The sequence below is a fragment of the Acinetobacter nosocomialis NIPH 2119 genome (assembly GCF_000368085.1).
GTDB lineage: Bacteria > Pseudomonadota > Gammaproteobacteria > Pseudomonadales > Moraxellaceae > Acinetobacter > Acinetobacter nosocomialis.
In genome coordinates this window covers 1-57,671 of sequence record NZ_KB849239.1, presented here as the reverse complement: position 1 = coordinate 57,671, position 57,671 = coordinate 1, and the positions used below count along the sequence as shown (strand labels likewise).

Below are 57,671 nucleotides of genomic sequence, written 5' to 3'. Positions count from 1 at the left end.
AGAAGCTATTAAACTCAGCACGGTCACCGATGCTTACACAGTCAAACTCTGTAATATCAGCCGTATCCATATAGACATCTTTACCAATGCGAACACCTAAAATACGCAAGAAGAATGGCAGCATTGGCGTTCCTCTCAAGTAGTTTAAGAAGTTAGGAATCGCAACTGACTCATATAAGCTCGTGATCCCTTCACTTAACCATACAAACATGGTCCACATTGGAGCTGAACGTGGTTGATAACGACCAATCAAAATCCACTTCAACAATGCAACAATAACGAAGCAGCCGACACCATAGAGCAAACCAGCAAGCGTTAAAGCCAACAAACCAGTTGGAATGTTGTATTTGTTAATAACATCAATAATCTCAAGCACAATCATATAACCCACACCAATCGCAAGAGCGGCAGGTAATACAACACGAAGGCCTTCAATAAAACCACGCATTAAACGGCGCTTGATACTTGGCAAGAATGTTAAATGATCTGGATATTTCTCAGCAGCTTCACGTGCAGGTAACAACAATGGTGGAGAACCAAACCAAGTTTGACCATCATACATTTCACGGTTATCTGGTGATTTAGATTGCACGCCAATTAAGACGTTGTCTGGTAACACGGTACCATCAGCAATATAAGCACTGTTTCCGACAAAACTACGGTTACCAATTTTGGTCGATTTTAATGTCATCCAACCGCCTTTGATTTCTTCATCACCTAGCATTACAGCATCGGCAATAAAGCTTTCTTCACCCAAAGTCAGCATTTCTGGAATAACACCGTTTGCAGTAGAAATTTCGGTATTTTTACCTACTTTTGCACCGAGCATACGGAACCATGTTGGCGCATAAATGGTCGCAAACAAGCCATGTAAAGTTTGTAAGCTTGTTTCCAAGATTTGAGACGCAAACCATTTACGATAATACGTGCCGCCATGTACTGCATAGGTTCCAGTTTCAAGACGAGGCAATGCAATTTTACGAATGACTGAAGAAATAACAGCAGTAATCATCATCATCATTGCACTAGCTGGAATCGCTAAAATGAAATAGTAAAGTGCGATTTGCAAATGGTCATTGGTACTAATATTAAAGACGTTTGCATCTAACCAGTCGACCAAAAGGAAGCTTGGGAAAATTGGAATAAAGAACAGACAGGCAATAATTAATGCGCTAATTCCATAATATGCATATTCAGCAATTTTACGAATAAACGATAATTTTGGACGCTCTGGCAATTTAGCGTGTTCGTCCACATGCCCAATTTTCTTCGCAGGTGTACCATCCCAAATTTCTCCGGCTGGTACCACTGTGTCATATTCAATTGAGGTTAAGGCATTTACATGAGCTTGTTTTTCTAACACTGTATTTTCTTCTAATACAGCATAAGAACCCACATAACTATCTTCTTTTAAGTGAATTGAGCCTAATACCAAGTGACCATGTTCGACTTTGGCATTTTCCAAGTTTACTTGAGAACCAATGCTCACCCCATCTTCAACAGTAAGTAAAGATGGCATACGAATATGTACTGAACTAATCGTTACGTCATGGCCGATTTTCGCACCAAGCGCTTTCAAATATAAGTTAAGTAAAGTTGAGCCTGACAAAAGATAGACTGGTGAAATATTGCTAATACGGTCTGCTAACCACCAACGGAAATAAGTTAATCCCCATAATGGATATTGCCCTGCACCAACGCCTGTCATTAATAATCGTTTTACCGTAATTGAAACCACAAAACTGGCAATAATTACGCTGATATAAACCAATAAAGACATCGCGATTGCATTTGGAATACTATCTCGTGTTCCACCGGTAAAATAATGATAGGTAAAGAATGGCGCTAACCACTGCAAAATGTTAATCGAAATTAAAACTGGAATAGTAACGAACTGTGCAATACCACATAACCATTTATAAGTTTGGTTACGAGGGTTATCTTGTCCAATCTGGCTATCAAATACAGTAGGCGTTGGTTGCTCTAGCATGAGTGCAGCAATTGCCCCAACCCTTCTCGCTTGATATAAGTTTTGAATAGTTAAGTGGCTATATTCCGGATGTTCACGTAGGTTCGAAATTAAAACCGCCGCTAGCAGTGAATGCCCACCTAGGTCATCAAAGAAATCTGAGTCGAGTTTAATCGGCATGTTGGGGAACAAGCGATTTAAAATACTAAATAAAACTTCTTCGGCTGGGTTCTGTGGTTGGTCAGATTCACTACGATCAATCACACTGGTGAGTGGTCGTGCTTTTAAAGCCTTACGGTCAATTTTTCCTGACAATAAACGCGGAACTTCTTCAATAATCTCAAAACGGTTGGGCACCATATAAGGTGGTAATCGTTGGCTGAGATTATGGCGAATCTCTTTAATTTCGATTGCTTTCTTTGCATCAATTTCTGGTGCAATAAACGCAATGAGCTGGTCAATACCGTCTTCAGGACGAAGAATAACTGCCGCAGTACCAATACCTTCAATATCGCAAAGCGCAGCTTCGATCTCACCGAGTTCAACACGGAAACCACGAATTTTTACCTGATCGTCGGCACGTCCCAAGCAATGTACTTGTCCAAATTCATCAATTTTAGCCAAGTCACCAGTACGATAGAGCGATTGTTCATCTGGACCTTCTGCCCAAGGGTTTTGAATAAACTTATCAGCCGTTAAATCAGGTCTGCCTAAATATCCTTCTGCCACACTTGGTCCGAAAATACAGAGCTCACCTGTTTCACCTTGGGGTAGTAATTCTCTTTCAGCGTTTATGACCAACATGCCATAGTTTGGTAAAGGCTTACCAATGGTAACAAGTTTGCCACGCTCCAATGCCTCAAGACTTGCCGTAACCGTAGTCTCAGTTGGACCATACGTATTAAACATTTTGTGATGAGGCAGTGCCCAACGGTCAACTAGTGAATCCGGGCACATTTCCCCACCTAAGTTAATAATTCTTAAGTTAGGTACATCTTCTGGGAATAAAGCAAGTAATGTCGGTACAGCATGTAATACGGTAATGTTTTCTTGCTTTAATGTTTGACATAAACGTTCAGGGTCACTCACAAGTGACTTAGGTGCAATCCACAATGTTGCACCAACCAAGTAAGAAAGCCAGATCTCTTCAAACGACATGTCAAAAGCAACAGAAAAGCCTTGATAGACTTTATCTTGCTCTTCAATACCCAAAACATTATTTTCACTACGTAAAAAGTGGCAAATATTTCTTTGGGTAATTACGATCCCTTTCGGCTTACCTGTTGAACCAGATGTATAAATAATATACGCAGGTTGTTCTGGGGTCGTTTTAGCTAAAGGAATATTTTCACTGAGCGGCTTTTGCAATTCAGTATTGGTCCACTTTGTTTGTGGTACTTCATCTAAATGTGCATACCATTCATCTGTAGTAATCATTCCTACAGCTTCGGCATCTTCAAGACAAACTGCTATACGGTCAGCCGGCGTATCCATATCAAATGGAAGCCATGCTGCACCACTTAAACAAATTGCCAACTGAGCTTTTAAAAGCTCAATACCACGAGGCAACCATAACCCAACAATATGACCTGGTTTTACCCCTCTTATCGTCAAATGCTGAGCCATGATTAAAGCTTGCTGATATAACTCACCATAACTCAACGTTTTATCTGCTTCAATTAAAGCCGTCTTATCAGGAAGAGTTTGTGCAGTATGGACAAAAATATCGGCCAAGACTTCATGCTGCAAAAATTCCGGATGATACTTTCCACGAATAATATTATTCGTGTTTGTTACAAACTGGTTCATTTTTATACTCTCTTTAATTTTCTGATTTGGCTCAAATGAAGTCATGTTTGTTTTTGTGACCCATTAAAGAAATCAAGATATGTCATAAATTAAATAATTGAACTTAAATCAAGATTAAAGTTTTAGTTTTAAAGTCTATTTAATAATATATAAATTCCGATTGTTTAGGCTCATTTTTTCTAAAAAAATTAAGCTCTTAGCTACAATATTTTAATTTCACCACACTCATCAGGATGAAAAACGTACAAAAACAGCCAAGTAAAAACCTATAATTCACAAGATTTATATAACTCTAATTTTAATAAAACTAATAAATGCTATCCGATATACAAATTCTCCATATTTTAAACTTAATTGATTCATTGTGAACATTTAAAAAGTCCTAAAAATGGAAAATTCTATTTAAATTTTTAGAGGGTATTTAATTATTAACAATATATTAAAGTCATTATGAGTCATTTCTATTTATCTTATATTTTTATCTGTATTTTTCTAAAAAACTTTTGCGATCGCTTAACTCAAGCTTACATATGTTTAATATCGTTTAGTTATGAAGAAGTTCTCCCTGTTTAGCGCTGCAAGTATTGTTTGTTTATATAGAATCTCAAACATAAGAAGAAAGAGGGCTGCTGTTACGTTTAAGCAGGTCGAAGTCCCTTCATTTATAATACATTGAAAATAGACTTAAGAACTTAAATAGTAGGGATCATATGAGTCAACACATAATAAACCCAGAAGACATTCCCCTAGCATTTCAAGCCGCTTGGAATAATCATGATATGAAGGCCTTTGCAGCGCTTTTTCATCAAGATGCGACTTTTGTCAATCGTTTCGGTCATTACGTTAAAGGCATTGATGAAATTATTGCTCTTCACCAGCCTATTCATGACACCATTTATAGCGATTCAACACTAGAGAATGAACTCATAGACGTCACCTCTTTAACTAATGATATCTGTATTTCACATTTTTGGAGTCGTCTAACCGCAGGCTTAGCTCATCCTCAGGGTCCCCATCAAATTGATACCCTTCTTCTCACCGTCCTTGTTAAGGAAAATAACTCTTGGTGTATTCAGGCGCTAGAAAATGTGACTTTAACGAACCCACGCACAGGAGAGATCATACTTAGAAATTTATGAAACAGAGCAATATAATTTTTTAAGTAATTTATAGACATAAAAAAAAGCCCTTGTCATTAACAAGGGCTTTTAAGAATTTTGGCGGAAGCGGTGAGATTCGAACTCACGGAGGACTCACACCCTCGTCGGTTTTCAAGACCGGTGCATTAAACCGCTCTGCCACGCTTCCAACGAGCGCTATAATATAAACAAAAATGCAAGTTGGCAAATCTTTTATTTAATTTTTAATTCAAACGCTCAAAATAAAAACAAATCTATTTAAATTTCATCATTTTTAGGCTTTTCATAACGAATTGCATTGATATACCAAAGCTTTTTACCTAAAGGAGTGTGCACTTCAACCTCATCATCGACTTGTTTACTCAAGAGTGCACGTGCCATTGGCGACTCAATCGAGATATGTTGAGGATGATGATCATAAATTTCATCAATCCCTACGATACGTAAAGTTTTTTGTTCACCTTCTTCATTTTCAATTTCGACCCAAGCGCCAAAGTAAACTTTGCCTTCTTGCTCAGGAGCATAATCAACAATTTTTAACTCTTCTAAACGTTTTCCTAAATAGCGTACCCGTCGATCAATTTTTCTAAGCAGCTGCTTATTGTACTGATAATCGGCATTTTCACTGCGGTCGCCAAGGCTTGCAGCCCAATTCACTTTCTTTGTGATTTCTGGTCGTTCTTCATGCCAAAGTTGTTTTAATTCAGCAACTAATTTGTCATGTCCTGACCGAGTGATTAAGTTAGATTTCATGATAAAAAACCACTGATGAACAACATACTGCTTACAAGATGTAGCATTTTATACCCTATTTACTCATATCAGAAGTGTATAAATTTTCTTCCTTAATAAATTCATGTTGTTATGTTGATATATCGAATATTTAATTGTTCAAAATTTGACAATCTTTTTTTTGAAGATTATGATGCGCGCATCTTAAATGTTGAGTATTTTTTAACCCAACCAAAAACTTTGTAGATTTTCTACATAGTTTATTTTTTTCATTTCATGTCATTTTGAATGACGTCATGACTGCCCACCCCTTATTGAATTTATCAACTTTTAAAAGTTATGGCAGCTTTTTGTCTGGCTTTTAGGGCATAAATTATCTGTAGCGGAGACAACATGCACAGTAATTCAAGTTCTGGGTCGAGGCTTGGCCTTAGCTCTTTATTTTCTTCTCTCCCATTGAAAGTTCTTGCACTCAGCACTATGTTTTTTCCTTTTCATAGTATTAATGCAGGAAAAACCCTACAGTACAATACTGTAGTTAACACCAACACATTAACCGTAGTTGCTGTAGAAAGCCCAACTACTGTTTTTAAAGAAGATCAATTTTTACATGGCTTCGGTTATGACTTGGCTCGTAACTATGCACAAAGCTTAAATGTAAAGTTGGACTTCAAAATCGTGGCAGATAACGCCACCGCACTCAAGTGGGTCCAGCAAGGTAAAGCAAATCTTGCCATGACGACCGCGAGCTTAAGCTCAATCGAGAACAAAGGTTTAATGTCTTTTTCTGCAAGTTGTGGTGACATCGTAAATTTGCAAAAAAATGGATTAAATCCCGATTTAAGCTGGGTGTTTAAACAAGCAGATGATCCTCTTACACAAACAGCCAGTGGTTTTGTTTGTCAAAGCAAGCAAAATGGTCTGACTCAACAACTGGCTTCATTTTACAACCGTAACGTTGTAAAACCTGAGTCTTGGTCGACGATTCAACGTGATATAAGTACACGTCTACCTATTTACAAAGCCAGCTTTAAACAAAGCGCGGCCAAGTATGATTTAGATTGGCATTTGCTTGCAGCAATGAGCTATCAAGAATCGTATCTTAAGCCAGAGTCTGTTTCACCAACAGGTGTACGCGGGTTAATGATGTTAACCAACAGTACAGCTCGGGCAATGGGTGTAAGCAATCGTAGCGATCCAGCGCAAAGCATTCAGGGCGGTGCGAAATATTATGATCTCATGCTAAGTGAGTATGGTGATATTCCCTACCCAGATCGTAACTGGTATGCCCTTGTGGCCTACAATATGGGTCCGGGAGCAGTCAACCAGATCCAGAAGCGCTTACAAACCCAAGGAAAAGACCCAAACCAATGGGTTAATCTCTATGACTATTTACAACGCAATCAAATGCGAAATGGTCGATACAAACAAGCGGTACAGTATGTGACTCGTATCCGTGCTTATCTTGAGCATATTAAAACGGCTCAAACACGAATCAATATCTAGTTTTATTGTTTTAAAAGTTGATAAATTCATTGTTTGTATCAATAAAAAGCTTACCTCTTGGGGTAAGCTTTTTATATAAATTCTTTTATAATTAAGCTGTTTGTTCTAATACTTTCTTGAACAAATCTTTTTGTTCTTGGCTTGGTTTAGCTGTTTGTAAAGCCATTAACTGAGACATGTCGCCTTGAACTTTAATTTTACCAGTCATGAATGCTTGCATAGCTGCAGCCATATCAAACTCTAGGAATACTTTACGTAAAGTTTCAGCATCCATGTTTAAAGTTGTTTTGGCATTTGAAGACAAACCTTTTTGGATTTTACCCCCATCTAACGCTAATTCGGTATTTCCAGAAGCATCTGTAACTACTAAATTAATTGCCAAATTCGCAAGAGCTGGTGGCAAATTAAGATCACCTGCTTCAGCAGTTAATTTTTCGACAGTCGCAAACCAATCATCAGTTAAAAATGCAGGCATGATTCTTCCTCAAATTTATTTGTTCAATTTCTCTAGTTAGTTGCCTATCCAGACAACATCATATGAAGCACTTCTGCTTGTGCGTTGTTATAGCATGTAATTTTAAGGTTGGGCTATGACTTTTTGTACGGAACATTCATTTTTTAGTATTTTGATACATTAAAGGCACTTGTTTATAAAGTGCCTTTAATTGACTTACTTAATTGTTTTATTCAGCAGCAAAACTTAAGTTAACGACATCTAAACGTTTTTTAAGTTCTTCAGGGTCTTTAAAGTCGATCTCGCGCTGAGAATCTAGCGCTTCGAAATCAAACAAATCACGGTCTGCTAACTGAGACGGAGACACGTTTTGTAACGCACCAAAAATACTGTGTAAACGTTTCGGATATTGTTTATCCCACTCACGCAACATTTCATTAAGCATGGCACGTTGTAAGTTCTCTTGTGAACCACAAAGGTTACACGGGATAATTGGGAACTTACGTAATTCTGCATATTTGATAATGTCTTTTTCTTCAACATAAGCTAAAGGACGAATCAAAATATTTTTCTTATCCGAAGACAAAAGCTTAGGTGGCATTGCTTTTAAGCTACCGCCATGGAATAAGTTCAAGAAGAAAGTTGCAATGATGTCATCACGGTGATGGCCTAACGCAACTTTAGTGGCACCAATTTCTTGAGCAAAGCCATAAAGCGAACCACGGCGCAAACGTGAACACACTGCACAGTATGTTTTACCTTCAGGTGTTAAACGCTTGGTAATGGTATAAGTGTCTTTTTCCAAAATGTAATATGGAATGTTATTTTCTTCCATATAGCGTGGTAACACATCTTCTGGAAAGCCCGGCTGTTTTTGGTCAAGGTTAACCGCAACAATATCAAAGTTGATTGGTGCAATACGTTTGAACTGCAACAAAATGTCGAGCAAGGTATAACTGTCTTTACCACCAGACACACACACCATGACCTTGTCACCATCTTCAATCATGTTGAAGTCACGGATGGCATGTCCAACTTGACGGCGAAGCTTCTTAAGCAAACGATAATAGGCCGAGCTTGTTGGAAGTTCAGGCTTAAAATTAAATCCTTCGTTGGACTCAACTGGCGCGTACATAGACGAGATATACCCATAAATAAAAATACCGCGCAATTTTATATGATTCGGACGGGAATCGCATCAAAAGAATAGTTTCAATTCTTGAAGTCGTCATAATGCTCAGGCATGATGCAAAAGCAGTGCTCCATTTTGACCGATGAGTTCATTTTTTGCGCAAAATGCTTACTTTTTGGACTTTTCCACAGTTTTCCACAAAACCTGTGGATAAAATTGTGGATTTCTTAATACTTGACAAACTGTTTTCACCTTCTGTTAAGGGTTTTATTTAAATTGATCATTTTTTAACCAATGATTTTTGCCTTTAATTTTCAAATAGTTAGACAAGTCAATAGAATCATTTTAAAAATTTTTTTTAATTTTTTTTGATGATCATTCGAACAAAACAGCTTGATTTTTTAAAAGAGCAAAAATAAAAAAAATTACACAAAACTTCTTTCTGTAATATTTTTTGATAAACTCTTTGACTAGTTACGAATACCTTAAAATTGTGAATAACATAAAATGAAAAATTCGGTTCAATATCTTTTTTCGTGTTTACTGGGGATGACCACTTTTTCGGTAGGTATAACACCGACTTTAGCGGGTCAAATGTACATTTACCAAGACAAAAATGGCAGCACTTTACTCACTAACCGTAAAAGCTATGACCATTCACTCAAGAAAGTAAAGGTGACTTACTACCCCGATAGTAATATTCATAGTTATACAAACTGGGGCGCTTCAGAAGCTTCTGTTCTACCAAGCTATAGCAAAAATAAAAATGCTTTTGACCATATTATTAAACAGGCAGCACAACAGCATGGTGTATCCGAAGGTCTAATTAAGGCAGTCATGCATACCGAATCTGGTTTTAATGTGAATGCTCACTCTCCTGTGGGTGCGCAAGGTTTAATGCAACTCATGCCAGCTACTGCTCGCCGTTTTAACGTATCTAATGCTTATGATCCTCAGCAAAATATCTTTGCTGGTGCTAAATATCTAAGTTGGTTGCTCAAACGATTTAACGGCAATACGCAAATGGCTCTTGCGGCTTATAATGCAGGTGAAGGGAACGTGGATAAATACGGTGGCATTCCGCCATTCCGTGAAACCCAAGATTATGTACGACGAGTCACAAGTCGATATCAAAACTTATATTCTTCTGGTGTAAGCCTTTCATCTTTTAGTAATTCAAATATTTCTACCCAGACTGTAAATCAGCCAGAGTTGACCCAAACCACCACAACTCAACAAGTATCGGCTAAACCTGTTAAATATTCTTCTGCACGCCAAATCGTGACATTGTCTGATGGCACCTATACCGATGCACCAACAGGGACTTATGTCACCAATAATGCAACGGCAATTGCCCATATCAGAATTGAGTAAAATTAAAAACCGCATACTTTGCAGCTCATGCTTTAATAAGGCCCATCGTCTAAAAATTGTAATGATCTATTACCCCGCCCCTAGTATTTAGACGGGCCTTATAAATAACTTGTTTAATTTGAATACATTCGTATACCGGAAAGAATGTATCGATTCCTTATTTTTTCCTTGAATTTTTCCCCCAAGCGCCGCATATTAGCTGAGTGATTTATAATTTATAAATCAGATAATATTTTATTTATAAGAGGATTTTCTCAATGATGCGGATTGGTTTGTTTTTGCTTACCAACCTCGCGGTACTGGTTGTAGCTGGCATTATTTTGTCACTCTTCGGTGTCGGTAGTTACCATGGCGCGGGTGGCTTAAATCTAGGCAACCTTTTAGTCATCTGTTTTGTGTTTGGTATGGTGGGCTCTTTAGTCTCTCTATTTATGTCCAAATGGATGGCTAAGAAAACTACTGGTACAGAACTGATTGACCCAAATGCTCCTCGTAACCAAGCTGAAAGCTGGTTATTGCAAACAGTCGCTGAACTTTCTCAACGTGCTGGTATTAATATGCCAGAAGTTGGTATCTTCCCTTCATATCAGTCTAATGCTTTCGCAACAGGCTGGAATAAAAATGATGCGTTAGTTGCCGTTTCAAGCGGTCTACTTGAGCGTATGAACAAAGATGAGCTACGTGCCGTGCTTGCGCACGAGATTGGTCACGTTGCAAATGGTGACATGGTTACCTTGGCACTCATCCAAGGTGTTGTAAACGCCTTTGTTATGTTCTTTGCTCGTGTAGTAGGTGATTTTATCGACCGTAATGTTTTTGGTCGTCAAGACAATGAAGCACCTGGTATGGGTTACTTCCTCATTACGATGGTTTTAGATATCGTGTTCGGTATTCTAGCTTCTGCTATTGTAATGTGGTTCTCTCGTTACCGTGAATACCGTGCAGATGAAGCCGGTGCACGTTTAGCTGGTAAACAAGCAATGATTTCTGCTTTATTACGTTTGCAAGCTGAAACAGAGTTACCAGACCAAATGCCAAAAGAAATGAAAGCGTTCGCGATTGCGGAAGGTAAAGAACAAGGTTTCAGCTTAGCTGCTTTGTTCCAAACTCACCCAACGATTGAACAGCGTGTCGCAGCTCTACATCAGTTAGATTGCCCATAACACAGTAAATAAAAAAGCCTCCAGTTGGAGGCTTTTTTATTAGGCTGAATGATGGGCCAGTCCCCAAAGAAAACTAATCCCCCACCACATTGCTAAACCAATCAGAACAAGCACCAATACCCCTAATAAATCCGGTATATGTAGCCATAGCCAACTCACAACAGGATTACGCCAGAAGGCTGAGTGTTGCTGTTTCTTTTCAAGCTTTTCATGTAAATACGGGTGAATAACATGTATATCACTTTGAATCGCATATTCTTCACGTATATGGGTATGAACCACATCTAATGCTTTTCTACTAGGACGTATAAAAATATCGAAAATGGTTCCTGCAACTGGTACACACCCCACCACAGCATCGACTACAGCCAATTTTATGACGGGAGTAAGCTTGTGCTGTGGCACACCAATTTGCTTGGCTTTATATATGGCGTAGCAAGTCAGGACAAAACCCGCAACATCACCAGCAATTGGAATAGTACTTAAAGCAGCATCGGCACCAATACCCTGCTTTGTAAAAGGAATACGGACGGCGCTATCCATCATGGTTGCAAACTTGGCAAGGTCCCGTTCTAGTGCGATGACCTGCTGCTGTGTTAGTTTTTTTTCTTGAGGCATCTAAATCAAATATATGAAGAGAAGTTAAACTTAATATACTTGATTTAACGCCGGTTTTTAAATTGTTTGCTTTTAACTTGAAGCTTTCGATTTAAACAATGAACGCAATAACACATACATAACTGGAATAAAGAATAGAACCAGTACAGTACCAAACATTACGCCACCTAAAATACTAATACCAATTTCTTGGCGGCTCACCGCACCAGCGCCTTGTGCAAATACAAGTGGAATCACACCTGCACCAAAGGCTAAAGAAGTCATTAAAATCGGTCTTAAACGCAAGCTCGCGCCTTCTAAAGCGGCCTGAATAGCATTCTTTCCTTTCTCTTGGGCTAATGCAGCAAACTCAACAATTAAAATTGCGTTTTTACATGACAATCCAATCGTGGTTAGAAGTGCAATTTGGAAATACACGTCATTTGGTAAACCAAAGATATAAGAGAAAATGACACTTCCTCCCACACCTAGCGGAATAGAAGTCATCACGGCAGCAGGAATACTTAAGCTCTCATACAAAGCAGCTAAACATAAGAAAATAAAACCTGCCGAAATCAGATATAACCATACCGCCTGATTGGTCGACTTCTGTTCTTCAAAAGACAGACCAGTCCAAGCCAAACCAATATCTTTTTGCTGGTTGACGAGTTGTTCAACATCTTTCATAGCCTGACCAGAACTGCTACCACCGGCAACATCAGCCTGTAACTGTAAAGCACTATATCCCATATAGCGTTTTACAATTTCTGGTGCCCCACCCCAGCTAAAGTTAGCAAACGAACTAAAAGGCACCATTTCATTTTGATTATTACGCACAGACCAATTATATAAATCTTCAGGTTTAGATCTGAACTCGGCATCGCCTTGAATCATGACACGTTTAATACGTCCCCGATCAATAAAGTCGTTTACGTAAGTTCCGCCCCATGCACTCGACAAAGTGTTATTAATTGCAGAGAGTTCCAAACCATTTGCCAAAGCCTGTTTCTGGTCAATTTTGATATTCAGATTTGCTTTACTATTGGTAGACTGCTTATCAAAGTTTTCAAAAGTTGAATAGTTTTTACTTTGAGCCTGTAACTGACGGAACATACCATCTAAGAAGTTTTGCCCTTGTCCATTTAAATCTTGAATCCAGAAATCCAAGCCATCAGTCTGCCCCAAACCATTTACCGAAGGAGGTAAGGTCACGTTAATTTGAGCATTACTAAAATTTCTGAAATATTTCATTGCACGCTTTTGTATAGCGTCAGCCGAGTCCTCTTTCGCCGTACGTACATCCCAAGGTTTTAAAGCAATAAAGCCTTGCGCTAAATTTTGTCCTGTCCCGGCATTATTTCGACCGTAACGTATTAAAACCAGATCAACATTTTTATCTTCTTTAGTGAGAAAGTATTGGCGCACTTGTTCACCAATTTTCTGACTTTCAGAAATTGGAGCACTGTCTACCAGCTTAATTTGCACACTTAAAATACCTTGGTCTTCTTTAGGAATAAAGCCGCTTTTTAAACCACTGTAGAAGAGCATAAAAACTGCAATCAGCGCCACAAAAATCACAATAACCGATTTACTGTAATGAATACTCGTCTGAACAAGCTTGATATATTTATTTTTAAGTTGATCAATTTTTTGGTTAAACCACACTGCCCAGCGCATAGGTTCAGGATTAGGTTTTAAAATTAATGCACACAATGCAGGCGTTAAAATGAGTGCAACCGTAAGCGATAATGCCATAGCAGCAACTAAAGTAATGGAAAACTGACGGTAAATCACCCCAATTGAACCGCCTAAAAAGGACATTGGAATAAAAACAGCAGTTAAAACCAATGTAATGCCGACTAATGCACCGCTAATTTCCCCCATTGACTCAATTGCAGCTTCTTTTGGAGTTAAGTGCTGTTCATGCATGAGCCGCTCAACGTTTTCAACTACCACAATCGCATCATCAACCAACAAACCAATAGCGAGTACCAGTGCAAATAACGTTAATGTGTTAATACTAAAACCAAGCACATATAAGACTGCAAAAGTTCCCAAAATCACAACCGGAACGGTAATACTCGGAATGAGTGTTGCACGCCAGCTTTGCAAAAACAGGAACATCACCAAAATTACCAAAATAATGGCTTCTACAAGCGTCTTTACAACTTCCTTAATCGACTCTTGAACAAACGGCGTATTATCTCGTGGATAAACGATTTTATAGCCTGCTGGTAATTTAGCGGCGAGCTGATCTAAGGTTTGATGGATGAGCTTAGAAGTTTGAATAGCATTTGCGCCCGAGGATAAAGATATACTTACACCCGCAGCAGGATAACCATTAATCGTGTTGAAAGACTGATAGTTTTCTGCACCGAGCTCAACTCTTGCAATATCTTTTAAATAAACATAACTCGCCGTTTTATCGGACTTTACGACAATATTTTTAAAATCATCAACAGTCTTTAGTCGAGAACCTGCCGTCACTTTTGTATTTAGATATTGACCATCAATGACTGGTAAATCACCGATTGCACCTGCAGCAACTTGGGTATTTTGAGCAGTGATTGCATTAGCCACATCACTGGGCATTAAATTATATTGCTTTAACTTATCTGGATTTAACCAGATACGCATCGCATATTGCGAACCGAATACATCCGTTTCACCCACCCCTTCAATACGGTTTAAGTTATCAACGACATGTGTAGTTAAATAGTCCGACAGCTCAATATTTCCGGTTTTACCAGTCGAGTCGTATAAACCAATTACCATAAAGGTATCGCCTAGTGACTTACTGACTGTCACCCCTTGACGTTGTACTTCATCGGGTAAACGGCGTATGACGCCACTAATACTATTTTGGACTTGGACCTGAGCAGTATCGGGGTTGGTTCCATTATCGAAACTAATGGTAATTCGGCTACGTCCTGATGAATCACTTGATGAGCTAAAATAGAGTAAGTGATCAATCCCTTGTATTTGTTGTTCTAAAATTTGGGTAACACTTTGCTCAACCGTTTGTGCATCTGCCCCGCTATAACTTGCCGACACTGTAATTTTCGGAGGTGCAATATCGGGATACCGTTCTACGGGCAAGTGCATCACCGAAAAAATACCAAAAGCCATGACAATGATCGCCAGTACATTGGCAAAAATGGGGCGCTGAATAAAAAATTTAGATAGCATGGCTGCTCGGTATGATGTCGTTAATTAACAGGAGTAAATGCCGCTTTGAGACCTTGTGATCATCAACGAGCGGTGTAAAAAAGACAAGTGGAATTAAAACAATAAATGTAATTAAGACAAAAACAAAGCGTGATTCACTATTTCCAACAAAGCAATAAAGAACCAGTTAAATAGTGTCACTTAAAATTCATGAATTCTTCATGATCACGTCAAACTAAATCCTAATACTTAAGTCGTTTCAACTAAAACAATATGAGTAGAATTATGTTTAGAAAAGCACTTTTATGCTTAAGTTTAATTGGCTTGGTCGGTTGCAATGACGATGATAAAACCGAAACAACTCCAACTACACCAGAATATCAACTTCCTAAAATTTTAGTGATTGGACACCGCGGCGCTAGCGCTTTACGTCCTGAACATACTTTGGCTTCATATCAAAAAGCGATTGATGATGGTGCTGACTTTATTGAACCTGATCTGGTTTCAACAAAAGACGGTGTATTGGTTACTCGTCATGAAAACGAAATTGGTGGTACTACCAATATCAGTACTCTTGCCCAATTTGCAGACCGTAAAACCACAAAAAATATTGATGGTGTCAATTTAACGGGTTGGTTTACGGAAGACCTCACTTTAAATGAATTACAACAAGTTAAAGCACGTGAACGTATTCCTGAGTTCCGACCAGCAAATACGGCTTATAACGATCTGTATTCAATTCCAACACTTGAACAAGTCATTGAACTTGCCGAAGCAAATTATAAAAAAACCGGAAAGATTATTGGCTTATATATTGAAACCAAACATCCAACTTATTTTAAAAACAAGAATTTGGCCATGGAAGACACACTTCTTAAAACTCTTGCCAAATATCAATATACACGTGATATTGCCCCTATCTATTTGCAATCGTTTGAAGTCAGCAATTTAAAGTATTTAAAAGATCAACTTGATCTACATAAAACACTTAAACATGCACAAATCATTCAATTATATGATGCAAAAACCTCTCGACCAGCAGACTTTGTTGAATCTGGTGTGTCTAAAACATATGGTGATTTAGCTACAGCGCAAAGCTTAAAAGATGTTGCTAAGTATGCAAATGGTGTAGGCCCAAGCAAAAACTATATTCTCAATTTCAATAATGATGGTTCAGTACAAACTACTTCATTTATTAGCGATGCACATGCCGCTGGCCTAAAAGTACACCCATATACTTTCCGTCCAGAAAATAACTTTTTACCTCAGCCTTTAAAATGTAGTGACAAACCTGCCGAGCGTTGCCCGACAGGTGCTCTAAAAGAGTTTGAAGCATATTTCAAAGCAGGTGTAGATGGTATCTTTACAGATGACCCAGCACTCGGCCGTGAAGCAGTCAATAATTTTGAGAAAGCAACAAAATAGTTAAAGACTTAATAAAAAACAGGGCATTTAATGCCCTGTTTTTTTTACTTATCAACACTGTTATTAAAATATAGAGGAATCCATTGGTATTGCTCTGCATTTACTTTATACACATGGCCAATTCCTGGGAATGGCAAATGTGGAGCAGCTACCCATTGCTGTTTATTTGAGATTTCAGCAAACATTTTCAAACGAGTGTTAATTGCCTGCTCAGAATTTACATCAAAATCTACGCCGGTTTTTGGAGCATCAAACTGCAAAGAATGTGAGTGGACAATGTCTCCCACAAAGACAATTTGTTGATTTTTACTCTTTAAACGGAAACTGTGGTGACCCGGTGTATGCCCTTGTGTATTGATTACTTCAAAACCTTGAATGACATCGCCATCTTTAAAGGTCTTGAAAGCTTTTTTCGCTTGATACGGTGCAAGCGCAGCTTTTATATTTTTAACCGTGCCTAAATAGTTTTCTTTTTTATCTGCGGGTACAGTTTTTTCAGAAGCTGGATTTAACCAATAGTCAGCTTCACGTTCATGTGCATAAATAGTTGCATTAGGAAATACAGCTTTTCCATTTTGAGCAATACCACAAACATGGTCTGGATGTAGATGGGTTAACAAAACCGTTTTCACGTTAGCAAGTTGATAGCCTGCCAATTCAAGATTTTTAGCAATTGAACCCAACTGTGGGCCAAAACAACTTGAAGCACCACTATCAACAAGAGTTAAACTTTTACCGTCATCTACCAAGAATGCATTTACCGAAGTTTGAACCCCTTTCTCATTAACAGCGGCGTATTTTGTTAAAATTTTAGTCTTCTCAGCCTGACTCAAATTTTTAAATAACTTAGGGTCTAAATAAATAGTGCCATCCAGTAAAGAGGTGATGCGATAATTACCAAATTGATGCTTATAATATCCCGGTACTTGTTGAGCTGAGGCAGGCTCTGCATAGCTTACATGTAACCCACTCATGACAAGTCCTAATGCTACAAATAATTTTTTCATCTCTTCTTCTCTATCAAGTTATAAAGTCAAAATCTTTAAAAAAGATTTAATATTTTTTTTAAGGGCCGCGATATATAATGCATGAAAAGTGTTAAAAATATAAGTGAATGAATAGTTATTCTCCCTACAAAGGCAAAAGTGGACTAAAGCGCATCTTGAATGCGACAGGTTATTCAATTTCAGGATTTAAGGCAGCTTATAAAAATGAAGCCGCTTTCCGACAAATTGTTTTAATTAATATTGTGCTTATCCCTACTAGCTTTTTTCTAGATGTAACTCGCGGTGAACATGCACTTATGGTGGTTGTGTGTTTATTTGCAATTATTGTAGAACTATTCAATTCTGCGATTGAAGCGGTAGTTGACCGTGTATCACTTGAAAAACACCAACTCTCTAAAAATGCTAAAGATATGGGAAGTGCTGCTCAATTTGTCGCGCTTTCAATTATAGCAGTGACATGGCTTATCATTTTATTAGGTTAAAAAAAACCATGCTTATAAGAGGATAAGCATGGTGTAACAAAAAAGAGGAACTACAGCTACTGTTCCTGACTATAAGTTTAAGAATATCAACTTAACTTTTTCTTAATTTATATAAGAAATAAAAAAATCCCTGCATTTGCAGGGATTTTTTATTTAGACGTTGATGTTTATTACATCATGCCGCCCATTCCACCCATACCGCCCATGTCTGGAGCAGCTGGTTTGTCTTCAGGAATGTCAGTGATCATACATTCTGTAGTCAACATTAAGCCAGCAACAGAAGCAGCGTGCTCAAGTGCAGAACGAGTTACTTTAGCTGGGTCAAGGATACCCATTTCTAACATATCGCCATATTCACCAGTTGCAGCGTTATAACCGAAGTTACCTTCACCTTTCTTAACTGCATTGATTACTACAGATGGCTCATCACCAGCGTTCGCAACGATTTGACGAAGTGGAGCTTCGATCGCACGACGTAAAATGTTGATACCTGCAGTTTGATCTTCGTTAGCACCTTTTAGGCCTTCAAGCGCATTTACGGCACGTACAAGCGCAACACCACCACCTGCAACAACACCTTCTTCAACTGCTGCACGAGTTGCGTGAAGAGCGTCGTCAACGCGGTCTTTCTTCTCTTTCATTTCAACTTCAGTTGCTGCACCGATTTTAATTACAGCAACACCGCCTGCCAATTTAGCAACGCGTTCTTGTAATTTTTCACGGTCATACTCTGAAGTAGATTCTTCGATTTGAGCACGGATTTGTTGAACACGCTCAGCGATAGCAGCAGCATCACCAGCACCATCAACAATAACTGTATTTTCTTTAGAAACAGTGATTTTGTGCGCTGTACCTAAATCTTGAAGAGTCGCTTGTTCTAAAGACATACCAACTTCTTCAGAAATAACAGTTGCGCCAGTCAAGATCGCGATGTCTTGAAGCATTGCTTTACGGCGGTCACCGAAACCAGGAGCTTTAACAGCACATACTTTGATAATACCGCGCATGTTGTTTACAACAAGAGTTGCAAGCGCTTCACCTTCAACATCTTCAGCGATGATAAGAAGTGGTTTACCAGTTTTAGCAACTGCTTCTAAAACAGAAATCAATTCACGAATGTTGCTGATTTTTTTATCAACAAGAAGGATGAACGGATTTTCAAGTTCAGCAGTCAAAGTATCTTGCTTGTTAGCAAAGTATGGAGAGATATAACCACGGTCAAACTGCATACCTTCTACAACGTCTAATGCGTCTTCAAAGCCAGAGCCTTCTTCTACAGTGATTACGCCTTCTTTACCTACTTTTTCCATCGCTTGAGCGATAAGTTTACCAACAGTAGTATCAGAGTTAGCAGAGATAGAACCAACTTGTTCAATTGCTTTGAAATCATCAGCTGGCTTAGCAATAGAACGGATATTTTCAACTACAGTTTTTACTGCAATGTCGATACCACGTTTTAAATCCATTGGGTTCATACCAGCAGTTACTGATTTGATACCTTCGTTTAAAATTGCTTGAGCAAGTACAGTTGCAGTTGTCGTACCGTCACCTGCGATGTCGTTAGTCTTGCTTGAAACTTCACGTACAAGTTGAGCACCCATGTTTTCAAACTTGTCTTTTAATGAAATTTCTTTGGCAACAGTTACACCGTCTTTAGTGATGTGCGGCGCACCGAAAGAACGGTCGATTACAACGTTACGGCCTTTAGGACCTAAAGTCACTTTAACCGCATCTGCAAGTACGTTTACCCCTGCAATCATTTTTGAGCGAGCTGAATCACCAAATTTTACGTCTTTAGCTGACATATTAAACTCCGAATCTTTTTAAATACTGAATCTGATAATGAATTGAGTTATGGATCGATTAGCCTTCTAATACAGCTAAGATGTCTGACTCTTTCATGATTAAGAGTTCTTCACCGTTTACTTTAACTGTTGTACCTGCATAAGTACCAAATAAAACCTTGTCACCAACTTTAACATCCAAAGCACGTACGCCGTTATCAGTGATTTGACCATTACCTACTGCAATTACTTCACCTTGAGATGGCTTTTCAGCAGCAGAACCTGGCAATAAAATACCGCCAGCAGTTTTGGTTTCTTCTTCTACGCGACGAATCACAACGCGATCATGTAATGGACGAATGTTGCTCATAATTAACTCCATCAGACTTAGTCTTTTTGATTAATCGTTATTGCTTTAATCCAGAGCAATAACAAAATATTTAGATGTCACTTTTGTGGGGATGAAAAAAATGGCTTCAAGGGGAAATAAGAAAAATTTTTCTGTTTTTTGAATATTTTTTAAACAATCAAATATTTAATCTCATCTAAACCAAATCAATCTGTAGTGAATTCAGCCTGCTGTTCATTAAACCAATAATGCTGAATCTTTCCTGTATTTGAAACCATATTAAAGCTATTTGGATTATGATGATATAAACGAGTAGAAGTTGCTGTACCCGCATGAATATCATAAATAGGATGATCTATTTCCAGATGGTAAATTTGAGTTAAATCATATATAGCCGTTTTATGGAGATGACCATGCAGCATTCCGAATAATCCAGTTGTACTCCACTTCTCTAAGGCGATTTTTCCTAAAACCGGACAATCCTTTATTCCATGCTTATTATCGGGTGGTGTATAAAAAGGTTGATGGAAAACCACTAGCTTTAATTTATCTTTAGGCCCTTTTTGTAAACGCTCATAAGTATCTTGAATTTGTTCAATCGAAATATGACCACGCGTATGGTAACGACGGCGTATGCTATTTACACCAACAATATAAAAATGTTCAGTTTCTAAAGTTGGCTCCAGTTCACCAAAAAAATATCGATAACGAGTAAATGGAGAAAAAAAACGATTCCAGACATGATACAAAGGAATGTCGTGGTTGCCTGGGACCACTAAATAAGGAATATTGAGACTATCTAAATATTGCCGACATTTAAAAAATTGTTCGTATTTGGCACGTTGAGTAATATCGCCACTTACAACAATTACTTCAGGCTGTTGCTGAATACAGAAGTGCCTAATTGCCTCTAAACACTCTTGTTTTTCCGTTCCAAAGTGTAAATCAGACAGATGTAATAACATTCGGCACCATTATATTTAAAGCATTTTTTTCTACAGTGAAATTTAAAGGTGGTTTCATCTCTATGATTTCACCATCTAAAGCAACTGTAAGTTTCGATTTTTTTGCACATTCGACTACAACATGATCTGCACAAAAACTATATACATCTTGAGCATCTTCAACTTTACCTTGAATCCACTGCCAAAGCATATTCAGTAAACTCAGCTTATCACTTTTTGTAATTACAACTCCAGCAACTCGTCCCTGTGCTGCACATTCTGCAATTCTAAGTTTCATATCACATAGTTGTAATTGATTATTCCCAAAGAAAATAAGAGGTGCTTTAACAGGATATTTTTTACCATCTACTGTTATAGATAGCTTCATTGACTTATTTTCTCTTAACAAAACATCTAAAGCTGATGTATAGGCATGTAAAGGAAGCCTTCCTAAATATTTATTGTAGAGTTCGCGCTTTTTGATAAAGAGTGGATATAGACCTAAACTAGCATTATTTAAATAAATATGATCATTGATTACTGCTATATGTACTGACCGAGGAATGCCTGTAGCAATCACTTCTGCTGCTTCTAAAAGATCTAGCGGAATATCTAAAACTTTAGCGACATAGTTAAAAGTACCTAAAGGCAAGATTCCCATTGGAATAGAAGTATTCTTAAGTTTAGATGCAACAGCATTTAATGTGCCATCCCCACCAGCTGCAACAACCACCCCTATATTTTCGTTTTGTGAATGCCGATGAATAACATTATTCATCAGATCATCAAACAATGTATTTTCATTTAATTCAAATACTTGTATTTCAAAACCATGTTCAGTAAATACAGTCATCAGTTGCTCATAAACATCTTCATGTTTTGAAGCGTGAAATCCTGATTTTTCGTTATAGATGATCGAAAGAGGTTTCAAGGGCCGCATTTTATTATCGTAAAGTAAGATGTTTATTCTATTTTGTATATAAAATCACCTATTAAAAGTCTCTTTATGTAAATTTTGAATGATCTTCATTTGTTTAATCAATAATAATTCTCAAAAAAAATTTAAGAGCTAATTTATTGATTTTAAATAAAATAACTTAAGTAAATAACACACATACAACATAAAAATATAAAAGTAAAAACTATATAAAACATCATAAGCAAATGATTTTCATATAAAAACAATCGGAATTCCAAATATCTAATTGTTAGTCTTTAGTCTTATTTTTTTTATGATTTTATGCTTTAATACAGCCACTTTTTTATTTGATCTTTCATTGTACCCCAATGAATAGACTTGTACGTTGTACATATTTTGAATAGGCCTCACCATGACCACAGTGAACGCACCAGAATTCGTTCGTCATCCTAAGCTTATAGCATGGGTTGAAGAAATTGCAAACTTAACCAAACCAGCAAAAATCGAATGGTGTGACGGAAGCGAAGAAGAGTATCAACGTCTAATCGACTTGATGATCGCTAACGGCACCATGCAGAAATTAAACCAAGAAAAACATCCTGGTTCTTATCTTGCAAATTCTGACCCATCTGACGTTGCGCGTGTTGAAGATCGTACTTACATCTGCTCTCAAAATAAAGAAGATGCTGGTGCGACAAACAACTGGGAAGATCCAGCTGTTATGCGTGAAAAATTAAATGGTTTATTTGAAGGTTCAATGAAAGGCCGTACGATGTACGTTGTTCCTTTCTCTATGGGTCCTTTAGGTAGCCATATTGCTCATATCGGTATCGAGTTAACTGATTCTCCTTATGTTGCTGTTAGCATGCGCAAAATGGCACGTATGGGTAAAGCTGTTTATGATGTATTAGGTACAGACGGCGAATTTGTTCCTTGTGTACACACAGTAGGTGCTCCACTTGCTGAAGGTCAAAAAGACGTTGCATGGCCTTGTAACCCAGAGAAATATATCGTTCATTACCCAGAAACTCGTGAAATCTGGTCTTTCGGTTCTGGTTACGGCGGTAACGCATTACTTGGTAAAAAATGTTTAGCTCTTCGTATCGCTTCTGTCATGGGACGCGAACAAGGTTGGTTAGCTGAACACATGCTTATTCTTGGTGTGACTAACCCTCAAGGTGAAAAACACTACATCGCTGCTGCATTCCCATCTGCTTGTGGTAAGACAAACTTTGCAATGTTAATTCCACCAGCAGGTTATGAAGGTTGGAAAATCGAAACTGTAGGTGACGATATTGCTTGGATCAAACCAGGTGAAGACGGTCGTTTATATGCGATTAACCCTGAAGCTGGTTTCTTCGGTGTAGCTCCTGGTACAAATACCAAGACTAACCCGAACTGTATGGCAACACTTCATAAAGATGTTATCTATACAAACGTAGCAGTAACTGAAGATGGTCAAGTATGGTGGGAAGGTCTTTCTAAAGAAGTTCCATCAAACTTAACGAACTGGAAAGGTCAACCTCACGTAAACGGCGAAAAAGCAGCACATCCAAATGCTCGTTTCACTGTTGCAGCTGGTCAATGTCCATCTATCGACGCTGATTGGGAAAACCCAGCAGGTGTTCCAATTTCTGCGTTCATCTTCGGTGGTCGTCGTGCAGATACAGTTCCTTTAGTTTCTGAAGCTTTTGACTGGGTTGACGGTGTATATAAAGCGGCAACTATGGGTTCTGAAACTACTGCTGCTGCTGTTGGTCAACAAGGTATCGTTCGTCGTGACCCATTCGCGATGCTTCCATTTGCTGGCTACAACATGGCTGACTACTTTGACCACTGGTTAAGCCTTGGTGCAAAAGTAAGCGAGAAAGCTGAAGCTTCTGGCAACAAATTACCGAAAATCTTCAACGTAAACTGGTTCCGTCGTGATGCTGAAGGCAACTTCGTATGGCCTGGTTTCGGTCAAAACATGCGTGTTCTTGAGTGGATCATTGACCGCTGTGAAGGCCGTGCAAACGCTGTTGAAACACCAATCGGTTTTGTTCCAACATATGAAGACTTGAACTGGAAAGGTACTGAGTTCAGTAAAGAACAATTTGACCTTATCACTACTCAAGATAAAGACCAGTGGGTTACTGAAATTGAAAGCCACACTGAGTTATTCAATAAACTTGGCGAGCGCTTACCAAAAGCATTAAAAGAACGTCAAGCAGCATTACTTGAAGCTGTAAAAACTGGCTTCTAATTGCTAAATATAAAAAAGGCCGCTTTATGCGGCCTTTTTTATTATGCGGCATCATCTTTTAGTCGACGTTCAGATAAGTAAGCTTCTAACACTTTCACCTGTTTCTCATTAAACGTCAAACCTAATTTAGATCTTCGCCAGAGTATGTCTTCTGCAGTATTTGCCCACTCATATTCACATAAATATTTAACTTCACATTCAAATAAATCATGACCAAAATTTTGCCCCAATTGTTCTATACTATTTCGTTCATGAAGCATGTTCCAAACTCTTGTGCCATATGCATGTGCCCAACGTTTGGCAAGGGATTCTGAAACTCCATTTACACTTAATTGAATCTGGTTGATTAAATCATCTAATGTAGTCCAGTTCTCAGCACCCGGTAATGGTGCATTGGCAGTCCACTCCTCTGCCATTTCACTAAAGAACGGAGACAAATGCTCTAAAGCGGCCTCAGCCAGTTTCCGATAAGTCGTAATCTTGCCACCAAATACCGATAACAATGGTGCCGTTTTATCTTCCGTCTGTAGTGCCAAAGTATAGTCGCGGGTAATTGCCGAAGGGTTATCAGACTCATCATCACATAAGGCACGTACACCTGAGTACTGACTTACAATATCTGCTCGCGTTAACTGCTTTTTAAAATGTGAATTGGTCACTGTCAAAAGGTAATCTATTTCTACATCAGTAATCTCTACCTTTTGTGGATCACCTGTGTATTCCTGATCTGTTGTACCAATGAGGGTATATTTTTCTAAATAAGGAATTGCAAAAACGATCCGTCGGTCTTCGTTTTGCATAATAAAAGCCTTATGACAGTCATATAGCTTTGGCACAACAATATGGCTTCCTTGGATCAATCGGACTTGATAAGGAGATCTTAAATTTAGATTTTCACTAATAATTTCTTCAACCCAAGGACCAGCTGCATTTACTAAAGCTCTTGCACGTATCTGATAAACCTCAGCTCCACTTTGTAGTTCCAAGTGCCAAAGTTCTTGTTCTTTATACGCCTTCACACATCGTGTTCGTGTCACGACTTTGGCACCCTGCTCTTTAGCTTGTAGCGCATTTAACACCACAAGACGTGCGTCATCTACAGTACAGTCAGAATATTCAAAGCCACGTGTTATCGCTGGTTTTAAGGGACTATCTTCTTTGAAATAGATCAGATTTGAACCTAATAATTTTTCTCGTTTTCCCAAATGATCATAAAAAAATAGACCCGCTCGAATTAACCATGCAGGACGCAAATGCGGTCGATGAGGCATAATAAAACGCATAGGTGCAATAATATGTGGCGCTTTAGCCAACAACACTTCACGCTCTGCTAATGCTTCTCTGACTAACCTGAATTCTTTATGTTCTAAATAGCGTAGACCACCATGAATTAATTTACTGCTAGCAGATGAGGTGTGACTGGCTAAATCATCTTTTTCACACAAAAATACCGATAATCCACGGCCTACTGCATCATTAGCAATACCGACGCCATTAATACCGCCACCAATTACAGCAATATCATATACTTTTGAATAATCATTAGTTTGTACTGTCATTTCTCATATTCTTTTTATTGTTGATCTTATAAAAATTAAAACATCAAATTGATGAAACAACAATCAAAAAAGTAGAATAATCAATTTTGAATAAATAAACATTGAGCCGCTAATTGATTACTCTACTTTTAATTTAACTCATTAAAGAACAAATCAATCCTCAGCCCAACTTTGACTGCGTTTCACTGCTTTCAACCAACCCTTATAAATAAACTCAGATTGTTCAGCAGACATTTTGGGTTCAAAAACTTTTTCTATGGCAGATTTATTTCTTAACTCGTGAAGATCTTGCCAGAAACCCGTTGCTAAACCTGCAAGGAAAGCAGCGCCCAAAGCGGTAGTTTCTTTCATTATTGGACGTTCTACAGGGGTTGCTAAAATATCAGACTGAAATTGCATCAAGAAGTTATTTTCCGTTACGCCACCATCAACACGGAGCGTACGAAGTTCTTCTGCTGCATCTTGCTGCATAGCATCTAAAACATCTCGAGTTTGAAAAGCAATGGACTCTAAAGTTGCACGAATAATATGTTCAATACTAGCCCCACGCGTCAGACCAAAAATTGCTCCGCGTGCTGTCGGGTCCCAATACGGTGCCCCTAATCCGGTAAAAGCTGGAACAACGTATACACCGTTACTGTCTTTTACCCGTGTTGCATAATGCTCAGAATCTTTAGCGTTCTTAATAACCTTTAATTCATCGCGTAACCACTGTACACAAGAGCCACCATTAAACACGGCACCTTCTAAAGCATAATTCACTTCTCCGTTTGCACCGCATGCAATAGTAGTCAGTAATCCATGCTCTGAACGAACAATCTTTTTACCTGTGTTCATGAGTAGAAAGCAGCCTGTACCATAGGTATTTTTAGCCTGCCCTGACTCAACACACATTTGACCAAAAAGTGCAGCCTGTTGATCGCCAGCGATTCCCGCAATAGGAATACCTACTTCTTGGCCACTAATAGTATGTGTATACCCATAGACCTCAGATGAACTACGCACCTCAGGTAGCATTGCTCTAGGAATATCTAAAGCTTGTAAAAGTTTTTCATCCCATTCAAGCTTTTCGATATCAAACAGCATAGTCCGTGAAGCATTGGTAAAATCAGTGACATGGACAGCACCATTAGTTAATTTCCAAATGAGCCAGGTATCCACCGTACCAAATAATAACTCTCCCCGCGCAGCACGCTCACGGCTGCCTTCCACGTGATCTAAAATCCATTTAATTTTTGTGGCCGAAAAATATGGATCAATCACTAAACCAGTGGTCTTACGGATATATTCTTGCCAACCAGCTTTATGCAATTGATTACATATTTCAGTCGTCTGTCGACTTTGCCAAACAATAGCATTATAAATAGGCTTACCTGTTTTCTTATCCCAGACAATGGTGGTTTCTCGCTGGTTTGTAATCCCAATTGCCGCAACTTGCTCACTCTTGATGCCTGCTTGAGCCAAAGCCTCTACCCACACAGCGCTTTGAGTTGCCCAAATTTCCATTGGATCATGTTCAACCCAGCCCGGCTGAGGGTAAATCTGAGTAAACTCTCTTTGAGCAATACTGACAACATTTGCATCATGATCTAAAACAATTGCTCTTGAGCTTGTTGTGCCCTGATCAAAAGCAACAATATATTTCTTTGGGCAATTTGACATCTGAATGTCCCTTTCATTATCCACACACATCTAGTCCACAATGCAAAGACATTATGCCTAACTGTATTTATTTAAAATTTTCTTTGGAATATATCATTATTTTTAAGGGATATAGGTTTTCTTCGCCCAAACATTACTCATTCTTTATCGGTTTTTACTACTTGGGAAAAAATAATATTCTAAAAATCCGAGTAAGCTTATAAAAATGAACTGATCGGCCAATTTGAAATCACATAAATATTCAACTTATTCCTTTGCTTAAATAATAAACATTGTTTTACAGACATAAAAAAAATAAAGTGAAATACTCCTCTAGATAATATGTAAAAACGGAATAAATCTTCTCTTCTTTAGCATTCAACCCAAGCGAAACATGGAGCGACTCATGGTTGATCAACCTTCTACCGCAACACCTCCACATTCTAATTTAGATACAAAAACTCGTCTAAAATCAATTTTGGGCGGTTCTGCTGGCAACCTTGTCGAATGGTACGACTGGTATGTATATGCCGCATTTACGCTCTATTTTGCTCATGCTTTTTTCCCAAAAGGGAGCCAAACTGCTCAACTTCTTCAAGCAGCTGCAATTTTTGCAGTAGGCTTCCTTATGCGTCCGATTGGCGCATGGATAATGGGGATTTATTCAGACCGTAAAGGACGTAAAGCTGGCCTTACGCTTTCTGTCACCTTAATGTGTGTTGGCTCTCTACTCATTGCAGTTACCCCTTCCTACGAAAGTATTGGCGTATTTGCACCATTACTTTTAGTTATTGCACGTTTAATTCAAGGCTTAAGCGTAGGTGGTGAATACGGTGCAAGTGCGACATATTTAAGTGAGATGGCTGAAAAGAACCGCCGTGGTTTTTTCTCAAGCTTCCAATATGTCACCTTAATTGCAGGACAACTTACAGCTTTATGTGTACTACTCATCTTGCAAATGGTACTCACCGAGCAGCAATTGCATGACTGGGGATGGCGTATTCCTTTTTTCATTGGCGCACTTTTAGCAATTGTAGTGTTCCGTATTCGCCGTGGGCTATTAGAAACACAATCTTTTAAAAATGCTCAAACAGAGACAGATCAGCCAAAATCAGGAATGTTTGCTTTATTTAAGCATTATCCTAAAGAAGCCTTTACAGTATTGTTCTTAACTGCTGGTGGTACACTCGCTTTTTATACTTACACCACCTATCTACAAAAATATTTAGTCAATACATCTGGTTTTACCAAACCTGAAGCGACTCAAATTACTACTCTAGCCTTATTTATTTTTATGTGTTTACAGCCATTGGCGGGTGCATTATCAGATCGAATTGGGCGTAAACCACTGATGATTTTCTTCGGGGTGACAGGTGTTTTATTCACATATATTTTATTTGATGCTCTCGCAAACACGCATAACTACTGGACTGCATTCTGGTTATGCTTTGGGGGCCTGATCATGGTGACTGGCTACACTTCAATTAATGCTGTCGTGAAAGCTGAACTTTTCCCAGCGCATATTCGTGCTTTGGGCGTAGCTCTCCCCTATGCAATTGCAAACACTTTATTTGGTGGAACAGCCGAATTCTTCGCATTAAGTTTTAAAGAAGCTGGTCATGAATCTTGGTATTTCATTTATGTCAGTATTATGATTTTCATTTCATTACTGATCTATATATTTATGAAAGACACCAAACATCATTCAAAAATCAAAGAACATTAATATTTTTATTAGAACTAATATCATAAGCCGATGTTAGCTCTAAACTAGTGAATAACCACAAACAACGCTTCTATTTTATGAGATACTGCGTATAAGAAAATAAGGACGATACTGATGAATAAAAGTATTTTATGTTTGGCATTAAGTAGTATGTTTATTTTAACTGCTTGTCAGACTACGCCTCGACAATATAATGGTTCAACTGGCTATCAGATTGAAAACCAAACTAAAACTTCAGCGACTTTAGCTTATACTTTAGCTGGTCGTAGTAACCAGCAACTTGATGAGCGCAAATTACAACGTGCTTGTCAGAATGTGTTAGGTGCCCAGAAAGTTTATAAATTATCAATTTTAAGCATCAACGAAATTCCTAATCCAGCTAAAGATGAGCATTATGGAATTCAACTCGGTGAAACTCGCGCGTCTTTTGGCTTATCAAATACACCTAGCTTAAATAATGGTGAAGATTATGCGACACGCTAAGCACTTGAAGCACGTCCAAGTACATTGAAAGTTGTTCGTTATACTTGTTCATAACATAAAAAAGACGCTGTTCTTTTACAGCGTCTTATAAAAACTTACGTTTCTAAATTCTTTTGCTTCATCCAAATCTGGCCACGTTGTCGCACTTCTTTCTTCAATTTTTTCATATTTTGGATGACTAAAATTTTTAACACGGCTATCTGCTACCCATACTTCTGGTGCAAATTTTAAAAATTCGTCTAAGAAAAAGCGGTTACATTGGTCATATAACACATCAGCAGCGAGTAAAACATCAACCTGCTCAGCTTTATATAAATCATCCAGATATTCGAGCTCTACATCATTAAGTAAAGCATTTTCACGGCAAGCATTTAGACTAACCTGATCAATATCACAGCAGATTACGCGTTTTGCTCCTGCCATTTTTGCAGCAATTGCCACTACACCAGAACCTGCTCCGAAATCTAACACCACTTTATCTTTAACATGGTCCGGCTCTGCAAGTATCCACTGAGCCATCGCCAAGCCTGATGCCCAACAAAAAATCCAATACGGCGTGTCATTCCAAATACGGCGAATAACTTCGTCATCCAATCGATCAGTTGGAAAAACTGGGGGAATCAACCACAAAGAAATTGGAGTTTCAGGCAACTGTTGTGCCATTAATTCACAATGTGGAATGACTTCATGTAAGGCTTGAAGTAAATGTTCAGGGGCTTTGGTCAATTGAAAGGTGCAGCTCATCAGATTTCTTTTAATTCATTTTTATAACAAGCATAACAGAGTCATTCCATTATGATTTGAATTTTTACCTTAACCTTCGGTTGGGCCTACTTTTCTTTCGGGAAAAGTAGGCAAAACTATTGTCATGCGCAAAACTCGGCAGATACTCTCTAGAATCGAAAGCATCGCAGAAACATTAAATTTTTAACGTATTTCTGCCTCAAACAATTGCGGATGACGGTTACACGTATCAAATAACAGCCTAGCGTTAATTAAATTAACCTAAAGCTTTTTCAGCAGCTTCTACAGTTTGGCGAATCAAAGTAGTAATGGTCATTGGACCAACACCACCCGGTACTGGTGTATAAGCAGAAGCAATTTCTTCAATACCTTGTAATTGAATATCGCCTACACCACCGCCATCACGTGGGTGGAAACCAGCATCTACCACAACTGCACCCTGTTTAATCCAGTCTTTTTGAATAAGTTCAGCTTTACCTACAGCACCAACAATAATGTCAGCTTGTTTCACAAGCTCAGGTAAGTTCTGTGTACGTGAATGGCAAATCGTTACTGTTGCATTTGCTTGTAACAACATCATTGCCATTGGTTTACCTAAAATTGCTGAACGGCCAACCACAACCGCGTGTTTACCAGCAATTTCGATGTTGTTTTCTTTAAGAATTGTCATGATACCCGCAGGAGTTGCTGAACCATATGCAGCTTCACCCATTGCCATACGGCCAAAACCAAGGCAAGTTACGCCATCAACATCTTTTGCTAATGAGATCGCATCAAAACACGCACGCTCATCAATTTGTGCAGGAACTGGATGTTGTAAAAGAATACCGTGAACATCTGGGTTGGCATTAAGCTTTTCGATTTCAGCTAATAATTGTTCTGTTGTGGTTTCTTGTGGTAATTCGATTTTTAATGAATCCATACCTACTCGGCGGCAGGCATTCCCTTTCATACGTACATAAGTTGCAGAAGCACCATCATCCCCAACCAAAATAGTCGCTAAAATTGGGGTACGACCTGTTTTCGCTTTTAAAGCTTCAACACGTACCAACAAATTTTCTTCAATTTGCTTTGCTAATGCACGACCGTCTAAAACCAATGCCACAGCACATCTCCAAGGTAGACATGAATTTAATGTGCCAATAATACATGATAATTTCGACAATTTTATTCTAGATGTTGTTTTTATGTGCATCTTCGCTCAAAACAGTATTGTTTTTTTTGTAAAGGTTGCTAATATGTGCATCACCAAATGTAGGCGGGGTGGCAGAGTGGTCATGCAGCGGACTGCAACTCCGTGGACGCCGGTTCGATTCCGACCTCCGCCTCCAAATTTGGTAAAGCCCGGGTGGTGAAATAGGTAGACACAGGGGATTTAAAATCCCCCGCCCTCAAAGCGTGCCGGTTCGAGTCCGGCCCCGGGCACCATCTTCAAGTACTGAATATGGTGTCATAAAGAATCCAGCGTAAGCTGGTTTTTTTATGCCTAAAAAAAGGGTTACCTCAGCAACCCTCTACTTTTCTATAGTTTCAAGCAGTCTTTTGATCTTGCTTTAACGGCATCAAATTTAGATCCAATACAATATCGTTTTGTCGGCTTGAATCTATCTGATATTCGGTATTTTTAATTGAATCTACAAATCTCCACTCAGAATGAACTTGTGCCTGATCTAGAGTAACCAATAAGTATCCTCGTTGATTTAAATTACAGTAGGCTAATTCATCAATTAATGTAGTAAAAGCAAATTCAAACTGTTGCAGTTGAGCCTGTGGAATACTTAAATATTTTTCTAAACCAGGAGACGATACAGAACTAGTTGCCAATTCAACTCCAATATACTTCCCTTTCTGGCTATATAAATAAGATGCCCATGCGTTATGAGTATCCCCCGCTAACACAATGATCTTTTTATTAAACTCTGCCAATTTGTCATATACAAACTCTCTCTCAGCATAGTAACCATCCCAAGCATCTAAATTGTATGGTGCCACCGTCATAATTCTTGCTTTTTCTTGGGCTGTTAATGTCGGATCATTTTGTTGCAAACGAAGTTTTAAAGTAACCAACTCGGTGATTTGTGTATTCATTTTAGCAAGTGTTTCAGGCGAAGTTCCCCCTGAAGTAATTTGCCCTAAAGATGCCAATAGCTCAGCTGGAATCCACATTTTACTCATCAAGACTTGCTGCCCCACAACATTCCATGTAGCTGTAGATTGCTTCAATTTATCAACCAGCCAATCTCTTTGCGTATAACCCATTAAAGTACGCGCTGGATTAGTTAAATCTGCCTGAAATTTGGCAATATCCAAACCAGAGGCTGTCATATAGTCTTTGTATTCAAGCTGCTTATCACGCGCAATAATACGCGTATCTAGCATGGTTAATTGGACAAGTGAACCAAAGTTAAACTGACGATAAATATTTAAATGGTCAGAACTAGAGACTGGGCGAATTGGCATCCATTCAAAATAAGCTTGTAGAGCAGCTAATTTACGGTCCGAAAAAGACCCTTCATCGCTTTGATGATTTTCCGCGCCATCACGCCAAGCATCATTCGCTAGTTCGTGATCATCCCAAATTACAATAAAAGGATGGCGCTGATGAGCAGCTTGCAAATCTTTATCCTGACGATAAAGTGCATAACGTTTGCGATAATCCTCTAATTTAATAATTTCTTTATTATTATCAGTAGGTAGCGTACGCCCAAGTTTTACTGCATCTTCCGCCGCATAGCCATCTGCCCCATATTCATAAATATAGTCCCCCAAATGGATAATGACATCGACATTCTGTTTAGCCATTTCCCGATAGACATAAAAGTAACCCGCAGGATAATTCGAGCAAGAACATACTGCAAAGCTCACTTTATTCGTAGAAGTTGGTAATGTTTTCGTCTGTCCTACTGGTGAGACTTTACTACCAAATTTAAAACGGTAGTAGTACACCGTATCTGCTTGTAACCCAGCTGCATCAACTTTCACTGTAAAGTCATCAGTCTTCGTTGTTTCAACCATTCCTGTCTTTAAATTTTGTTTAAACTGATTATCGGTTGAAATTTCCCATACAACTTTTAAACGCACTCCTAAATCTACTGGAGTTACTCGTGTCCACAAAATGACTTTATCCTGCAAAGAATCTCCACTTGCAACCCCATGAAGAAAATCTGCTTGTACTTGCGGATTTTCTTCATCGGAACCATCGTTGCAACCTGTAAAAGCAACAGGTATAGATAAAGCCCCAAAACCGAATAGACTTTTTTGAATTAATTCTCGGCGTGAAATTTTCTCTGACATAAAATTCTCTAAGTTTTAAGCAATGAGTGCTTTAAACTTAAGTACATAACATGAACAGCTGATCTCAGTTTGATGAACAAATCATGACAAAAATTGGTTAATTTATATAAATACCGATAAGAACTGATTGAAAATAAAGCAAACTCTCCGATTTTCTCTTGCCAATCGCGTACTTGTCCTCTATTATTGCGCACATGCCCGGGTGGTGAAATAGGTAGACACAGGGGATTTAAAATCCCCCGCCCTCAAAGCGTGCCGGTTCGAGTCCGGCCCCGGGCACCATTTTCAACTATTGAATTTGGTGCTACAAAGAATCCAGCGTAAGCTGGTTTTTTTATGCCTAATGAAAATGATCCCATGATAAGAATATTAATATTTATATCCTCTCTACTCTTTATACCTTCTACAAATGCTGGAGATATTTTTAACGGCACTATCCTATTTAAAAATAAATATTGGCATTTTATACGCTGCTCTATCACTCAAGATGACTATTTAATTGAAGCTTCTCAAGATGTGATTACTCAATTAAAAGCATTACAGCAGAAAGAGAAAAAATATTGGGTAAGCTTATTAGCAGATGTCAAAGTACAGCAGAATGGAAATTTAATATTGGAAGTTGAGAAAATAGATGAAGTTCATTTAGGGTCTTCATGTCATTTATTAGATGCACTTGAAAGCTTTGAAAATCGAGAGTAATTACCACTCTCGATTCATAACCAGCTCTTCCATTTCAAGATCTAAAAATCCTGCATCTTGCACCACCATCATCATTGCCTCCGCAATATAATCAGCAGCACTATCATCAAGCGATGAATCTAGATCTTCAAACTGCGGTTTCATTTCATTAATTTCACTTATAGTCTGATGAGCATATCGATAAACATCTTGATCAGCTAAAGCAGGCTTTTGAACTTTTTTAGCAAATTGTTCAATAAGCTGCTTAAGTTCAGCGACCAAAATATCTGGATAATATTCATCATCAAACATCGGGAGAAGTAGGTCTTCGAACATACAAAAGATTACACAACAGCAAAAACTTGCCGCTTATAACATATTTTCACAAAAATCACGAGATTTTTACCCGACTCACTCATCCACTTTATTTAAGACACCCATATCCTAGTCTATTTATACAAGGAAATTTCAAGCTTGTTGCATAGCTTGCCAAACCGAGATAGCGTCATGCATTGCTTTTACATCATGTGCTCTGACAATGGAAGCTCCTTGTTGAATACTAAGCAAATGCCCAGTAACACTTCCGACAGCACGTTGATCAGCGGCAGCACCTTTTAAAGCTTCTCCGATAAACCGTTTACGAGAAAGACCAGATAAAATTGGATAGCCCAATTCATTAAGTTTCCAAAATTCTTTTAATAGTTTTAAATTTTGCTGAGCATTTTTTGCAAAACCAAATCCAGGGTCAACAATAATGTTGTGCTTTTTTACCCCAACAGCCAAAGCCTCATCAATACGTTGTTGCAATTCTTGCATTACATCTAATGTTACATCAGCGTATTGATCCAACTGATTCATTGTAGTTGGCTCACCACGCATATGCATAATCACCACAGGGATATCTAGCTCTACAGCGGTTTTTAAAGCATTAGGACGTGTTAAGGCGCGAACATCATTCCAGATATGTGCCCCTGCTGCTTTTGCTGCGCGAATAACTTCCGGCTGGCTCGTGTCGATCGACAGAATAACGTTATGATGAGATAAAGCTTCCACAACAGGTACCACACGGCGCACTTCTTCTTCTACTGCAACTTCTGAAGCACCAGGTCTTGTAGATTCTCCTCCAATATCAATAATAGTCGCACCTTGCTCAATCATACTCAGTGCATGATCAACCGCTTGGTCTAATTGGTTATGTTTACCACCATCACTGAAAGAATCAGGGGTAACATTTAAAATACCCATGACATGAGGCTGAGATAAATCTAATTGAAGCTGTCCACACTGTAAAATCTGCTTAGGTAAAGATATTAACTGCATAAAAAGCTCCGGTTCAAAATCAGCAGCTATTTTAACAAGTATGCTTTACATGCTGTCGATTTCTTTCAGCTTTATCGAAATTTAAGACAAATAAAAAAGCCACATGATTGTGGCTTTTTTATTAATTAACTTAATTCATTGCTGGTAATGGCGGTGGAGTAGATGGACCATCTTTTGGTGGTTCAAACGTAGATACCGGATTTTCAGCAATATAAACTTTAGGTGGTTGAGGCTCACGACCTTCCATGATGTCACGGATTTGATCACGATCAATGGTTTCCCATTCCATCAACGCTTTAACCATTGCATGTGCGATATCTTTATTATTTTCCAAGATATCACGAGCAACTTTATACTGTTCATCTAAAATACGGCGTACTTCCTGATCAACTTGCTGTTGAGTAGCTTCAGAAATTGTACGGCTACCTACGTTACCGAAGAATCCATTTTGGTTTTCATCTTCGTAAACCATAACACCCATTTTGTCAGACATACCGTACTTCGTTACCATCGCACGAGCCATTTTTGTAGCACGTTCGAAGTCATTTGAAGCACCAGTCGATTGCTGCTGAATGAAAACTTCTTCAGCAATACGTCCACCAAACAAAATTGCAATTTCATTCAACATTTTGTCTTTATAGTGGCTAATCTGATCTTGTTCAGGTAACTGCCAAGTTACACCTAAAGCCCAACCACGCGGCATAATTGTTACCTTATGCACAGGGTCAGTACCCGGTAAAATCTCAGCAACAATTGCATGTCCAGCTTCATGGTAAGCAGTTGCACGACGCTCTTCTTCACGTAAAACCATTGATTTACGTTCAGGACCCATATAGATCTTATCTTTTGCATCTTCAAAGTCATGCATATCGACAGTGTTCTTATTACGGCGAGCAGCAAACAAAGCAGCTTCATTTACAAGGTTTGCCAACTGAGCACCAGAGAAACCAGGGGTACCACGAGATAAAACTTTAACATCTACACCAGTAACTGAAGGCAATTTTTTCAAATGTACATTCAGGATTTGTTCACGACCACGGATGTCAGGTAAACCAACCATAACTTGACGGTCGAAACGTCCTGGACGTAATAATGCTTTATCCAATACATCAACACGGTTAGTCGCAGCAATAACGATTACGCCTTCATTACCTTCAAAACCATCCATCTCTACGAGCATTTGGTTTAAGGTTTGCTCACGCTCATCATGTCCACCACCTGTACCCGAACCACGGTGACGGCCTACTGCATCAATCTCATCGATAAAGATGATACATGGTGCATGACGTTTTGCTTGTTCAAACATGTCGCGGACACGAGACGCACCCACACCCACAAACATTTCAACAAAGTCAGAACCAGAAATGCTAAAGAATGGAACTTTTGCTTCACCAGCAATTGCTTTGGCTAATAACGTTTTACCAGTACCTGGAGGACCAACCATAAGTACGCCACGTGGAATCGTAGCGCCCAAGCGTTTGAATTTTGCAGGATCTTTTAAGAAATCTACAATTTCCACAACTTCTTGTTTCGCTTCATCACAACCAGCAACGTCAGCAAAAGTCACTTTGATTTGGTCTTCTGAAAGCATTTTCGCTTTCGATTTACCAAAACTCATCGGACCATTTTTACCGCCTGCACCACCACCCATGTTACGCATAAAGAACATGAATAACAGAATGATTAACAGTACAGGGAAACTAGCAATGAGAAGTTGCATCAAAATGCCTTGACGTTGTGGTGCTGTGCCCTCTACAACAACATTTTGCTTGTTTAAGCTTGGCATAAGTTCAGTGTCTTCAACTTGCGGACGAACAGTTTCAAACTGAGATCCGTTAGTTTTTTCACCACTAATATTTAAACCGTCAATCGTGACTTGCTTAATTTGGCCAGCATTCACCGCTGCAACAAAATCTGAATATTTCATTGCAGTAGGCTTATTGCGGTCACTGATATTACTGAAAATTAAAATCAGAACACCCAGTATTATTAGCCACAATACGGCATTCTTGAAGTAATCGCTCAAAGCTTTATTCCCATATCGATCTAATTTGATCATGCCCAATCTTGGCCGATCGTCTTAAAAACAGCAATTGTCTTGCTTGCGGATAACCTAAAAGATACAAAATGCACAATTTTTAGGAGCTTGGCAAGTAAACTTTATTGCAATGCTTTCTTACGCCCTTGTCCAACCAAAAAAACTTCTTTAGATCGTGCCCGAGAAGCTGCTGGTTTTGCTGTTTTTAACACATCAAAACTATCAACGACTTGTTTACGAAACTCATCAAATCCTGCGCCTTGGAACACTTTAACAACAAACTGTCCATTTGGACCCAAGACTTTCTGAGCAAAGTCTAAAGCAAGTTCACACAAGTAAATCTGTCGAGGTTGATCAACAGCCCTATTACCTGATGTATTGGGGGCCATATCAGAAATTACAATGTCTACTTGTCTTCCGTTTAAAATATTTAACAATTTTTCAAATACAGCTTCTTCTCTGAAGTCGCCTTGTAAGAAAGTGACATCCGGCAAAGCATCCATAGGTAAAATATCGGAAGCAATAACTAAACCCTTGCTACCAACAAGTTTCCCAGCAATTTGCGACCAACTCCCAGGAGCTGCTCCCAAATCAACCACTGTCATGCCTGGCTTGATCAACTTATATTTTTCTTGAATTTCAAGAAGTTTATAGGCTGCTCGTGCACGATATCCTTCCTTTTGTGCTTTTTTTACAAAAGGATCGTCTAGATGTTCCCTCATCCACGCACGACTACTTTTAGACAATTTTTGGTTTGTGATGCGTGTTGCCATAACTCACTAAATATCAAAAAAACTTCTGATTGCTCATTGTACGTGAAAATTACTCTCATTACAGTACGGATGTAACGTAATCTCAATAACTTTTACAGTTTTTTTCCAATAATGTTGATCGATTATTTATACAGTTTTTCGTACATTTGATTTTAAGTTTTTTGCTATACTAAGTCGTTTTTAAAATCAGGTATTTTTAATGGCCGCTTTATCTATTCATGAACGTAAACGTTTACGTCAAATTGGTCACGTGCTTAATCCGGTTGTCATGATTGGTGGACAAGGCTTAACAGATGCTGTAATCGAAGAAACGCTTCGTGCTTTAAATGATCATGAACTCATCAAAGTAAAAATTGCTGGTGAAGACCGTGAAGCTCGCGCAGCTGTAATTGATGCAATTGTAGAAGCAACTGGCGCTGAAGCTGTGCAGAAAATTGGTAAAATCGTTTTACTCTACAAAAAAGCAGCTAAACAAAACCAACACTTATCTAACCTCGTTCGTCACGCTCACTTAGCAAACTAACTTATTGACTACATTATGGCAAGTTACGAACTTTCAGCTTTTGATCGTTTTCATGCTGTTTCTGTTGTTGGCGCAATTGAACAGCAAGCCCCGCATACATTAAATGTGGGTTTTTGGATTCGTGATCCAAACCAACTTATTATCTGGCCCCAAGAAGTCGCGGCTCATCCTCGTCAAGATTTTTTGTGGGAAGATACTTGTTTTGAAATTTTTATCGGCGTGCATGATGAAGATTTCTACCGGGAAATTAACCTTTCCCCTTCTCAAGCATGGCAGACCTACCAGTTTGAAGAATATCGATATCCGGAAAGCATGCCTCCCCTCGTTGCTTACGATATCGAACTAAATCATCTCAAGCGTACCCATTATGGTTTAAATGTAAGTCTTGATTTAGGTCAGTTTATGCAACAGCACCGTTTGAAATGGGCAAATCTTTATTTAGGTTTAACTGCTGTTTTAAAAACAAAAGATGGTATGCAGTACTATGCAATGCAGCATAGTGGCAAAAATGCTGATTTTCACAATAAACGTGATTGGCTGCATCAGTTTTAAAAAAATAAAAAAGCGAGAAATTAATTCTCGCTTTTTTATTGAATTTTATTCTTCAATTCTTAGTGATCTCTTGCTTTGTTCCAAGCCTCAACCGCATTATTTTTAGTGCGTTTTAAACTCTCACTTAAAGAATCTTTATGTTTTAAAGAAATTTGACTAATGTCACCCTTAAGTTCTTTAGTCACTTTCGTTAAATCTTCAATTAATGCATTAATTTCAGCTTTTAATGTATTTTTCAGTTCATTTAGTCCTTCTTGAGAAGTATTGAACTGAGCTTTAATCACATCAAAACGTTGTAAAATATCTTGTTTAATCTGAGCAAACTGGTTTTGAATATTCTGATTCAATTCTTGAGTTTCAGCCTCAATTTTTTCTTCAGTCTCGGTAATTACAGCTTTAACTTGTTCTTGAGTTTCTGCAATAGCTTCTTTAACTTGCGAAGTTGCTTCATGAGCGACTTCTTTCACCTGTGTTGCTTTTGTACTCACTGCTTTTTTAGCTCGAGTTGTTGTTTTCGCTACAGCTTCTTTTGCTTCAGTTACTTCGGCTTTAACCGTCTCTGCTACAGACGAAGCATTCTCAGCTATATCTTTTGAAACTTGATTATTGCTCATGCTATTTCCTCATATTGTTTATTTTTTAGCTAGTATTACAATAAGTGGAATTGGCTTATTTCAGGCACCAGATTGTTAGACAATTTGCTAAAAGTATCAATTTCAGACAAGCGGATGAGTTTTTTTGCAAAAAGCAAGCAAGGAATTATATTTTTTAATCGAAAATAAATAGACTTTTTAGGGTTCCATGCGTATAATGCGCTGTTAAGTTACAAGCGGGCAGACCGATAGGGAGGGGCATGTTTTTTTAGAACATTGCCTATCTTTTTTAGGTCTACTCGCTTTTTTACAGCCGAAATTCAGGAGCTTTGGTTTGAGCACCCCCGCCATTTTAGCCCTCGCAGATGGAACGATCTTTAAAGGAACGTCAATCGGCGCAACGGGAAGTACGACTGGAGAAGTCGTTTTTAACACAGCCATGACAGGCTATCAAGAAATTTTGACTGACCCAAGTTATGCACAACAAATTGTGACATTAACTTACCCTCATATTGGTAACACTGGTTGCAACGAAGAAGACGTTGAATCTGGTCGTATCCATAAAGTATGGGCGAATGGTTTAATTATTCGTGACCTTCCACTATTACACAGCAACTTCCGTTCTGAGCAATCATTAAGTGAATATCTGCAAGCACACAATGTTGTCGCAATTGCTGATATTGACACACGTAAACTTACTCGTATTTTACGTGATAAAGGTGCACAAAATGGTTGCATCCTTGCCGGCGAAAATATTACTGAAGAAGAAGCGATTGCTAAAGCTCGCGCTTTTGGTGGTTTAAATGGTTTAGACCTTGCAAAAGAGTGCTGTGATCCAACAGGCTTTGAATGGTCTGAAGGTTCATGGGTATTAGGTAAAGGCTTTACTCAACCTGAGTTAAAATACCACGTGGTTGCATACGATTATGGTGTCAAAACCAACATCTTGCGTATGCTTGCAGACCGCGGTTGCAAACTCACTGTTGTTCCTGCTGAAACTCCGGCTGAAAAAGTATTAGCACTTAATCCAGATGGCGTATTCCTTTCAAACGGCCCTGGCGACCCAGCTGCTTGTGATTACGCTATCGAAGCTGTAAAAACTATTGTTGAAACCACAACATTACCTGTATTTGGTATCTGTTTAGGACACCAAATCTTGGCACTCGCTTCTGGTGCAAAAACTGTAAAAATGAATCATGGTCACCACGGTGCGAACCATCCTGTACAAAATCTTGAAGATGGTACAGTGATGATCACCTCTCAAAACCATGGTTTTGCTGTAGATGCAGAGACATTACCGGCTAACTTAAAAGCAACGCATAAATCATTGTTCGATGGCACCTTACAAGGTATCCATCGTACTGACAAACCAGCTTTCAGCTTCCAAGGTCACCCTGAAGCAAGCCCTGGTCCACATGATTGTGCACCATTGTTCGATCATTTCATCGAACTTATCGAAGCATCTAAACAGTAATTAAGGAGCGAATAATGCCTAAACGTACGGATATTAAAAGCATCTTAATTATTGGTGCTGGTCCAATTGTTATCGGTCAGGCTTGTGAGTTTGACTACTCTGGTGCTCAAGCATGTAAAGCGCTTCGTGAAGAAGGTTACCGTGTTATTTTGGTTAACTCTAACCCAGCGACCATTATGACTGACCCTTCAATGGCTGATGCAACTTACATTGAGCCAATTACTTGGCAAACTGTTGCTCAAATCATTGAGAAAGAACGTCCAGATGCGGTCCTTCCAACTATGGGCGGACAAACTGCACTGAACTGTGCGCTTGCACTTGATGAAAATGGCGTATTAGCGAAATACAACGTAGAACTTATTGGTGCAACGAAAGAAGCGATTGAAAAAGCCGAAGACCGTAAACTCTTCGACATCGCTATGCGCAAAATCGGTTTAGAGTGTCCAAAAGCTGCTATTGCTGAAACCATGGAAGAAGCATTGGAAATCCAATCTCGCTTTGGTTTCCCAGTAATTATCCGTCCATCATTTACAATGGGTGGTTCAGGCGGCGGTATTGCATATAACCGTGAAGAATTCCTTGAAATTTGTGAACGCGGTTTCGACCTCTCTCCTACTCACCAGTTATTGATTGATGAATCTTTAATTGGCTGGAAAGAATACGAAATGGAAGTTGTTCGTGACAAAAACGACAACTGTATTATCGTATGTGCGATCGAAAACTTTGACCCAATGGGTGTTCACACAGGTGACTCAATCACTGTAGCACCAGCTCAAACATTAACTGACAAAGAATACCAATTGATGCGTAATGCTTCAGTTGCGGTTCTTCGTGAAATTGGTGTTGAGACAGGTGGTTCTAACGTTCAGTTCGGTATTAACCCGAAAGACGGCCGTATGGTTGTGATCGAGATGAACCCTCGTGTATCTCGTTCGTCTGCTCTTGCTTCTAAAGCAACTGGTTTCCCGATTGCAAAAATTGCTGCGAAACTAGCTGTTGGTTATACCCTTGATGAATTGAAAAATGACATCACTGGCGGTGTAACTCCAGCAAGCTTTGAACCATCAATCGACTATGTTGTAACGAAGATTCCTCGTTTTAACTTCGAGAAATTCCCACAAGCAGAACCAGTTCTTACCACTCAGATGAAATCTGTTGGTGAAGTCATGGCAATTGGCCGTAACTTCCAAGAATCTGTACAAAAAGCATTACGTGGTCTTGAAGTTGGTGTAAGCGGTTTCGATGAAAAAATCGAAGCTGGTGCAACAAACGTAAAAGAAACCATTTTAAAAGAGCTTAAAGTTCCGGGTCCTGAGCGTATTTGGTACGTAGCAGATGCATTCCGTCATGGTTTCTCTTTAGATGACGTATTTGAAGCAACTAAGATTGATCGTTGGTTCTTGATCCAAATTCAAGATATCGTTAAGACAGAAGCTCAAGTAAAAACTTTAGGTTTTGGCGATCTAACTGCTGAAAATATCCGTTCGTTCAAACGTAAAGGTTTATCTGACCTTCGTATTGCGAACCTTATGGGTATTTCTCAAAAGCAATTCCGTAAGCAACGTTGGAACTTGGGTGTTTATCCAGTTTACAAACGTGTTGATACATGTGCTGCCGAGTTTGAATCTGGTACTGCATATATGTATTCAACTTACGATGAAGAGTGCGAAGCAAATCCATCAAACCGTGACAAGATCATGGTAATTGGTGGTGGTCCAAACCGTATTGGTCAAGGTATCGAATTTGACTACTGCTGTGTACACGCTGCTTTAGCAATGCGTGAAGACGGTTATGAAACAATCATGGTGAACTGTAACCCTGAAACTGTTTCTACCGACTATGACACATCTGACCGTTTATACTTCGAACCTGTAACACTTGAAGATGTTCTTGAAATCGTACGTACTGAGAAGCCAAAAGGCGTAATTGTACAATACGGTGGTCAGACTCCACTTAAGTTAGCACGTGCTTTAGAAGAAGCTGGTACTCCTATTATCGGTACTTCTCCAGATGCAATTGACCGCGCAGAAGACCGTGAACGTTTCCAACAAATGATTCAACGTTTACAGCTTCGCCAACCAAACAACAGCATCGTAAAATCTGCTGAAGAAGGTATCTCTGAAGCTGCGAAAGTTGGTTATCCGTTAGTTGTTCGTCCATCTTATGTATTAGGTGGCCGTGCAATGGAAATCGTATATAACGAAGATGAACTTAAACGTTACCTTCGTGAAGCAGTACAGGCTTCTAATGAAGCGCCTGTTCTTCTTGATCACTTCCTTGATGATGCAACTGAAGTTGACGTTGACTGCGTATCTGACGGTAAAGATGTCGTAATCGGCGGTATCATGCAGCACATCGAACAGGCTGGTATTCACTCTGGTGACTCTGCATGTTCTATCCCTCCTTACTCTCTTTCTAAAGAAGTACAGGATGAAATGCGTCGTCAAACCGTTGCTATGGCGAAAGAACTTGGTGTAGTTGGTTTGATGAACGTTCAGTTCGCAGTTAAAGGCGACGATATTTACGTTCTTGAAGTAAACCCACGTGCATCACGTACTGTTCCGTTCGTATCAAAATGTATTGGTGAATCTTTAGCAAAAGTAGCTGCTCGTTGTATGGCGGGTCAATCGCTTGAATCTCAAGGCTTTACTAAAGAAATCATTCCAACTCACTTTGCTGTGAAGGAAGCTGTTTTCCCATTTGCTAAGTTCCAAGGCGTAGACCCAATGCTTGGGCCTGAGATGAAATCTACAGGTGAAGTAATGGGCGTTGGTAAGACATTTGGCGAAGCGTTCTATAAAGCCGTTTTAGGTTCGAATGATCGTTTACCTGGTCTACCAACTGAAGGCGAAGAAAAGATTGCTTTCTTATCTGTTCGTGAATCTGATAAGAAATATATTGCTGATATCGCTAAAAAGTTCGTAGCTTATGGCTTCAAACTGGTAGCAACAGGTGGAACGTATAAAGTACTTAAAGAAGCAGGTTTAGAATGTGAATCTGTAAATAAAGTAACTGAAGGACGTCCACATATTGTTGACCGCTTGAAAAATGGTGAAATACACCTTATTGTCAACACTACTGAAGGCAAACAAGCTCAATATGATTCTGCAATGATTCGTCGTGCTGCCCTCCAAGGCAAAGTTTATTACACAACGACTATCAATGGTGCAGAAGCAGTTTGCCAAGCCTTTGCTGTGAAATTGCCAATGGATGTATACCGCTTGCAAGATTTAACTGTAGGTTAATTTTTTTCCGATAAGTCCCGCCACCTTATCGGTGGCGGGATTTTTTCATTTTTTTAACTGTGTTTTCTCAACTTAAGAGGGACCGAAATGCAACGTTATCCAATGACCCCTGAAGGTAAAATCGCCTTAGAGAAAGAATTACAACATCTGAAATCTGTTGAACGTCCACGTATTACTCAAGCGATTGCTGAAGCACGTGAACATGGGGACTTAAAAGAAAACGCAGAATATCATGCTGCTCGTGAACAGCAAGGTTTCTGTGAAGGCCGTATCCAAGATATCGAAGGGAAATTGGGTGCTGCACAAGTCATCGATGTTAAAGACTTAGAACAAAACGGTCGTGTTGTATTCGGTGTTACGGTAACGATTGAAAACCTTGATACTGAAGAACGTAAGACTTATAAGATTGTTGGTGATGATGAGGCTGATTTTAAAATCAATAAAATTTCAGTAAATTCACCAATTGCACGTGGCCTTTTGGGTAAAAATGAAGGTGATGAAGTAAAAATTACCACTCCTCAAGGCGAAGTTGAATACGAAGTTGTAAGTGTAGAATATCTTTAATTTTTAATTAGATATACTTAGGCTATAAGACCCCTCAATTGAGGGGTTTTTACATTTAAGACAAATAGTAAAAAATTCACTATGTGTCTTTTAAAAAACCTAATGCAAAGATTTGAAAAGCATTTAATGCTTCAGGAAGTACCTGTTCAGGATATTCACTAGAAGCCACCCATAAGGCTGCATTCATGGCAGCACCATTTAAAAGCACTGCTGCTGCTTCTGGATCTACAATTTTAATTCGTTCCTCTATCAAAAGCTGTTCAACGCACTCACGAGTAGACTGCAAGCATCTATTTTGACTTGGCCAATGCGCTGGATCACCCAGCACTGCAGGGCCATCACGTAGCACAATACGCTGAAATTCAGGCTTCAAAGCATTTTGAATATAAGTCTGCCCTTCAACTAGTAATCCTTCCCAAAGATCATCAAGCTGCTCTCGATGCTGCTGAGCATATTCGGCCATCTGTGAATCAATTTGTTCTACAACTGCTGCAAATAAACCACGCTTATCGCCAAAATGATGATAAAGCGCCCCACGAGTCAATCCTGCCTCGGCCGTGAGTTTATCCATTGAAGTATCGGTATAGCCATATTCAGCAAATGCATGACGTGCTACTTCAATTAGTTTTTTGCGGGTTTCCGCCATTTTTCTTTCACGAACAGACATATATTTCACCAGCTAATCATCACAAAAAATATTAATTGACATACGCCTCGTATGTCAATTAAGTTTACATACGAGGCGTATGTGAAAATTAACCGACATTTATTGATTAGAAGTTAAATACTGAAGGAGAACAAACCTGATGAGAACTGCAATATTTCCCCAAAATCGTCATGCCTTATATGAACAGCATGGCTATTCAGCCGCAATTCAATCGAAAGATTTACTCTTTGTTTCAGGGCAGGTTGGTAGCCTTGAAGATGGCTCGCCTGTACCTGATTTTGAAAAACAGGTAACACAAGCTTTTAAAAACTTAGAAGAGACATTAAAAGCAGCAGGTTGCACTTTCGATGATATTATTGATGTCACTACCTTTCATACAGATCCCGAACGGCAGTTTGAAAGTATTATGAAGGTTAAAAATCAAATCTTTACACAAAAGCCTTATCCCAACTGGACAGCTGTTGGCGTAACTTGGTTAGCGGGTTTTGATTTTGAAATTAAAGTCATTGCACGTATTCCTCATAAGTAATGAAGACAAATTAGTACGTGCTTTAGTATTCGATTCATTAGCTGAACTGAGATTATTGGTTCAGCTTGAATCGCAATTCGGTATAATGACTTATTCCCTTTTTTATATCTTCCTTATGGCTGAAAAGTTAATTAGCTCCCCTGTCCGCCATTGGTGCGAATTTGAATTTATTTCCAAAACTGTAAAAAATCCGAATATCCATATTAAAGGTAATTATTCTTACTACTCAGCCTACTGGGATCAAGGTTTTGAACGCTGTGTCGTACGCTATTTACACGACAAACCATCTACTCCCGATAAACCAATCGATCAGCTTTATATTGGTAATTTTGTATGTTTTGGCGCTGAGTGTGTGATTATGATGGGTGGTAATCAGCTTCATAGACCAGACTGGATTTCGACTTTCCCTTTTGATACCCGCAGTTTTTTAGCAGCTGGCGACACCATCATTGCAGATGGTTGTTGGATTGGAAGCCGTGCCATGATTATGCAAGGTGTAAAAATCGGTGAAGGTGCTGTTATTGCAACTGGAGCCGTCGTAACAAAAGACGTCCCACCCTATGCAATTGTAGGTGGAGTTCCGGCAAAAGTTATTAAATACCGTTTTCCTCAAGAACAAATCGACAAACTACTTGCTTTAAAACTTTATGATTTAGATGAAAAACAAGTTTTAAAAATGCGGGAATATTTGCAAACTGATGATATTGACGCTTTAACAATCCGTATTGAAAATTTAAGAGATAAGTAAAATATATTCTCAAGTTTTTCTTATTTAAAAATCACAAATGATTACGTGGCCGAATTTAAATCGTAAGAAAAGAAGTATAAAGTATTGAATAAATAAGCATCATTACAATAAGGAACATTCTCATGTTATACCAACATATTCTTGTACCAATTGACGGTTCTGAAACATCTATTGTCGCGATGAAAGAAGCGATCAAACTTGGCAAAGCATTAAATAGTAAAATTACTATCGTACAGGTCATGGCACTTGATCCAATTATTGCAGATCTTTATGTAAAGACTGGTCAAACTAATGAACTAATTGAGCGGACTAGAACATACTTACTTGATATTTTAGAACAAGCCAAACAACAGTTTTTACAAGAAGGTCTTAGCGTAGAAACCAAATTACTTGAAGGTTTCGTTGTGCATGAAGAAATTATTCAAGCTGCACAAGAGCTTAATGCTGACTTAATTATAATGGGCTCTCATGGCCGTACAGGCGTACGAAAACTTGTATTAGGAAGTGTTGCACAAAAAGTTTTAGGTGAAAGCCATATTCCTGTTTTAATTGTTCGCTAAAAAATGCCTGTCTGGCTCAATTCGGCCAGATAGGCACCTATTTTTTAAAAGGAATAACGTCTTCTCTTGATTGCTCAACCGTTATTGTTTTTTTACTTTTAAAAGCATCCCAAGAATAATTTTTATAATTTAACTGCCATAAATAGTAAGATTGACCGATATCTTTAAACCTAATATTTAATGTCATCCATGTTTCATCATGGCAATGCTGTGACTTCTTATACTCTCGTTCTGAAAAACATGCCCGAATCATTTTACTCGAAGAAAAATTAATATCTTTTAAGGCAACTTGATACTGCCCTTTAGACTTAAGCTCAATAAAATCAGCGTTTTCCTCAAAGCGTCCTCCTCCAGAATAACCAGTAAACCATGTGTTTAGCACTGCTATCGCATGCTCATTTTTATTGAGTGGATATAGTGCTGGAAAGATTTTGAGTCCATTAGGGCCTAAATCATCAGAATGTGGCTCTTTATTACTATGTTCATAATTTTTAAAATTCCACTGATTCAGCACCGTATATTGATTATTTTGCTTTTTAACTTCAGCAATTTGTGGAGTTTCATCTATTAAATAATAAGTCTGATCTTGTGTGTTTTTGACTTTCCATAGCTTAGCTTCATCGCTACATTTATGACTTAACTGCTGACAAATCGAATGTATATCTTGTGATGAGACTTTCACATTTATAAAAGGTTGAGCTGAAATAGCCTGCTCTGCAAAACTCGATTGCACTGTTAAACCTAGTAGTAATATGGCTAGACTCTGCCATTTATAATTCTGCATTTGTATTTGTTCTCTATTAATAATTTTAAGGTTGCCATGCGAATTGCTTTAAGTTCACTTTGCCATTCAACAAATAGACTCCTTCAGCTTCAAGCTTTAACTGCTGAACATTTTCACCTTTTTCATTAAACTTACTTAGGCTAATTTTACCTTGTGAGTTAATAACACGGTACCAAGGAACTTGATGATCTGCATCAAGATGCTTAAGAACATAACCTACTAATCTGGCGTGTTTGGGTAACCCTGCCATACGTGCTATTTGTCCGTAAGTTGCTACTTTTCCATACGGAATTAGAGCAATGACTTCTAAAATCTGTCGATGTAGTTCATACTGAGTTGTCAAAATGGAATCCATAAAAATTGACATCGTTCATATCATATAAAAATTTACTTTAAATCTCTTTAAAAGAATATGCAGAGACATTGCGATGAATATGAAAAAAACCTTACTGATGATTACAGGGACACTTCTGTGTGTTTCTTGTACGACCCGCCCTCCTCTACAAACGCCAGATTTATCAGAGGAACCTGCCAATAATAGACCTGTAGTTCCAGTCACTTTCGTTTTTACTACAGACAATCCTTCTGCTGCACGCTTTGATAACCTTACACAAATGCGAAAAGAAGTCCGCATCTTAAATAAATATTATTTAGATGACCAAGGCAATAAAATCTTTAATTTCAAATTAAACCGTTATATTTCTTACCAAGATTTTTCAAAAATGCATTGCGAACTTGGTAATGAAATAAACCAGGCTCGTCCTATTTCTATAGGCTCGATCCCTGCAAGTGTGAATGCATGCTTTCCTAAACGAACAGCACATAAAGAGGTCATAGTCTTTATATACGATGCGTATTCAAAAAACTTAGAATTTGATGATGTTACTAGTCGTACATTCCGTAATAATGGAAAACCCTTTATTTTATTAGACTGGAATCGATTAAATTACAATATTCAAGCGGTTAGTATTCATGAAATGGGCCATGCTTTCGGCTTAAAACATGTATGTGTACCTAATGCAACTAAAACCACCCCCACCAATATTATGGCCAGTGCTGAGTGTAAATTAGGCAGTGGCGGCTTAAGAAATTTGGGGTTTACTCAAACACAGCTTCAAACCATCTTATCAACTTATAAACAATATTCTTAAAATTTAATTTCAACATATCTCCCCAAGTTATCTTGGGATGCCATGTAATTCTCATGGGTCAGTAAAGATGTCATATAAGTACTGGCCTTTGAGAAATCTTCAATATCTACTGGATACGGTTGCCAAAAAGTTTTTAAGTTATCCGTATAAATTGGATAAAGACGAAGTAAGTCATTTGCCAAATCGAGTTTGGCTATACAACCAAATGGCAAAGCATTTTGCTGTTCATATTCTCCATCACTATTAAACACAGCATTACCAATACCAAACACAACAGGCTTTTGGTTGATGATCTGGATTGGCTGAATAGTATGAGCGCCATGACCAACTATAAGATCAGCTCCTGCTTGAGTAAGAATAGTCGCGAGTTTAGTTTGGTCTTTTGTAATAGGCTTAAAGTCGATACCCCAATGACAAATAACAATAATTTTGCGCTCTGGATGATTCTGCTTATAACGCATTATTTGTTCAAGTAAAACAGCATTTAAACAAGCTACTCCACTTCTTGACCCTAGTGCATAGAAATCATAGTCTAGATAAGCACTGTCTCTATGCCAATAACCATTAAAAATCGCATAGTGCTTAGCTTCAAAAGCTATTTCAAAGTAATTGTGAGCATCTTTTTGGTTCAGTCCAGCGCCAATATAAGCAATACTCGCCTGATCCAACTGTTGTAATGTATGGGCCAACCCTTCATCACCATAATCCTTCAGATGATTGTTCGCCAACACCAAATAATTCAAATGAATGCTCTTAAACTCTTCTAATGTTTTTTTAGCGTCGGCTTTTAGAATGAATGGTTTTTTATCTTTTAACGGCGATTGATTTTCTAAAGAAAAGACTGCTTCAAAGTTAGCTATGTTTATGTCATTTTTACCTAAAAATGGCTGTATTTTTTCAAATGAATAGTGATATCCATACTGCTGTAAAGCATCTGTTTGTCCTCTAGACTTACGCTTTTCAGTGTACATTTCACCGAAATAGGTATCTCCCAGTATATTGATAATGCCTGTTTGAGAAGAACATTTTTTTGCCTCGACATACTTTTCTTGAAAAAAATGGTAGTACGGAACCAAATGCTCAAGACGGTGAATATCATCTAAAAAAGAGAAAATTCCAATGCTCTGGTTCTGTTCGGAATAAGTGATATAAATCTGTCTAAAGGTATGGGAGAGATATAAAACCGAGGTGAGTACTGGATGAGCAAGCAAAGGCGTAATCGGTTGATATACTTTATTTTTAAAAAAAAGTGTTTTGATAAAGAAAAGTTTTTTCAGCTCGGCTGGGTAGCTATAAATGTGTTTTACCAACAAAAATAGATTTTTGAATTGATTAGGTGCTTTTAAAGTTAATTTGTAGTTTTCCGCTCTTTTAGACAAGATCAATTGAGCTTGCTCAACGGAATCAAACAGTATATTGCTTAAGGCATCTTTAACATCATTTGCCTGAGTAAAAATTACGAATTGTAAAAGCTGGGCAAATGTATAAGATTCATTTTTTTCTAAACCCAAATATTGTTCACCAATTTTCTTATTTTTTTGTTCAGAAACCCGATAGACTTTATCAGCTTGAACTTTTTTTTGATGGAATTGTTCTAATGCATAATCAATCAATAATAAAGTAGAAATGTCTCCATCAATTTCAAATGTCCAAATTGCCTCTTCAAATTGAGCATGATCAAGAGAGGCTAGCAGCTTAATTTCAAATAGAGGATCAGTCATATCTCCTCTCCTTCGAAATCTTTTACGTAGGCAATGTAGCCAGACAAGTTATGTTCCTGATCATCAATTCTTACTCTAAAGCGATCATGTCGTACATAAAAAGCATTTAATATTTTATCTGGACGCGCCATGTACATCGCTATTTCCGGATAGAAAAAACCTGTGGTTTGAAACTCAGCCCGAAATGTAATGAGTTTTTTTAATTCGTGCATATAAGCTTGTTCAAAAAGTTTTTGATGGCCTTGCTCTTTTAAACGATTTACCATTTTATAAGCAGCCATTAGCATTTCTAACAAAGTTGCATACGTTGTTTTTCTATTTCGAATAAAAATAAAATGTTTTAAATAATTATTTAAACCAAAAATAAAATATTTTTCTTCAGGACATATTTTTGTAAGCTCATTGGTACAGTAACTTAACCAATGATCATGATATTTTTCATATCTTTTATAAATAAAATTTTCAAACATTAATTTAACAGTGTCTAATAATCTTTTATCCTGATTTATTTGATACAACCTGAGTAAAGCTAATGCTGCTTCTCCATCATAATAAATGATTCTAAACTTTTCTTTTAAATCATAGTCTGGATAATTTAATACATGAGTAGTTAATCCATCTGAATCAACTAATTTTAAAATACCATTTGCAAGTTTCTCTGCATATTTTAAATAATCTGTTTTTTGAGTAATTTCCTGATATTTCGTTAACATTAAAATAGCTGCTGCGTTTGCACCTAATTTAATTTCAAACTCCCCTTCTTTACCATCAATCATAAAAGCAGTTGTAGAGTCTTTTTCTTTATAGAAAGTAGTAAGAGCGTATTGAATTGCTGCAATAATTTTAGGCCAGTACTCAGGTTTATCTTGTAATTCGAAAGTTTCTAATAGTGCATAAAGTGATGTGCAATGACGTACAGTATTGTAGTTCCGTATATCACGATCATAAGCAGGAAAATAGCCATAAATGAATTTGCCATTTTCTTGAATCTGGCTGTGCAAAAACGCTGCATTTTTCTCAATGAGCTCTCTAAAATGCAGCTTCTTATTGGTCGCAATACCTCTAATACCATTTGCATCATAACGGCTTGCTAAATTAATAAACTGCCCATTTTCATAAAAAGTTGCATAGGTATCGAAAGTCCAAATATCTTGCAGCTCTTGTAGTCTAATTTGTGGTTTAGTAGCGTTATATTTTTGCTTAATTGCATAGTTAAGATTGGTTTCATCAAAAAAGTTAGGTTTGTCATAACTCAAACCTCGAATAATAGCTTTGCCATATATCTCTTGCTCCAGAAAAACCACCGAACATGCTTCATCAAATGCAATTCCTCTGCGGTAATGATTATTATGAAATTGATGATGAACAAGTTGTTCTATTTGACTCCAACTTTGTTTTTCTAGGTTGTACGCAACATCAATTTTTATATAGTCTGGAAGTTGATCTGGAGAAAACTGTCTATTAATAAAATCGAATAACTGTATATTTGCTTGTGAAAAAGCTGTTTTTTCGGTATGCCAGACACTACATCTTTGATCTTTAGGACCAAATGATATAAACAAAATTGTTTTTTCCGGAAGGTCTGGAACATGCTGAACGAAATGTTCCAACCAAAGCTTAAGTTGTCTTTTAAAGTCTAAAAATACCGCCACTCGAATTAAGTCCCTATCCGTTATTTGTTGTTCTATAAAATTCTCAATGCATCATAGCATGAACTCTCTAAAAGCTAAGTTAACGTATTGTTTAAACATAAAAAAAGAGAACCCTAGGGTTCTCTTTTTATTTGGTTAATTATCTATTAATAGATAATTTGACCATTGTTAAGAAGATCATTAAGCGTTAATGATGTTCTTGGTTCATCTATATGAATCGTCAACAATTGTGTGCTTGTGTAAGTCGTACCTAAACCATCACGGTCTACACTAATGGTGGCATTTTGTGTGGCAGCGTTATAGCTTACAGATACATACTGACCAATAGTTAAACTGTTCGGATGAGTAAGTAACAAGTTACTAATATCGATCTTATCAGCTTGGTTATCAGTTGCTGTATTACCTACATGGAAATCAGTCCATGTATCTACACCTCCAGCAGTTGTGTTTCCTCCTGTTGGATTGTTCACGCCAGCCGCAGTTAACGTATTGTAAATCAAGGTATCTGCGCCATTTCCAAGCGTGAATGTATCATTCGCTCCTGTACTTACAGCTAGGCTATTCAACTCTTGACTTAAGTTGATGGTCAATGTGCTAGTTGACTCTGCACCAGTCACGGATACGAGTTTGTAGTTAATCGTATCAATCGTAGCACTTGCCGCGCTATCAAGTGGTTTGTAATAGTACGAACCATCATGGTAGAGATACAACGTACCTTCGCCAGTATTGATCGCCTGACCAGCAGCAATTTGGTAATTTCCTGGTGTAACTTCAACATATAGTTGAGAAGCAGCTGAAGTATCTGCAACTCCACCAGTTGTATCGCCTAACAAGATATTGCCGTGAATCCAATCTGTTAAACCATCAGGTGTGTATTGATCTAGATGTGTAGCTTTTGTAGTTACTACAGAATCTAGAGTCACAGTTCCTAAAGAAATCAGACTAGATAAACTAAATACCACTCGATAAGTACCAGCAGATAAGTGAGATACGTCAGCTGAGTATGCTGGTGCACCTAATACTCCTGCCAAGGCTGTCGCAGAACCTGAGTAAACAGTATCTACCCATGTTGAACCCACCAATTGCTGGATTTTATAACCAGTTGTTGGAAGAGCCGACAAGCTTAATGATGCCGTATAGTCTAATTCAACATGAACATCACTTACCGTGTTAGCAGCAATAACGAATTGATTCGAAGTGACTGTATTGCTTAATACAGGTAATGGCGGGAAGCCTGCAAGGTTACCAATAGTTACCGTGCCACTTGGTACGTCAACAACAGCATCCGTTACTTGTTTCATACTAACAGTTGCATGATTAGTATCAGCATTTGCTACAGGTAACGGAATTACCGCATCTGCACCAGGGTTAGCATTATTCCAAGTGATATTCACATCTGGAGAACCAATTTGGATATGCAATGTTGCTGTGTCTGTTCTACCAGTTACAGGGTCTGTCACTGTATAGGTAAAGCTATCAACTTTTCCTATATTTTGTGTGTTCGCTGTAGCTTGATAACTATAAGTACCATCAGCATTAATCGTTAAGGAACCATAAGCACCCACAATAACTGTTGATGAACCTACATTTACAGCCTGCGTATTACCAGTTTCAGAAGTGACAGAAGTCACAACTGTCGTAGTCGTAATATAGTCTGGCGTATAGTTTGGTCCATATACAGCAGAGTTGTCGTCTGAAAGAACATTGCCTGTAACCGGAGTTACAACCAAGTTAGGTACTTGCGTAATATCACCATTATTCAAAGTAATACTTGCTGTAACGCTACCTAGAGCTGTTAGAAGCGTATTGCTTTCCATAAATAGCTCATAGCTACCAGAACCTAAATTATCAACTTTGAATTTCACTTCAGAGCCAAAGATACCTAATAGGTCAAGCACTCCAGTATTCGCGCTATCTGCAATTACTGTACGAGTACCGTCTGGATTTACTCGTGTTAATACCACATGTAAACCATCAACAACTGTAGCTACTGAACCAAAGTTAACCGAGATAATGGCTTCAGACACATGTCCTTCAGCTACATTAAAGGTTGCTGTACCTTGTTTAGACCCAATAACGACTCCGCCAACTCCTAACAACCAGTTATAACTGATCGCGTTACTAAGAACTTGTTGTGTAGTTGGGTAAACCATGTCAATTGCTGCTGAAGCAACGTTATCCATTGCATCAACTGGAACATGACCTGTAATCACTGCAGGCTGAGATGGATCTGCTGCATTCCAAGTCATAGCAACCTTGTTACTATCCAAGTGGACATACAAGACAGCTTGAGATGTATTACCTGTTGCTGGGTCTAGTAACGTATACGAGAACTGATCAACTTTACCAAGGTTTAGACCATCTGCATTTGGTGTATAGGTATAATTACCATGTTGATCAATCACTAACGTACCGTAAGTACCAGTGATTGTAGTTGTACCCGTTGCGTTAACGGCATTTCCATTCACTGCTGAGATCACTGCATTATTACTTGCAGCATCTACTGCACCATTAATACCAGCATCTTTGATGACGTTACCAGAGATCGGATCAACTGAATATCCAGATACAACATATGGGTTATACACATCCATTGTACCTGTCAATGTACCACCAATACCCACACCTAGTAGACCACTGTAGCCCATAAATGCACGATATTGTCCTGGATCTAGCCCTTCAATGACTGCTGTTGGAGTACCTCCTATTAGAGATAGACTAACTAAAGTCGCTTGTGGGTTATTTCCGCCAATAGATACCCATTGTCCTGTTGCAGCATCATATTTTTGAACAACAATCGAATAATCATTCAATACACCAGCGTTGAGTAAACCACTGAATGTAAATGTCGCAGTACCTTGACGGTCAGCATCCACATTGAATGCAACTGTTGGGTTACCAAGGAGCTGTAAATCTAGACCTGCTAACGATATTGCAGCTACATAACTTGCACTACCAAGTGCTACGTCATTCGCAACAAGTAAAGATTCCGGATTAATTTCAGCAACTGCCAAGTTATCTGCAGCTTTGACAGAACTTAACTGAATGTTAAGAGCTGCTTGAGCTACATCACCAGTTACAGAATCTTTTAACGTATATACAAAGTGATCAACCTGTCCAACTCCAGAAGCATTTTGATTTGGAGTGTAAGTGTATGAACCATCAAGGTTAATCACCAATGTACCGTATGTACCATTAATGATTGTGCTATTAGCAAGAACAGGTTGGTTATTAACTTCACTCACAACTGTATTTGGAGTTACGACATCAGCTTGACCGTTTGAGTTAACATCTACGATCACATTACCATCTGCAGCTTCTGTATAGAAACCACCGATTTGAGTTGTATCATAAATGTCCATAGTACCTGTTAATGTACCTAGTAAACCAATACCTGCCAGACCGTTATAAGTCATAAAGGCACGATATTGACCTTGCTCAAGCCCATCGATAACAACACCTGGTGTAGAACCTAATAAAGTCAGGTGAAGAATATCTGCTTGACCACCGCCATATATAGAAGTCCATTGACCAGTAGCTGTATCAAATTTTTGTACAACTAATGAGTAATCAGATAGAGCATTAACCCCTATTAAAGCACTGTAGGTAAATGTCGCATTACCTTCTTGGTTGGCAGCTACATTAAAGTTAACCGCTTCAGAACCAAGCTGTAAGTTAAGTCCAGCAAGTGATACAAGCGCCAAGTAAGTTTTACTACCAAGAGCCGCATCATTTGCGATTTGTAATGGCTGTGGAGCAAGAACAGCTGTATCAAAGTTGTCATATGCAATGATAGAAGAACTTGCAATTGTATAACTTTGTGTAGCTTGCAAATTACTACTGTTGCCAGCAGCATCCGTAAAGGTTGCTTTTGCATCAACTGTCAAATCAGTATCAGCTACAAGCTGGCTACCAGGTACACCTATTGTCCATGTTCCATTCGCCGGATCTACTACAGCCGTGTAATCCGTGCCATTAACGTTAACAACAACCGAGGTAACAGTTGCATCAGCAGGAATAGTCACTGTTCCAGTAATATTTACTGTTCCTGCAGTCTCAACCGGACTAAGGATGTTATCACCTGTAATCGGATTAATCGCAATTGCAGCAGCATTAATGTCTGGTGGCGTAGTATCCACAGTTACTGTGACATCAGTAGCATTATCGATATTGCCTTGCGCATCTACTGCTTGGGCATGGATAGTCACTGGGCCATCTGCAGTTACTGCGATCGCAGCAGTGATATAACCATTGCTTAAGTCAGTTGCATTGACTGTATAGTTAGTGCCATTAACATTTACAACAGTACCCACCGCTGCATCTGGACCTAATCCTACACGGGCATTAAAGCTACCGTCTGTACCAAGTTCTGATGCATTGATGATGCCGTCAATGTTTAAATCATCCGGTACTGTAATCGCAGTGATTAAATCAGCTGGTGTGGTATCTACAGT

44 protein-coding genes, 4 tRNA genes and 2 pseudogenes (1 of these 50 running past the window's edge) are annotated in these 57,671 nt (G+C 38.4%); 22 read left to right on the top strand and 28 right to left on the bottom strand.

Features of this window, described 5'->3' with window-relative positions; genetic code table 11:
- Window positions 1-3,778: the 5' portion of a delta-poly-L-ornithine synthetase PosA gene (gene posA, locus F984_RS04415; RefSeq protein ID WP_004707382.1), read on the bottom strand. 221 nt of this gene lie to the left of the window's left edge; only the first 3,778 of its 3,999 coding nucleotides appear in the window; it begins with the start codon at window positions 3,776-3,778; its stop codon lies off the left edge, out of view.
- 583 nt (window positions 3,779-4,361) lie between these two features.
- On the opposite strand from posA, the pseudogene F984_RS04410 reads away from it, so the two are divergent.
- Window positions 4,362-4,917, top strand: a pseudogene (locus tag F984_RS04410) (SgcJ/EcaC family oxidoreductase).
- 79 nt (window positions 4,918-4,996) lie between these two features.
- Here the strand turns inward: F984_RS04410 and F984_RS04405 are convergent.
- Window positions 4,997-5,086: transfer RNA gene (locus F984_RS04405), tRNA-Ser, on the bottom strand.
- Between the two features lie 89 nt (window positions 5,087-5,175).
- Window positions 5,176-5,670, bottom strand: a complete 495-nt coding sequence (gene greB / locus F984_RS04400) for a transcription elongation factor GreB (RefSeq protein WP_002048569.1) — start codon at window positions 5,668-5,670, stop codon at window positions 5,176-5,178.
- A gap of 372 nt (window positions 5,671-6,042) precedes the next feature.
- On the opposite strand from greB, the gene F984_RS04395 reads away from it, so the two are divergent.
- A complete protein-coding gene (locus tag F984_RS04395) occupies window positions 6,043-7,155 on the top strand; it encodes an MltF family protein (protein WP_004707379.1) in 1,113 nt (370 codons plus the stop codon).
- Between the two features lie 91 nt (window positions 7,156-7,246).
- Here F984_RS04395 and F984_RS04390 read toward each other — a convergent pair whose 3' ends face one another.
- Together F984_RS04390 and ttcA are read right to left on the bottom strand one after the other, a co-directional pair.
- Window positions 7,247-7,630, bottom strand: coding sequence for an SCP2 sterol-binding domain-containing protein (locus tag F984_RS04390; protein ID WP_001110719.1), 384 nt, complete (start codon window positions 7,628-7,630; stop codon window positions 7,247-7,249).
- Between the two features lie 208 nt (window positions 7,631-7,838).
- On the bottom strand, window positions 7,839-8,744 hold the full coding sequence (gene ttcA, locus F984_RS04385; protein WP_002048552.1) for a tRNA 2-thiocytidine(32) synthetase TtcA: 906 nt from the start codon (window positions 8,742-8,744) through the stop codon (window positions 7,839-7,841).
- Window positions 8,745-9,248: 504 nt separating this feature from the next.
- On the opposite strand from ttcA, the gene F984_RS04380 reads away from it, so the two are divergent.
- Window positions 9,249-10,115: a lytic transglycosylase domain-containing protein gene (locus tag F984_RS04380; RefSeq protein ID WP_002048562.1), complete on the top strand. Its 867-nt coding sequence runs from the start codon at window positions 9,249-9,251 to the stop codon at window positions 10,113-10,115.
- A 257-nt stretch (window positions 10,116-10,372) separates the two neighbouring features.
- Window positions 10,373-11,278 (top strand): protease HtpX, encoded by a 906-nt coding sequence (gene htpX / locus F984_RS04375; RefSeq protein WP_002048489.1) that lies wholly within the window; start codon window positions 10,373-10,375, stop codon window positions 11,276-11,278.
- A 39-nt stretch (window positions 11,279-11,317) separates the two neighbouring features.
- Here htpX and F984_RS04370 read toward each other — a convergent pair whose 3' ends face one another.
- Both F984_RS04370 and F984_RS04365 read right to left on the bottom strand, forming a co-directional pair.
- Window positions 11,318-11,896 (bottom strand): DUF4112 domain-containing protein, encoded by a 579-nt coding sequence (locus tag F984_RS04370; protein ID WP_004707378.1) that lies wholly within the window; start codon window positions 11,894-11,896, stop codon window positions 11,318-11,320.
- 72 nt (window positions 11,897-11,968) lie between these two features.
- Window positions 11,969-15,064, bottom strand: coding sequence for a multidrug efflux RND transporter permease subunit (locus F984_RS04365; protein ID WP_002048493.1), 3,096 nt, complete (start codon window positions 15,062-15,064; stop codon window positions 11,969-11,971).
- A gap of 264 nt (window positions 15,065-15,328) precedes the next feature.
- Between F984_RS04365 and F984_RS04360 the strand changes: the two genes are divergently transcribed.
- Window positions 15,329-16,468 (top strand): glycerophosphodiester phosphodiesterase, encoded by a 1,140-nt coding sequence (locus F984_RS04360; protein ID WP_004707374.1) that lies wholly within the window; start codon window positions 15,329-15,331, stop codon window positions 16,466-16,468.
- 44 nt (window positions 16,469-16,512) lie between these two features.
- On the opposite strand, the gene F984_RS04355 is transcribed toward F984_RS04360, so the two are convergent.
- Entirely contained in the window at window positions 16,513-17,475 is a 963-nt protein-coding gene (locus F984_RS04355; RefSeq protein WP_004707372.1) for an MBL fold metallo-hydrolase, read from the bottom strand.
- A gap of 107 nt (window positions 17,476-17,582) precedes the next feature.
- Here F984_RS04355 and F984_RS04350 point away from each other — a divergent pair, with 107 nt between their 5' ends.
- Window positions 17,583-17,957 (top strand): diacylglycerol kinase, encoded by a 375-nt coding sequence (locus F984_RS04350; RefSeq protein WP_004707370.1) that lies wholly within the window; start codon window positions 17,583-17,585, stop codon window positions 17,955-17,957.
- 170 nt (window positions 17,958-18,127) lie between these two features.
- Here the strand turns inward: F984_RS04350 and groL are convergent, their stop codons facing one another.
- The 4 genes from groL to F984_RS04330 form a co-directional block, all read right to left on the bottom strand.
- Complete coding sequence (groL, locus tag F984_RS04345; protein ID WP_002048605.1) at window positions 18,128-19,762, bottom strand: chaperonin GroEL; 1,635 nt, start codon at window positions 19,760-19,762, stop codon at window positions 18,128-18,130.
- A gap of 58 nt (window positions 19,763-19,820) precedes the next feature.
- Complete coding sequence (locus F984_RS04340) at window positions 19,821-20,111, bottom strand: co-chaperone GroES (RefSeq protein ID WP_000065579.1); 291 nt, start codon at window positions 20,109-20,111, stop codon at window positions 19,821-19,823.
- Between the two features lie 185 nt (window positions 20,112-20,296).
- On the bottom strand, window positions 20,297-21,055 hold the full coding sequence (locus F984_RS04335) for a metallophosphoesterase family protein (protein ID WP_004707367.1): 759 nt from the start codon (window positions 21,053-21,055) through the stop codon (window positions 20,297-20,299).
- Complete coding sequence (locus F984_RS04330; RefSeq protein ID WP_004707366.1) at window positions 21,036-21,974, bottom strand: diacylglycerol/lipid kinase family protein; 939 nt, start codon at window positions 21,972-21,974, stop codon at window positions 21,036-21,038. The genes F984_RS04335 and F984_RS04330 overlap by 20 nt, the downstream gene beginning before the upstream one ends.
- A gap of 391 nt (window positions 21,975-22,365) precedes the next feature.
- Here F984_RS04330 and F984_RS04325 point away from each other — a divergent pair, with 391 nt between their 5' ends.
- Complete coding sequence (locus tag F984_RS04325) at window positions 22,366-24,198, top strand: phosphoenolpyruvate carboxykinase (GTP) (RefSeq protein WP_004707365.1); 1,833 nt, start codon at window positions 22,366-22,368, stop codon at window positions 24,196-24,198.
- A 41-nt stretch (window positions 24,199-24,239) separates the two neighbouring features.
- On the opposite strand, the gene glpD is transcribed toward F984_RS04325, so the two are convergent.
- Window positions 24,240-25,757 carry a glycerol-3-phosphate dehydrogenase gene (gene glpD, locus F984_RS04320; RefSeq protein ID WP_004707364.1) on the bottom strand — a complete coding sequence of 506 codons (1,518 nt, stop codon included), beginning with the start codon at window positions 25,755-25,757 and terminating at the stop codon, window positions 24,240-24,242.
- Between the two features lie 153 nt (window positions 25,758-25,910).
- On the bottom strand, window positions 25,911-27,419 hold the full coding sequence (gene glpK, locus F984_RS04315; protein WP_004707363.1) for a glycerol kinase GlpK: 1,509 nt from the start codon (window positions 27,417-27,419) through the stop codon (window positions 25,911-25,913).
- A gap of 373 nt (window positions 27,420-27,792) precedes the next feature.
- On the opposite strand from glpK, the gene F984_RS04310 reads away from it, so the two are divergent.
- Together F984_RS04310 and F984_RS04305 are read left to right on the top strand one after the other, a co-directional pair.
- Entirely contained in the window at window positions 27,793-29,124 is a 1,332-nt protein-coding gene (locus F984_RS04310; protein ID WP_080593569.1) for an MFS transporter, read from the top strand.
- Window positions 29,125-29,238: 114 nt separating this feature from the next.
- Window positions 29,239-29,607: a hypothetical protein gene (locus tag F984_RS04305; protein WP_004707362.1), complete on the top strand. Its 369-nt coding sequence runs from the start codon at window positions 29,239-29,241 to the stop codon at window positions 29,605-29,607.
- A 75-nt stretch (window positions 29,608-29,682) separates the two neighbouring features.
- Here the strand turns inward: F984_RS04305 and F984_RS04300 are convergent, their stop codons facing one another.
- Together F984_RS04300 and folD are read right to left on the bottom strand one after the other, a co-directional pair.
- Window positions 29,683-30,351, bottom strand: a complete 669-nt coding sequence (locus F984_RS04300) for a class I SAM-dependent methyltransferase (RefSeq protein WP_025469271.1) — start codon at window positions 30,349-30,351, stop codon at window positions 29,683-29,685.
- Between the two features lie 256 nt (window positions 30,352-30,607).
- Entirely contained in the window at window positions 30,608-31,456 is an 849-nt protein-coding gene (gene folD, locus F984_RS04295; protein WP_001229846.1) for a bifunctional methylenetetrahydrofolate dehydrogenase/methenyltetrahydrofolate cyclohydrolase FolD, read from the bottom strand.
- Between the two features lie 152 nt (window positions 31,457-31,608).
- Here folD and F984_RS04290 point away from each other — a divergent pair.
- Both F984_RS04290 and F984_RS04285 read left to right on the top strand, forming a co-directional pair.
- Window positions 31,609-31,682 (top strand) — tRNA-Cys (locus tag F984_RS04290).
- A gap of 11 nt (window positions 31,683-31,693) precedes the next feature.
- A tRNA-Leu gene (locus tag F984_RS04285) sits at window positions 31,694-31,779 on the top strand.
- 102 nt (window positions 31,780-31,881) lie between these two features.
- On the opposite strand, the gene F984_RS04280 is transcribed toward F984_RS04285, so the two are convergent.
- On the bottom strand, window positions 31,882-33,645 hold the full coding sequence (locus F984_RS04280; protein WP_004707360.1) for an alkaline phosphatase D family protein: 1,764 nt from the start codon (window positions 33,643-33,645) through the stop codon (window positions 31,882-31,884).
- Between the two features lie 196 nt (window positions 33,646-33,841).
- On the opposite strand from F984_RS04280, the gene F984_RS04275 reads away from it, so the two are divergent.
- Together F984_RS04275 and F984_RS04270 are read left to right on the top strand one after the other, a co-directional pair.
- Window positions 33,842-33,927: transfer RNA gene (locus F984_RS04275), tRNA-Leu, on the top strand.
- 75 nt (window positions 33,928-34,002) lie between these two features.
- On the top strand, window positions 34,003-34,344 hold the full coding sequence (locus tag F984_RS04270) for a hypothetical protein (protein WP_002048533.1): 342 nt from the start codon (window positions 34,003-34,005) through the stop codon (window positions 34,342-34,344).
- On the opposite strand, the gene F984_RS04265 is transcribed toward F984_RS04270, so the two are convergent.
- The 4 genes from F984_RS04265 to rlmE form a co-directional block, all read right to left on the bottom strand.
- Window positions 34,345-34,659: a DUF5713 family protein gene (locus F984_RS04265; RefSeq protein ID WP_004707350.1), complete on the bottom strand. Its 315-nt coding sequence runs from the start codon at window positions 34,657-34,659 to the stop codon at window positions 34,345-34,347. It lies immediately after the preceding gene.
- 132 nt (window positions 34,660-34,791) lie between these two features.
- Window positions 34,792-35,643, bottom strand: a complete 852-nt coding sequence (folP, locus tag F984_RS04260; RefSeq protein WP_004707349.1) for a dihydropteroate synthase — start codon at window positions 35,641-35,643, stop codon at window positions 34,792-34,794.
- A gap of 130 nt (window positions 35,644-35,773) precedes the next feature.
- Window positions 35,774-37,669 carry an ATP-dependent zinc metalloprotease FtsH gene (gene ftsH, locus F984_RS04255; RefSeq protein ID WP_025466761.1) on the bottom strand — a complete coding sequence of 632 codons (1,896 nt, stop codon included), beginning with the start codon at window positions 37,667-37,669 and terminating at the stop codon, window positions 35,774-35,776.
- Between the two features lie 134 nt (window positions 37,670-37,803).
- A complete protein-coding gene (rlmE, locus tag F984_RS04250; RefSeq protein ID WP_000235573.1) occupies window positions 37,804-38,454 on the bottom strand; it encodes a 23S rRNA (uridine(2552)-2'-O)-methyltransferase RlmE in 651 nt (216 codons plus the stop codon).
- A gap of 199 nt (window positions 38,455-38,653) precedes the next feature.
- Between rlmE and yhbY the strand changes: the two genes are divergently transcribed.
- Window positions 38,654-38,977, top strand: coding sequence for a ribosome assembly RNA-binding protein YhbY (yhbY, locus tag F984_RS04245; RefSeq protein WP_000729551.1), 324 nt, complete (start codon window positions 38,654-38,656; stop codon window positions 38,975-38,977).
- A gap of 15 nt (window positions 38,978-38,992) precedes the next feature.
- Window positions 38,993-39,529 (top strand): DOMON-like domain-containing protein, encoded by a 537-nt coding sequence (locus tag F984_RS04240; RefSeq protein WP_004707346.1) that lies wholly within the window; start codon window positions 38,993-38,995, stop codon window positions 39,527-39,529.
- Window positions 39,530-39,588: 59 nt separating this feature from the next.
- Here F984_RS04240 and F984_RS04235 read toward each other — a convergent pair whose 3' ends face one another.
- Window positions 39,589-40,143, bottom strand: a complete 555-nt coding sequence (locus F984_RS04235; RefSeq protein WP_004707344.1) for a hypothetical protein — start codon at window positions 40,141-40,143, stop codon at window positions 39,589-39,591.
- Between the two features lie 313 nt (window positions 40,144-40,456).
- Between F984_RS04235 and carA the strand changes: the two genes are divergently transcribed.
- The 3 genes from carA to greA all read left to right on the top strand — a co-directional run bounded on the left by carA (window position 40,457) and on the right by greA (window position 45,405).
- The gene (carA, locus tag F984_RS04225) at window positions 40,457-41,596 is read left to right on the top strand and encodes a glutamine-hydrolyzing carbamoyl-phosphate synthase small subunit (RefSeq protein ID WP_000106446.1); all 1,140 of its coding nucleotides are present in this window, start codon (window positions 40,457-40,459) and stop codon (window positions 41,594-41,596) included.
- A 14-nt stretch (window positions 41,597-41,610) separates the two neighbouring features.
- A complete protein-coding gene (gene carB / locus F984_RS04220) occupies window positions 41,611-44,841 on the top strand; it encodes a carbamoyl-phosphate synthase large subunit (RefSeq protein WP_004707343.1) in 3,231 nt (1,076 codons plus the stop codon).
- An 87-nt stretch (window positions 44,842-44,928) separates the two neighbouring features.
- Window positions 44,929-45,405, top strand: coding sequence for a transcription elongation factor GreA (greA, locus tag F984_RS04215; protein ID WP_002048557.1), 477 nt, complete (start codon window positions 44,929-44,931; stop codon window positions 45,403-45,405).
- A gap of 69 nt (window positions 45,406-45,474) precedes the next feature.
- Here greA and F984_RS04210 read toward each other — a convergent pair.
- Window positions 45,475-46,072: pseudogene (locus F984_RS04210) on the bottom strand (TetR/AcrR family transcriptional regulator); the annotation flags it as partial.
- Window positions 46,073-46,211: 139 nt separating this feature from the next.
- Here F984_RS04210 and F984_RS04205 point away from each other — a divergent pair.
- The 3 genes from F984_RS04205 (at window position 46,212) to F984_RS04195 (ending at window position 47,909) form a co-directional block, all read left to right on the top strand.
- Window positions 46,212-46,601 (top strand): RidA family protein, encoded by a 390-nt coding sequence (locus tag F984_RS04205; protein WP_002048554.1) that lies wholly within the window; start codon window positions 46,212-46,214, stop codon window positions 46,599-46,601.
- Between the two features lie 115 nt (window positions 46,602-46,716).
- Window positions 46,717-47,349: a CatB-related O-acetyltransferase gene (locus tag F984_RS04200; RefSeq protein ID WP_004707339.1), complete on the top strand. Its 633-nt coding sequence runs from the start codon at window positions 46,717-46,719 to the stop codon at window positions 47,347-47,349.
- Between the two features lie 122 nt (window positions 47,350-47,471).
- Window positions 47,472-47,909 carry a universal stress protein gene (locus tag F984_RS04195; RefSeq protein ID WP_004707337.1) on the top strand — a complete coding sequence of 146 codons (438 nt, stop codon included), beginning with the start codon at window positions 47,472-47,474 and terminating at the stop codon, window positions 47,907-47,909.
- A 37-nt stretch (window positions 47,910-47,946) separates the two neighbouring features.
- Here the strand turns inward: F984_RS04195 and F984_RS04190 are convergent, their stop codons facing one another.
- Window positions 47,947-48,693: a hypothetical protein gene (locus F984_RS04190; RefSeq protein ID WP_004707334.1), complete on the bottom strand. Its 747-nt coding sequence runs from the start codon at window positions 48,691-48,693 to the stop codon at window positions 47,947-47,949.
- A gap of 25 nt (window positions 48,694-48,718) precedes the next feature.
- Complete coding sequence (locus F984_RS04185; protein WP_004707331.1) at window positions 48,719-49,048, bottom strand: MGMT family protein; 330 nt, start codon at window positions 49,046-49,048, stop codon at window positions 48,719-48,721.
- 79 nt (window positions 49,049-49,127) lie between these two features.
- Between F984_RS04185 and F984_RS04180 the strand changes: the two genes are divergently transcribed.
- Window positions 49,128-49,844 (top strand): zinc metalloprotease, encoded by a 717-nt coding sequence (locus tag F984_RS04180; RefSeq protein WP_025469270.1) that lies wholly within the window; start codon window positions 49,128-49,130, stop codon window positions 49,842-49,844.
- On the opposite strand, the gene F984_RS04175 is transcribed toward F984_RS04180, so the two are convergent.
- The 3 genes from F984_RS04175 to F984_RS04165 all read right to left on the bottom strand — a co-directional run.
- Complete coding sequence (locus tag F984_RS04175) at window positions 49,841-51,565, bottom strand: CapA family protein (RefSeq protein WP_004707328.1); 1,725 nt, start codon at window positions 51,563-51,565, stop codon at window positions 49,841-49,843. The genes F984_RS04180 and F984_RS04175 overlap by 4 nt on opposite strands.
- Window positions 51,562-53,217 carry a glycoside hydrolase family protein gene (locus tag F984_RS04170; protein ID WP_004707326.1) on the bottom strand — a complete coding sequence of 552 codons (1,656 nt, stop codon included), beginning with the start codon at window positions 53,215-53,217 and terminating at the stop codon, window positions 51,562-51,564. The genes F984_RS04175 and F984_RS04170 overlap by 4 nt, the downstream gene beginning before the upstream one ends.
- A 146-nt stretch (window positions 53,218-53,363) precedes the next feature.
- A partial coding sequence (locus F984_RS04165; protein WP_004707325.1) for a beta strand repeat-containing protein occupies window positions 53,364-57,671 on the bottom strand: 4,308 nt, incomplete at its 5' end.

Excerpts from the sequence above, each read along its gene's own strand:
- greB (WP_002048569.1), bottom strand. The coding sequence starts at position 5,670 with ATGAAATCTAACTTAATCACTCGGTCAGGACATGACAAATTAGTTGCT.
- F984_RS04395 (WP_004707379.1), top strand. The coding sequence starts at position 6,043 with ATGCACAGTAATTCAAGTTCTGGGTCGAGGCTTGGCCTTAGCTCTTTA.
- F984_RS04390 (WP_001110719.1), bottom strand. The coding sequence starts at position 7,630 with ATGCCTGCATTTTTAACTGATGATTGGTTTGCGACTGTCGAAAAATTA.
- ttcA (WP_002048552.1), bottom strand. The coding sequence starts at position 8,744 with ATGTACGCGCCAGTTGAGTCCAACGAAGGATTTAATTTTAAGCCTGAA.
- F984_RS04380 (WP_002048562.1), top strand. The coding sequence starts at position 9,249 with ATGAAAAATTCGGTTCAATATCTTTTTTCGTGTTTACTGGGGATGACC.
- htpX (WP_002048489.1), top strand. The coding sequence starts at position 10,373 with ATGATGCGGATTGGTTTGTTTTTGCTTACCAACCTCGCGGTACTGGTT.
- F984_RS04370 (WP_004707378.1), bottom strand. The coding sequence starts at position 11,896 with ATGCCTCAAGAAAAAAAACTAACACAGCAGCAGGTCATCGCACTAGAA.
- F984_RS04365 (WP_002048493.1), bottom strand. The coding sequence starts at position 15,064 with ATGCTATCTAAATTTTTTATTCAGCGCCCCATTTTTGCCAATGTACTG.
- F984_RS04360 (WP_004707374.1), top strand. The coding sequence starts at position 15,329 with ATGTTTAGAAAAGCACTTTTATGCTTAAGTTTAATTGGCTTGGTCGGT.
- F984_RS04355 (WP_004707372.1), bottom strand. The coding sequence starts at position 17,475 with ATGAAAAAATTATTTGTAGCATTAGGACTTGTCATGAGTGGGTTACAT.
- F984_RS04350 (WP_004707370.1), top strand. The coding sequence starts at position 17,583 with ATGAATAGTTATTCTCCCTACAAAGGCAAAAGTGGACTAAAGCGCATC.
- groL (WP_002048605.1), bottom strand. The coding sequence starts at position 19,762 with ATGTCAGCTAAAGACGTAAAATTTGGTGATTCAGCTCGCTCAAAAATG.
- F984_RS04340 (WP_000065579.1), bottom strand. The coding sequence starts at position 20,111 with ATGAGCAACATTCGTCCATTACATGATCGCGTTGTGATTCGTCGCGTA.
- F984_RS04335 (WP_004707367.1), bottom strand. The coding sequence starts at position 21,055 with ATGTTATTACATCTGTCTGATTTACACTTTGGAACGGAAAAACAAGAG.
- F984_RS04330 (WP_004707366.1), bottom strand. The coding sequence starts at position 21,974 with ATGCGGCCCTTGAAACCTCTTTCGATCATCTATAACGAAAAATCAGGA.
- F984_RS04325 (WP_004707365.1), top strand. The coding sequence starts at position 22,366 with ATGACCACAGTGAACGCACCAGAATTCGTTCGTCATCCTAAGCTTATA.
- glpD (WP_004707364.1), bottom strand. The coding sequence starts at position 25,757 with ATGACAGTACAAACTAATGATTATTCAAAAGTATATGATATTGCTGTA.
- glpK (WP_004707363.1), bottom strand. The coding sequence starts at position 27,419 with ATGTCAAATTGCCCAAAGAAATATATTGTTGCTTTTGATCAGGGCACA.
- F984_RS04310 (WP_080593569.1), top strand. The coding sequence starts at position 27,793 with ATGGAGCGACTCATGGTTGATCAACCTTCTACCGCAACACCTCCACAT.
- F984_RS04305 (WP_004707362.1), top strand. The coding sequence starts at position 29,239 with ATGAATAAAAGTATTTTATGTTTGGCATTAAGTAGTATGTTTATTTTA.
- F984_RS04300 (WP_025469271.1), bottom strand. The coding sequence starts at position 30,351 with ATGAGCTGCACCTTTCAATTGACCAAAGCCCCTGAACATTTACTTCAA.
- F984_RS04280 (WP_004707360.1), bottom strand. The coding sequence starts at position 33,645 with ATGTCAGAGAAAATTTCACGCCGAGAATTAATTCAAAAAAGTCTATTC.
- F984_RS04270 (WP_002048533.1), top strand. The coding sequence starts at position 34,003 with ATGATAAGAATATTAATATTTATATCCTCTCTACTCTTTATACCTTCT.
- F984_RS04265 (WP_004707350.1), bottom strand. The coding sequence starts at position 34,659 with ATGTTCGAAGACCTACTTCTCCCGATGTTTGATGATGAATATTATCCA.
- folP (WP_004707349.1), bottom strand. The coding sequence starts at position 35,643 with ATGCAGTTAATATCTTTACCTAAGCAGATTTTACAGTGTGGACAGCTT.
- rlmE (WP_000235573.1), bottom strand. The coding sequence starts at position 38,454 with ATGGCAACACGCATCACAAACCAAAAATTGTCTAAAAGTAGTCGTGCG.
- yhbY (WP_000729551.1), top strand. The coding sequence starts at position 38,654 with ATGGCCGCTTTATCTATTCATGAACGTAAACGTTTACGTCAAATTGGT.
- F984_RS04240 (WP_004707346.1), top strand. The coding sequence starts at position 38,993 with ATGGCAAGTTACGAACTTTCAGCTTTTGATCGTTTTCATGCTGTTTCT.
- F984_RS04235 (WP_004707344.1), bottom strand. The coding sequence starts at position 40,143 with ATGAGCAATAATCAAGTTTCAAAAGATATAGCTGAGAATGCTTCGTCT.
- carB (WP_004707343.1), top strand. The coding sequence starts at position 41,611 with ATGCCTAAACGTACGGATATTAAAAGCATCTTAATTATTGGTGCTGGT.
- greA (WP_002048557.1), top strand. The coding sequence starts at position 44,929 with ATGCAACGTTATCCAATGACCCCTGAAGGTAAAATCGCCTTAGAGAAA.
- F984_RS04205 (WP_002048554.1), top strand. The coding sequence starts at position 46,212 with ATGAGAACTGCAATATTTCCCCAAAATCGTCATGCCTTATATGAACAG.
- F984_RS04200 (WP_004707339.1), top strand. The coding sequence starts at position 46,717 with ATGGCTGAAAAGTTAATTAGCTCCCCTGTCCGCCATTGGTGCGAATTT.
- F984_RS04195 (WP_004707337.1), top strand. The coding sequence starts at position 47,472 with ATGTTATACCAACATATTCTTGTACCAATTGACGGTTCTGAAACATCT.
- F984_RS04190 (WP_004707334.1), bottom strand. The coding sequence starts at position 48,693 with ATGCAGAATTATAAATGGCAGAGTCTAGCCATATTACTACTAGGTTTA.
- F984_RS04185 (WP_004707331.1), bottom strand. The coding sequence starts at position 49,048 with ATGGATTCCATTTTGACAACTCAGTATGAACTACATCGACAGATTTTA.
- F984_RS04180 (WP_025469270.1), top strand. The coding sequence starts at position 49,128 with ATGAAAAAAACCTTACTGATGATTACAGGGACACTTCTGTGTGTTTCT.
- F984_RS04175 (WP_004707328.1), bottom strand. The coding sequence starts at position 51,565 with ATGACTGATCCTCTATTTGAAATTAAGCTGCTAGCCTCTCTTGATCAT.